The organism is Spirulina sp. LEGE 11439 (genome assembly GCF_059821285.1).
The window spans coordinates 57672-104459 of the sequence record NZ_JCAMRX010000017.1 but is presented as its reverse complement, the minus strand read 5'-3'; the positions used below and the strand labels follow the sequence as shown (position 1 = coordinate 104459).

At 43.9% G+C, this 46788-nt stretch carries 41 protein-coding genes (1 of these 41 cut by a window edge); 22 read left to right on the top strand and 19 right to left on the bottom strand.

Annotated elements, in window-relative coordinates:
- Positions 1–83: 83 nt before the first annotated feature.
- Positions 84–812, bottom strand: coding sequence for an LmeA family phospholipid-binding protein (locus AC6RV6_RS13790; RefSeq protein ID WP_500241430.1), 729 nt, complete (start codon positions 810–812; stop codon positions 84–86).
- Between the two features lie 223 nt (positions 813–1035).
- Between AC6RV6_RS13790 and AC6RV6_RS13785 the strand changes: the two genes are divergently transcribed.
- Both AC6RV6_RS13785 and AC6RV6_RS13780 read left to right on the top strand, forming a co-directional pair.
- A complete protein-coding gene (locus tag AC6RV6_RS13785) occupies positions 1036–1839 on the top strand; it encodes a pseudouridine synthase (protein WP_500241429.1) in 804 nt (267 codons plus the stop codon).
- Positions 1840–1858: 19 nt separating this feature from the next.
- A complete protein-coding gene (locus AC6RV6_RS13780; RefSeq protein WP_500241428.1) occupies positions 1859–2812 on the top strand; it encodes a helix-turn-helix domain-containing protein in 954 nt (317 codons plus the stop codon).
- 44 nt (positions 2813–2856) lie between these two features.
- Here the strand turns inward: AC6RV6_RS13780 and malQ are convergent, their stop codons facing one another.
- Both malQ and AC6RV6_RS13770 read right to left on the bottom strand, forming a co-directional pair.
- Complete coding sequence (gene malQ, locus AC6RV6_RS13775) at positions 2857–4383, bottom strand: 4-alpha-glucanotransferase (protein WP_500241427.1); 1527 nt, start codon at positions 4381–4383, stop codon at positions 2857–2859.
- A gap of 119 nt (positions 4384–4502) precedes the next feature.
- A complete protein-coding gene (locus AC6RV6_RS13770; protein WP_500241426.1) occupies positions 4503–7844 on the bottom strand; it encodes an EAL domain-containing protein in 3342 nt (1113 codons plus the stop codon).
- 413 nt (positions 7845–8257) lie between these two features.
- Between AC6RV6_RS13770 and AC6RV6_RS13765 the strand changes: the two genes are divergently transcribed.
- The 3 genes from AC6RV6_RS13765 to AC6RV6_RS13755 all read left to right on the top strand — a co-directional run bounded on the left by AC6RV6_RS13765 (position 8258) and on the right by AC6RV6_RS13755 (position 11419).
- Entirely contained in the window at positions 8258–8566 is a 309-nt protein-coding gene (locus AC6RV6_RS13765; protein ID WP_500241425.1) for a FeoA family protein, read from the top strand.
- A 9-nt stretch (positions 8567–8575) separates the two neighbouring features.
- Positions 8576–10396, top strand: a complete 1821-nt coding sequence (feoB, locus tag AC6RV6_RS13760; protein ID WP_500241424.1) for a ferrous iron transport protein B — start codon at positions 8576–8578, stop codon at positions 10394–10396.
- Between the two features lie 90 nt (positions 10397–10486).
- Positions 10487–11419 carry an exopolyphosphatase gene (locus tag AC6RV6_RS13755; protein ID WP_500241423.1) on the top strand — a complete coding sequence of 311 codons (933 nt, stop codon included), beginning with the start codon at positions 10487–10489 and terminating at the stop codon, positions 11417–11419.
- A gap of 53 nt (positions 11420–11472) precedes the next feature.
- Here the strand turns inward: AC6RV6_RS13755 and AC6RV6_RS13750 are convergent, their stop codons facing one another.
- Complete coding sequence (locus AC6RV6_RS13750; protein ID WP_500241422.1) at positions 11473–12279, bottom strand: SGNH/GDSL hydrolase family protein; 807 nt, start codon at positions 12277–12279, stop codon at positions 11473–11475.
- A gap of 108 nt (positions 12280–12387) precedes the next feature.
- On the opposite strand from AC6RV6_RS13750, the gene AC6RV6_RS13745 reads away from it, so the two are divergent.
- The gene (locus AC6RV6_RS13745) at positions 12388–13185 is read left to right on the top strand and encodes an EI24 domain-containing protein (protein WP_500241421.1); all 798 of its coding nucleotides are present in this window, start codon (positions 12388–12390) and stop codon (positions 13183–13185) included.
- A gap of 131 nt (positions 13186–13316) precedes the next feature.
- Here the strand turns inward: AC6RV6_RS13745 and AC6RV6_RS13740 are convergent, their stop codons facing one another.
- Positions 13317–13931, bottom strand: a complete 615-nt coding sequence (locus tag AC6RV6_RS13740) for a Uma2 family endonuclease (RefSeq protein WP_500241420.1) — start codon at positions 13929–13931, stop codon at positions 13317–13319.
- A 181-nt stretch (positions 13932–14112) separates the two neighbouring features.
- Here AC6RV6_RS13740 and AC6RV6_RS13735 point away from each other — a divergent pair, with 181 nt between their 5' ends.
- The 3 genes from AC6RV6_RS13735 (at position 14113) to AC6RV6_RS13725 (ending at position 15371) form a co-directional block, all read left to right on the top strand.
- Positions 14113–14700: a Uma2 family endonuclease gene (locus tag AC6RV6_RS13735; protein ID WP_500241419.1), complete on the top strand. Its 588-nt coding sequence runs from the start codon at positions 14113–14115 to the stop codon at positions 14698–14700.
- 145 nt (positions 14701–14845) lie between these two features.
- Positions 14846–15046, top strand: coding sequence for a toxin-antitoxin system, antitoxin component, Xre family protein (locus AC6RV6_RS13730; protein ID WP_500241418.1), 201 nt, complete (start codon positions 14846–14848; stop codon positions 15044–15046).
- Positions 15033–15371, top strand: coding sequence for a type II toxin-antitoxin system PemK/MazF family toxin (locus tag AC6RV6_RS13725; RefSeq protein ID WP_500241417.1), 339 nt, complete (start codon positions 15033–15035; stop codon positions 15369–15371). The genes AC6RV6_RS13730 and AC6RV6_RS13725 overlap by 14 nt, the downstream gene beginning before the upstream one ends.
- A gap of 302 nt (positions 15372–15673) precedes the next feature.
- On the opposite strand, the gene AC6RV6_RS13720 is transcribed toward AC6RV6_RS13725, so the two are convergent.
- The 4 genes from AC6RV6_RS13720 to AC6RV6_RS13705 all read right to left on the bottom strand — a co-directional run bounded on the left by AC6RV6_RS13720 (position 15674) and on the right by AC6RV6_RS13705 (position 17200).
- Positions 15674–16144, bottom strand: coding sequence for an HNH endonuclease (locus AC6RV6_RS13720; RefSeq protein ID WP_500241416.1), 471 nt, complete (start codon positions 16142–16144; stop codon positions 15674–15676).
- Positions 16063–16392 (bottom strand): hypothetical protein, encoded by a 330-nt coding sequence (locus AC6RV6_RS13715; protein ID WP_500241415.1) that lies wholly within the window; start codon positions 16390–16392, stop codon positions 16063–16065. Before AC6RV6_RS13715 ends, AC6RV6_RS13720 begins: the two co-directional genes overlap by 82 nt.
- A gap of 266 nt (positions 16393–16658) precedes the next feature.
- Positions 16659–16997, bottom strand: a complete 339-nt coding sequence (locus AC6RV6_RS13710) for a XisI protein (protein ID WP_204103481.1) — start codon at positions 16995–16997, stop codon at positions 16659–16661.
- Positions 16982–17200 (bottom strand): element excision factor XisH family protein, encoded by a 219-nt coding sequence (locus AC6RV6_RS13705; protein WP_500241414.1) that lies wholly within the window; start codon positions 17198–17200, stop codon positions 16982–16984. Before AC6RV6_RS13705 ends, AC6RV6_RS13710 begins: the two co-directional genes overlap by 16 nt.
- Before the next feature lie 253 nt (positions 17201–17453).
- On the opposite strand from AC6RV6_RS13705, the gene AC6RV6_RS13700 reads away from it, so the two are divergent.
- Entirely contained in the window at positions 17454–19007 is a 1554-nt protein-coding gene (locus tag AC6RV6_RS13700) for a GmrSD restriction endonuclease domain-containing protein (RefSeq protein WP_500241413.1), read from the top strand.
- Between the two features lie 88 nt (positions 19008–19095).
- On the opposite strand, the gene AC6RV6_RS13695 is transcribed toward AC6RV6_RS13700, so the two are convergent.
- Positions 19096–23772 (bottom strand): glutamate synthase-related protein, encoded by a 4677-nt coding sequence (locus AC6RV6_RS13695; protein WP_500241412.1) that lies wholly within the window; start codon positions 23770–23772, stop codon positions 19096–19098.
- A 483-nt stretch (positions 23773–24255) separates the two neighbouring features.
- Between AC6RV6_RS13695 and AC6RV6_RS13690 the strand changes: the two genes are divergently transcribed.
- Positions 24256–26181, top strand: coding sequence for a phosphodiester glycosidase family protein (locus AC6RV6_RS13690; protein ID WP_500241411.1), 1926 nt, complete (start codon positions 24256–24258; stop codon positions 26179–26181).
- 48 nt (positions 26182–26229) lie between these two features.
- Here the strand turns inward: AC6RV6_RS13690 and AC6RV6_RS13685 are convergent, their stop codons facing one another.
- Positions 26230–26805 carry a Uma2 family endonuclease gene (locus tag AC6RV6_RS13685; protein WP_500241410.1) on the bottom strand — a complete coding sequence of 192 codons (576 nt, stop codon included), beginning with the start codon at positions 26803–26805 and terminating at the stop codon, positions 26230–26232.
- Between the two features lie 121 nt (positions 26806–26926).
- Here AC6RV6_RS13685 and AC6RV6_RS13680 point away from each other — a divergent pair, with 121 nt between their 5' ends.
- The 8 genes from AC6RV6_RS13680 (at position 26927) to rpsJ (ending at position 33749) form a co-directional block, all read left to right on the top strand.
- Positions 26927–27490 carry a Uma2 family endonuclease gene (locus AC6RV6_RS13680; RefSeq protein ID WP_500241409.1) on the top strand — a complete coding sequence of 188 codons (564 nt, stop codon included), beginning with the start codon at positions 26927–26929 and terminating at the stop codon, positions 27488–27490.
- Positions 27491–27923: 433 nt separating this feature from the next.
- Positions 27924–28340, top strand: a complete 417-nt coding sequence (locus tag AC6RV6_RS13675) for a phosphomannose isomerase type II C-terminal cupin domain (protein WP_500241408.1) — start codon at positions 27924–27926, stop codon at positions 28338–28340.
- Between the two features lie 68 nt (positions 28341–28408).
- Positions 28409–28741 carry a HesB/IscA family protein gene (locus AC6RV6_RS13670; protein ID WP_500241407.1) on the top strand — a complete coding sequence of 111 codons (333 nt, stop codon included), beginning with the start codon at positions 28409–28411 and terminating at the stop codon, positions 28739–28741.
- 124 nt (positions 28742–28865) lie between these two features.
- Positions 28866–29243 carry a 30S ribosomal protein S12 gene (rpsL, locus tag AC6RV6_RS13665; protein ID WP_500241406.1) on the top strand — a complete coding sequence of 126 codons (378 nt, stop codon included), beginning with the start codon at positions 28866–28868 and terminating at the stop codon, positions 29241–29243.
- Positions 29244–29364: 121 nt separating this feature from the next.
- A complete protein-coding gene (rpsG, locus tag AC6RV6_RS13660; RefSeq protein ID WP_500241405.1) occupies positions 29365–29835 on the top strand; it encodes a 30S ribosomal protein S7 in 471 nt (156 codons plus the stop codon).
- A gap of 174 nt (positions 29836–30009) precedes the next feature.
- On the top strand, positions 30010–32091 hold the full coding sequence (fusA, locus tag AC6RV6_RS13655; RefSeq protein ID WP_500241404.1) for an elongation factor G: 2082 nt from the start codon (positions 30010–30012) through the stop codon (positions 32089–32091).
- Positions 32092–32111: 20 nt separating this feature from the next.
- Positions 32112–33341 (top strand): elongation factor Tu, encoded by a 1230-nt coding sequence (gene tuf, locus AC6RV6_RS13650; RefSeq protein WP_500241402.1) that lies wholly within the window; start codon positions 32112–32114, stop codon positions 33339–33341.
- A 90-nt stretch (positions 33342–33431) separates the two neighbouring features.
- On the top strand, positions 33432–33749 hold the full coding sequence (gene rpsJ, locus AC6RV6_RS13645; protein WP_239121536.1) for a 30S ribosomal protein S10: 318 nt from the start codon (positions 33432–33434) through the stop codon (positions 33747–33749).
- A 102-nt stretch (positions 33750–33851) separates the two neighbouring features.
- Here the strand turns inward: rpsJ and AC6RV6_RS13640 are convergent, their stop codons facing one another.
- A complete protein-coding gene (locus AC6RV6_RS13640; RefSeq protein ID WP_500241401.1) occupies positions 33852–35063 on the bottom strand; it encodes a hypothetical protein in 1212 nt (403 codons plus the stop codon).
- Between the two features lie 426 nt (positions 35064–35489).
- Here AC6RV6_RS13640 and AC6RV6_RS13635 point away from each other — a divergent pair, with 426 nt between their 5' ends.
- Entirely contained in the window at positions 35490–36917 is a 1428-nt protein-coding gene (locus tag AC6RV6_RS13635) for an MFS transporter (RefSeq protein WP_500241400.1), read from the top strand.
- Between the two features lie 59 nt (positions 36918–36976).
- Positions 36977–38128, top strand: coding sequence for a glycosyltransferase family 4 protein (locus tag AC6RV6_RS13630; protein WP_500241399.1), 1152 nt, complete (start codon positions 36977–36979; stop codon positions 38126–38128).
- A 145-nt stretch (positions 38129–38273) separates the two neighbouring features.
- Here the strand turns inward: AC6RV6_RS13630 and rpoD are convergent, their stop codons facing one another.
- Complete coding sequence (gene rpoD, locus AC6RV6_RS13625; RefSeq protein ID WP_500241398.1) at positions 38274–39395, bottom strand: RNA polymerase sigma factor RpoD; 1122 nt, start codon at positions 39393–39395, stop codon at positions 38274–38276.
- Positions 39396–39941: 546 nt separating this feature from the next.
- On the opposite strand from rpoD, the gene AC6RV6_RS13620 reads away from it, so the two are divergent.
- Positions 39942–41357 (top strand): hypothetical protein, encoded by a 1416-nt coding sequence (locus AC6RV6_RS13620; protein ID WP_500241397.1) that lies wholly within the window; start codon positions 39942–39944, stop codon positions 41355–41357.
- A 15-nt stretch (positions 41358–41372) separates the two neighbouring features.
- Here AC6RV6_RS13620 and AC6RV6_RS13615 read toward each other — a convergent pair whose 3' ends face one another.
- The 6 genes from AC6RV6_RS13615 to AC6RV6_RS13590 form a co-directional block, all read right to left on the bottom strand.
- Entirely contained in the window at positions 41373–42146 is a 774-nt protein-coding gene (locus tag AC6RV6_RS13615) for an ATP synthase subunit I (RefSeq protein ID WP_500241396.1), read from the bottom strand.
- A gap of 32 nt (positions 42147–42178) precedes the next feature.
- Positions 42179–43369, bottom strand: a complete 1191-nt coding sequence (locus tag AC6RV6_RS13610; protein WP_500241395.1) for an FtsW/RodA/SpoVE family cell cycle protein — start codon at positions 43367–43369, stop codon at positions 42179–42181.
- A gap of 129 nt (positions 43370–43498) precedes the next feature.
- On the bottom strand, positions 43499–43867 hold the full coding sequence (locus tag AC6RV6_RS13605; protein ID WP_500241394.1) for a CU044_2847 family protein: 369 nt from the start codon (positions 43865–43867) through the stop codon (positions 43499–43501).
- Positions 43868–44159: 292 nt separating this feature from the next.
- Complete coding sequence (locus AC6RV6_RS13600) at positions 44160–44552, bottom strand: HNH endonuclease (RefSeq protein ID WP_500241393.1); 393 nt, start codon at positions 44550–44552, stop codon at positions 44160–44162.
- Positions 44549–44893, bottom strand: a complete 345-nt coding sequence (locus AC6RV6_RS13595) for a hypothetical protein (RefSeq protein WP_500241433.1) — start codon at positions 44891–44893, stop codon at positions 44549–44551. The genes AC6RV6_RS13600 and AC6RV6_RS13595 overlap by 4 nt, the downstream gene beginning before the upstream one ends.
- Before the next feature lie 361 nt (positions 44894–45254).
- On the bottom strand, positions 45255–46788 hold the 3' end of the coding sequence (locus tag AC6RV6_RS13590; protein ID WP_500241392.1) for a tetratricopeptide repeat protein. 2219 nt of this gene lie beyond the right edge of the window; 1534 of the gene's 3753 nt are visible here — the last part of the coding sequence; its start codon lies off the right edge, out of view — the gene reads right to left on this strand; it ends in the stop codon at positions 45255–45257.

The following is a 46788-nucleotide window of genomic DNA, read 5'->3' as shown; positions in this document are numbered from 1 at the left end:
ACTGGTGACTGGTGACTGGTGACTGGTGACTGGTAACTGGTGACTGGTGACTGGTAACTGGTGACTGGTGACTGGTGACTGAATCATGGATTAACGATGATTCCTCCCTTAATTAGGAGTTTCTCCTCAGATAAACTCAACTCTTCTATTTCCACTTCCGAACCCAGATCGAAAGAGAAAGAATCCGGCGTTTGAGGAAAGAAAGAATTTTCGATCGCTAAAGGAAATAAATGCAATTGAGATGTTCCAATTAATTGTAAACCCGCTCGTAATTTCAGGGGCGTTGCTTGGCGATCGGGCGTGGTGAGTCTTCCCGATAGAGAGATTTCCCCCGCCAAAATTTCGAGATTCTGCCAGTCGATCTCCCACGTTTCCCCAGTATTGTCATGAGTTCCGTAAGAATCACGCAGATTTTCTGGATCTCCAACCAAACTGATGAGAAAATCTTTTAACGCCGTTGCCAGCAACGGAGAATTTAAAGAAGTTTTTAGATCTGCTTCCTCGAGCAGAACTTCCCCCGTAACAGTAATAGGTTCGAGAATTTGTAAGGGTTTCCCTTTAATAACTTGGCCTAAATTAATGCGGATGTTTTCCCCGATCGCCCAACCCTGCGTAAAGTGTAATGCTTGATAGACCGCTCCCTCAAACGCCAATGCGACCTTGGGAATATAACCCGTGAGGATTTGCCGATTTTTTCCCACAATATCCAGATCCAAGCGATCGAGGCGATCGCAGACCGATCGCAGCCAAAAACGAAGGGCTGGGGAGAGTATTTTACCAATTCGAGCGCTAGAGGTTGAAGGTATCGACATTAACTTATAATTGCTAAATTTCTTTTAACTAAAGGAATATCCCTGCAAATCTACAGAAATTTCTCGCAAATTTTTCGGCAATTTGAGCAAAGTTGCCCGCAAGATCGGCCAGAATCCTGTTAATATTTGTACATACTTTAGCAAACTTCGTCGATTAGATTGAAGACTTTTCTTCATAGTCTTGGCTCGCGTCGCATTCCCCCTTGAATTGGAGTAGACTTTCATGCAAGAAAGGGTGCAAAAAATAATCTCCCGCCACGGGATTGCCTCTCGAAGACAGGCTGAAACCGCGATCGCGGCCGGTCGCGTGCGAGTCAATGGGGAATTGGCGCATTTAGGGCAAAAAGCCGATCTCCTCGGCGGCGATCGCGTGGAAATTGACGGGAAAGCGATCGGTCAATCTCTTCCGAAAAAATTATATATTCTACTAAACAAACCCGCAGGAGTCGTATGTACTTGCCGGGATCCCCAAGGACGAAAGACAGTTCTCGATTTTCTTCCCTCCCAAACCCAAAAAGGTTCGGGTATCCACCCCGTCGGACGTTTGGATCTAAATTCGACAGGAGCGATTATATTAACCAATGATGGTGACTTTACCCTTGCCTTGACCCATCCGCGCTATCATCTGCCCAAAACTTATCGCGTTTGGGTAAAAGGCTCTCCTCCTCAAGCCATCCTGCAACAATGGCGACAGGGATTAATGCTCTCGGGTCAAATGACTTTGCCCGCTCGAATTGATGTTTTAAAATGCAATGGGGATAGAACTTGGTTAGAGATTGTGTTAAAAGAAGGAAAAAATCGTCAAATTCGTCGAATTGCCGAACAATTGGGCTATCCTGTTATGCAACTGCATCGCAGTGCGATTGGTTCTCTCTCGCTCAAGTCTCGCGATCGCTCCCCCTTAACATCAGGTTGCTATCGTTTTCTCTCAGAAGCAGAAATTCGTACCCTTTTGTCTTACGCTTATCACTCTCATTATTCTCACCCTTGTCCTTCTCAATCCTTATCCGCGTTAAAAAGCCTGTAGATCCACGGAGACCCTTATAATGCACAAGCAAATTCATCTGACGCCAAACCAAGAGGAAAAACTCAGAGAATTAGGCGCTTATCTCCGCGAAATTCGCCTAAAACAATCTCTATCTCTACACGAGGTAGAAGAAAAAACGCGGATTAAGGCTCGCGTGTTAGCCGCAATTGAAGAAGGGACAGGAAATGAATTACCAGAACCTGTCTACGTTCGCGCTTTGATTCAGCAATTTGCCGAAGCCCTTGGTTTAGAAGGACGAGACTTTGCCTCAGCTTTTCCCATTGACCCCAAAATCAAAGGCATTCAGACCTCTTGGAAACCCTTGCGACGTTATAAAGTTCGTCTTTTTCCTTGGTATCTTGCTTATACTCTGATCCTTGTTTGCGCGATGAGCGGTTTTTCTTTGCTGGCCTCGCGATCGAGGGAAAACTTTACGCAAACCCCTTCTCCCGCAACAGCAGATGAAAATAATGCCGAATCTCCCGCGATCGCCAATGCTCCGGCTAATAATACAGCCACAAAACCCGTAAGCGCTCCTCAAAATTCTTCGCAAAACTCTTCTCAATCTGCTGTCCCATCACCTCCCAAGGCACAACCACCAAAACCAGCAGCCGTCCCGCCTCAATCTCCTTCTCCAACTGCAACTACTCCGACTTCACCCACGCAAACCGTTAGCGATCGCCCACAAGATCCCCCTCTCCCACAAGCTACAGACCCAAATGCCCCCGTTGTCGTTTCCATGACCCTTCAAGATGATTGTTGGTTAAAAGTTGTCGCAGATGGCAAAATCGTCTATCAAGGCACTCTGGCCAAAGGGGAACAAAAAACTTGGCACGCACAAGAGCAAATCACCGTAGTGGCGGGGAATGCTGGAGGCGTTGTCGTTGCTATCAACAACCAAGAAGCCAAGCCCCTCGGAACGCGAGGAGCCGTTGAAACTGCAACCTTTGTGCCACCTAAATCCCGCTCTTAGCTCGGAGAAGAACGAATGAGAAAATCGGCTGGAAAGATGAGATTTTAGCCGTTTTCCTCATCTCTTTTTTCTGGGGCGCGGCCGTAAACTTCAGTCATTTTGGCAAGGCGATCGCGAATTTCGGGGGTAAGTTGCTCAGATCGATAGCACCAGTCCCAATTCCCTTCAGCGCGGCCGGGAAGGTTCATGCGTCCTTCTTCTCCTAACCCCAGTAGATCTGGGAGGGTTAAAATCGCTAGTTTACCGACAGAAGAGAGTACCACCCGCATGAGCGCCCAGTGAATGCCCTCGGCAGGTTCTCCCCCTAAATAGTCCCAAACGCGCTGTTTTTCTTCTGGCGATCGCGCTTCAAACCAACCAACCGTCGTATTATTATCGTGAGTTCCCGCGTAAACAACGCAGTTGTGAGGATAATTAAAAGGTAAGAAACCATTCCCCGTTCCCGAGTCAAAGGCAAAATGCAGGAGTTTCATGCCGGGGAACTCAAAGCGATCGCGCAATTCTTCCACTTCAAGCGTAATCACCCCTAAATCTTCGGCTACGATGGGCAACTCTCCTAAATCTTCCTTGAGAATCGTGAAAAATTCTATGCCGGGAGCGCTCAGCCATTCCCCATTGGTTGCCACCTTTTCCCCTTGCGGCACCGCCCAATAGGCTTCAAAGCCTCGGAAATGATCGATTCGCATCAGATCGACATAATTAAGCATGCCCTCAATGCGTTGCACCCACCATTTAAAGTTGGTTTCTTCTAAAACCTTCCAGTTATAAACGGGATTGCCCCAAAGCTGACCGGTTTCGCTGAAATAATCCGGCGGAACTCCCGCCATTAACTCGGGTTCTCCAGTTTCTTCGTCCAAACGAAAAATCTCTGGATGCGCCCAAACATCAACACTATCGTGGGCAACATAAATAGGAATATCGCCAAAAATTTTAATACCGTTGCGATTGGCATATTCTTTCAGGGTAGACCATTGCCGGAAAAATTCTGCTTGCAGGTATTGATGGAAAAAGATTTCTTTCGCCAGCTTTTCCCGACAAGCCGCGAGAGCTTTGGGATCCCGTTTGGCCAATTTTTCATCCCACTGATACCAACTTTGTCCCTGATGGTCTGCTTTGATGGCCATAAAGAGCGCATAATCATCCAACCAATAAGCCTGCTCTTGACAAAAGGTTGTAAAGGCTTTTAGCCGCTCGGGAGTGGCAAGAGTCGAAAAATTTTGACTGGCTTTTCTTAAGAGGGGAAACTTGCTGGCAATGACGCGATTGTAATCAACGCGATCGCCATCAAATTCCGGTAAACTTGCCAAATCCGCCGCACTTAACAATCCCTCGGACTCGAGCCACTCCAAATTAATTAAGAGGGGATTTCCCGCCAATGCCGAATAGGAAAGGTAGGGAGAATTTCCGTACCCCGTCGGTCCGATGGGTAAGATTTGCCACACCTGCTGGCCGCTTTCGACTAAAAAATCGATAAAACCATAGGCCGCTTTGCCCAAGTCTCCAATGCCAAAAGCACCGGGGAGAGAGGTCGGATGCAGCAAAATTCCGCTAGCGCGTCTCGGTAAAGGCATATATTCAATGAACAATTATCAATAGGTCGATCGGATCTGACGAATGCAATTCGCCATCCTTCGACCTCAATTATCAATGAATAACGAACAATGAACAATGGGAAACCGGGATTCTGCCTTCAACCTTGTTTTAATACGTCTTCAACTTCGTTTTTGGTCAGGGGATGGAAAAATAAATAGCCCTGACCAAATTCGCAGCCCAAGGTTTTAAGTTGATTTAATTGTGACTCGGTTTCAATGCCCTCAGCGACGACATCCATGCCTAAAGCGCGGGAGAGAGAGACGATCGCTTGTACGATTTCGAGATTTTTACCGTTGGGCTGCATTCGCTTGACAAAAGAGCGATCGATTTTCAGGGTATTGACGGGAAAGCGATGAAGATAGCTTAAAGAAGAATAACCCGTCCCAAAATCGTCAATACAGAGTTGAATATTCCGCTCTCGCAGGGCTAAGAGCATTTGCGTGGCGGCTTCGACGTTATCCATTAAAATGCTTTCGGTGATTTCCAATTTCAAAGACATCCCTTGTAACCCTGTGTTTGCCAAGATTCGATCGATCGCGTCAATAAAATCTGGTTCGCGAATCTGTTTGCCGGAAAGATTAATATTGATTGTTAAAGAGGAATAATAGGGAAACTGCTCCTGCCATAGATGCAGTTGTCGGGTGGCTTCCTGTAAAATCCAAGCACCAATGGGGACGATCGCGCCGGTTTCTTCGGCAATGGGAATGAATTTGGCAGGGGAAATTAACCCTTTTTCTGGATGCTGCCAGCGCAATAGTGCCTCGAAACCCATTAATTCTCCCGTTGCTAAGGAAATAATGGGTTGGTAGCAAACAAATAATTCCTCTCGTTCCAGCGATCGCCGCAGGTGGGTTTCCAATTCCAAACGGGCGAGGGCGGAGGCGTGCATTTGGCTATTGAAAATGGCGTAGCGTCCTTTTCCGAGGGCTTTAGCGCGATACATGGCGGTGTCGGCATCTCGGAGAAAATCCTCGGGGCGATCGTAAACAATCGGCGAGCAAGATGTCGGGCCCCTCTCCAAATAATCTAATTGTGAAAAAGCAATGCCGATACTGGTATTAGTAAAAACTTCGTGACCCTCGAGATCGAAAGGCGATCGCAGGCTCGCAATAATCATTTCTGTAATATCGAGGGCATCTTGGGGATCGGCGAGTTCTTCGAGAAGAATGGTGAATTCATCTCCTCCAAGTCTGGCTAAAGTATCGCTGGGACGCAGACAGCTTTCCAAGCGCCGCGCCATTTGCACCAAGAGAAGATCTCCGAGGGTATGTCCCAAGCTATCGTTAATGACTTTAAACCAATCGAGGTCGAGGAAGAGAACGGCGAATAAATAGCCTCCTCGACGGCTGGCGCGACGCATGGTATGCCAGAGGCGATCGATAAATGAGGCGCGGTTGGGTAAATCCGTGAGCGCGTCGTAAAAGGCACTGTGACGCAAGCGGGCTTCGGCTTGCTTGCGTTCGGTAATATCGCTGCTGATGCCGTCGATGCGAAAGGGTTTCCCGTCGTCATCGCGGACGAGGTGACTGCGACAGTAGAGCCATCGTATATCTCCTTGGGGTCGCAGGATGCGATATTCGATTTCAGCGTGGCCAATGCCCATTAAAACTTGGATTTGGCGTTTGAGGCGCGATCGGTCTTCAGGATGGACGATCTCGAGCCAAAGATTGGGATCGCGGAAAAATTCGGTGACGGGGCGACCGTAAACGGTTTCGGCGGCTTGATTGAGGTACAGGGGTAACAATCGATCTGCCGTTGCCGACCAAACGACATCTTCAATGGAGGCAAGAATTCCCTCCAGTCGTCGTTCGCTGGCTTGCAATGCCTCTTCTGTCTGCTTGCGATCGCTAATATCCACCAATTGTCCGAGAAGATGGCTGGGAATGCCGCGATCGTCTTTGACGACGACTCCTTGCAATAGGGCGCAGACAATCCGTTCGTCTCGAACGAGGAAGCGTTTTTCCAGTTGAAAGCGATCGATTTCTCCCAGTAAAAGTTTTTGGTTGATGGCCAGATCGGCGGCGCGATCGTCGGGATGGGTGAGTTCTCTTTGATTTTTTTGCACGAGTTCCCCTCGGGAATAACCTAAGGCTTGACACAATGCTTGATTGACTTGTAAATAACAGCCGTCGAGGCTGGCAATAAACATGCCGATGGGGGCGAGTTCAAAGGTCAGGCGAAACCGTTCTTCACTCTCTCGCAGGGCAATCTCGGCTTGGTAGCGATCGCTGATGTCGGTTTGAATTTTAATGTAGTGGGTCAAGTATCCTTGAGGATCGAGGACGGGGGCGAGATAGAGTTCGCTCCAGAAGGGGGTGCCGTCGCGACGATAATTTTGGAAGATGGCATGGTACTCTACGCCGCAAAGTTTAGCACTGGCGATCTCTTGTTGAATTTTTGGGTCGGTTTGCTTGCTGTAGAGGCAAGAACTTCCTTGCCCGAGCAATTCTTCTGTTTTGTATCCCATTAGTTTTTCAAAACTGGGATTTGTGTAGATAATGGGGGTATTTTGGGCGATCGCATCGGTAATGACAATACTATTGCTGCTGGCATCCAAGGCGCGTTTGAAGAGATTGAGTTGAGTCAGTTGCTGTTGTTTTTGTTGGGCTGCGGCAATAATCTCACTGATGGCTTGGAGAAATTCGAGTTCGTTTTCTGCAAATTGTCGCGATCGCCGAGAATACACGCCTAACATTCCATAAATGCCTTCTTCTCGGGCAATGAGCAGATTTGCCCCACTGACAATCTTACTATTATGGAATAATGGGGACGCATGAAAGCGCGTTTCAATGGGAAGATCGTCGAAGACTACGGGGGCTTTCCTATCGAGAGTATAACCGGCTAGAGAGGTCTCAGAGAGCCAAATCTTGGCATAACCGATGAAGTCTTCCGACCAGCCTAATCCTGCTTTGAGAATTAAGGAACTTTCATTGCTCAGACCTTCGAAAATACCAATAAATTCCACCTCTAAGGTCGTAGCGATCGCTCGACCCGCTTCTTGTAGCACGTTCTCAAAGTTTGGTTCGGTCAAGCTCAATTGACTCAGGTGGGTAATAATTGCTTGATAGCGCAGGCGATCCCTGAGACGGTTGGCCAACCGTGTTGAAGCCTCGAGGTTTTGTTGCAGTTCGAGGAGTTGGTCGCGATCGGGAGAGCGATCGGGAATTTTGTTTTTTTGGCTCGTTGAACTTTCTGCATGAATCCGTTTTTTTCGCCAAAACAGAATCGCTAGCACTGACACGATGCAACTCGATATCAATAAAGGTGTTAGGTCTTGCGTTGTGAAAGGAGATAATTGTAGATTTTCAAGCTCAAATAAAGAGAATATTTTTTGGTTTTCAACTAAGGTGATAATACTGAGAGAAAGACAGGGAAGATTGAGCGAGAAAGTGCGTTCCTTACCGCGATCGCTCAAGGGGATCGTTGAAAAAATACTCATTTTCGAGCTTTTCGCAATCGGTTCTTTTGTTTTCCATCTTGGCGATCGGGCAAATTGTTTCATCGAATCAATCTAAAATTTTAGGGACAGGCCTATTTTTCGTTGCCTGCCACTTTTCTCTATTTTAGAATATTCAGTTGCGAATTATAAAGATATAATAAAAAAAGTCATCTAGTTCGATGATTTTTCCTTTTCTAGAGAATGTACGATGATTCTCTGGCTCAGTCGAGAAGAAGCAAGCGATCGCTCTCCAATGAACGAAAAGACAGAATTTTGCGAACTCAGTTGACGTAAAAATATTTTATGTTAAAGTTTCTTTTGTTTTTTGTGTCTGGCCACCGATCGCTTTTTTGCGTTTAGAGAAATGTAAAAAGTATTAAAAAATGTTACGATAAAAGGCAGAGAATATTGCTGTGAGGAAAGTCAAGGAGAATAAATTGGTACAGAAAATCAAGGCGATCGCATTAACTGAGTTACAACCTAGAACTCTCGCTCGAATAGAAAGTATTATTAATCCTTCGGATGATGTGACTTTAGATAAATTTTTGCAACACAGATTTTTGCAACATTTAGCTGCTATGGGGATCGTGCGGGATCGCCCTATTGAAGTTCTACGTCGAGCCTGTTTTGGAGGACCATTACACATTCGCGTGGGGGAGACAACAGAACTCGCCATTCGACGACAAGAAGCTCAATATATTACAGTTATCAGTTATCAGTAGGAACGTTGCATGCAACGTCCTTACACCAGTTATCAATTACCAATGAAGAGAATTGCCTTATTAGGAATGCCCAATACGGGAAAATCTACATTTTTTAATCGCATCACTGGTATGGCTGCAAGTGTAGGAAATTGGCCTGGAATTACGGTCGATTTGTTGCAAGCAATCGTTAAAATTAATGAGCAAGAAGTGGAAATTGTCGATCTTCCCGGTATTTACGATCTCCAAGGAACTGCCGATGATGAAAAGATTGTTCGCGACTTTCTGGAAAACTATGCGATCGATTTAGCGATCGTTATTCTTAATGCGTCTCAGATCGATCGCCAAATTCGGTTGCCTTTACAGATAAAATATTTAGGAATACCAGCCATTGTAATGTTAAACATGGCAGATGAAGCAGAAAAATATGGAATTTCGATTAATACTCAAAAATTAACAAAACATTTGTCAATGCCTGCATTTCTTATCAGTGCAAAATATGGTCAAGGTTATCGACAGGCATATGAAGCAATCAATAAAAAATCACAAGAAAAGAGCATTCCTGTCTCTCCTCAAGCCCTAGGATTACAGTTAAACCAAAGTAAAGAGATTACCCCAGAAGCGATCGCAGAAATTCTTGAGGACGCGGTAGAAACTCCTTCATCAATCAAGATAACTTGGACAGAACGTATCGATCGCATTTTGCTACATCCTCTTTTAGGATTGCCTTTATTTTTTGGGGGAATGTTTGCGGTATTTTGGCTGATTTGGGCAATTGGATTACCTTCTCAAGATGTCATGAAAAATCTCGCAGATTGGATATTAGGCAATTTCCTCGCACCCGCGATCGCACCACTACCAGAAATCCTTAAGGACTTTATCATTCACGGTCTCTGGAATGGGATTTCTACGGTCGCTTCTTTTGTTCCTTTAATCGTCCTTTTCTTTGTTTTAATGGCAGTTTTAGAAGATAGCGGTTACTTATCCCGTTCTGCCTATTTAATGGATGGAATGATGGCACGTTTGGGGTTAGACGGACGCAGTTTTGTCATGCAAATGATGGGATTTGGTTGCAACGTTCCAGCATTAATGGGCACCCGAGTGATGCGATCGCAAGCCTTGCGTTTTTTAACTATGCTAACAATTCCTTTTTCTCTGTGTTCCGCACGGCTACAAGTATTTGTTTTTATTATTGTCGCAACATTTCCTAATGGCAATGGGGCATTAGTTTTATTTTCTCTTTATTTATTAAGTTTTGTCGCCGCGATCGCAACAGCAGCAATTTTTCAAGGTACATTTCCTAATGATGAGCCATTCGTTTTAGAACTTCCTCCTTATCGCTTGCCAACATGGAGACAAGTAGCCTTGAGGGGATGGGGAGAAGTACGAACCTTTCTCTCTCGTGCTTCAGGCTTTATTACCTTTGGTTGTATTGCTGTTTGGTCTATTACCAGCTTGCCTGTTGGTGCGACAGGACTAGAAACAATTGGCGGTCATATTGGGACATTTTTGAGTCCAATCATGCAGCCGATCGGCATCGATCCTTATTTAACATTGGCGTTAATTTTTGGGTTTATTGCCAAAGAAATTGTCATTGGTTCTTTGGCCGTAATTTATGGTTTGGGGGCATTAGGCGTTAGCGATCGCATTGCTGAAACCGTAACTTTTGCTCAAGGTTATAGTTTTTGTATTTTTTGTTTGCTATACACCCCTTGTTTAACCACAATTGTAACGCTATTTAACGAGGCAAAATCTTGGAAATTTACGCTACTTTCTTTAGTTTATTCTTTAGTATTAGCATGGTTGGGAAGTTTTCTTTTTTACCAAAGTGTACAACTGCTAGAATGGTAGTAGTGTCAATTCGCAATCAAGATTATAATGAATTTTGGGCGATCGTAAAAATAGTCCCAATTTCTCAAATTCAACTCTCAAATTACGCTTATGTCAGAACACGAACAATATACCCTTGTCACCCGCAGCGATTTTGATGGACTGGTTTGTGCAGTTTTGTTAAAAGAGCTTGACTTAATTGAAGAGATCGAGTTCGTACATCCTAAAGATATGCAAGATGGCAAAATTGAGATTAGCGATCGCCATATCACTACCAATTTACCCTATGTGGAAGGCGTACACTTAGCCTTTGACCATCACTCGAGCGAGATTGTCAGAAACACAGAAATTCAAGCCAATCATATTATCGATCCCGATGCCCCTTCTGCAGCTAGGGTCGTTTACAATTACTATGGCGGTTCGGAAAAGTTTCATAATGTTTCCCAAGAAATGCTGGCTGCAGTCGATAAAGCAGACTCCGCTCAATTCAACCGAGAAGAAATATTAGAACCGCAAGATTGGGTGCTATTAAACTTCTTAATGGATGCTCGCACAGGATTAGGACGATTTCGGAATTTTCGCATTTCCAATTATCAATTGATGATGGAATTAATTGACTATTGCCAAAACCATTCTATTGAAGAAATTTTGGCAATTGAAGATGTCAAAGAAAGACGAGAGTTTTATTTTGAGCAAGCAGAAAAGTTTAAAGAACAACTTGAACGGTGCGGAAAAGTCTATGATAATCTTGTGGTTTTAGATCTCAAAGGAGAAGAAACCATCTATCCCGGTAATCGCTTTATGGTCTATGCCTTATATCCTGAATGCAGTATTTCCATGCACGTAATGTGGGGCTTGAAAAAACAAAATACTGTCTTTGCCGTAGGTAAATCTATTTTAAATAAAACCTCAAGCATTAATATTGGCAAACTCATGTTAGATTATGGCGGTGGCGGACATGCGAATGCAGGAACTTGTCAAGTCAAAAACGATCGCGCAGAGAAAGTTTTTCAAAAATTAGTGCAGAAAATCACAGGTACATAAACACAAATTTAAGCAAAGATGGGTGAAGCGATCGCATGCCCATCTTGCCATGATTAATCCTCACACAGTCCTACGCAGTCCTCAACATATAGATTTTGCAAGCGATCTTCAGGAATTCCCAAACCTTTCAAAATTGTGTAAGCAATAACGCGATTTCCCGATCGGTTAGGATGAACGCCATCGTGAGTGAGAATTTTTTGAGTTGTTCCAGCATATTTTTGATAAGTCTTGATAATATCTTGAAAAGGTTGGTTAAGATTGATAAACAAACAATTATTTTTAGTTGCGATCGCTTCCATCACAGCAATATAGTCAACCAAACGCTGATTTTCATGACTGTCTAAATTTTCGCGAATAGGTGTCGGTGCAAGAAGGACAACTTTAATATTTTTCTCTCGTGCTAACTTCACCATTTCTATTAAATCTGCTTGATATTGTTCCAAAGAATTTCCCGCAGGTAAATTACCTTCATGATACTTCTTTTGTTCCTCAAAATCATAAAAGGCGTGCCAAACGTCATTCACACCAACATTAATAAAAACTAGATCGGGATTCTTAGACAAAACATCACTAGAAAAGCGTTGTCGCATTTGTCGGGATTTATTACCCGATATGCCTGCATTAACAATCTCAAATTTTCGATTAGGATAAAGTTCTTTAAGAGAATTTTGTAACAACCAGATATATCCTCCTTCTCGAGTGCCAGCTTCGGTAATGCTATCTCCTAAAAAGGCGATTTTATTGGTCTCAATCAAAAGATCAAATTGTTCTTCATTAGCTGTCAACTTATTGTTAGCATTACAAGATATCAGATTGCAAAATATTAGTCCCAATCCGATCGCGATCGCCAATTTTTTCATAGTTTTTGGTATCAATTATAACAATTTTCGCTTAAAATAGAAAATACAAGGCTTTTTCTAATTAAAAACTTCTAGTAAAGCAACCTTACGATAAAGCTCATCAGAATTATGGTTTGTGGATTAATTGCCGGAACAACTTATCCTTTTCGTGCATTGAAGATTTTTTGGCGATCGCCTTCTCTTCTGCGCTTTCTCATTATTCCAGTTGCGATTAATATCCTTGTCGGTATTGTACTCTATGGGAGTCTTTTATTTCCAGCTTGGAACGGCTTAGATGCGCTAACATTAAGCATTGATGCGAGGATCGATCGCTTAATTGTCACTTTGCCTGCTTGGTTGGGATTCCTTGACGATCTGGTTTTTGGTTTTGCTTATATCTTGCGCTTTATTTTATTAGCAATTTTATTTTTAGTGACAGGTTTTATCTTACTACAATTTGGTACGCTTTTAGGTGCACCGTGGTATGGAAAACTCTCGGAGGAAATGGAAAAGTTCCGCTTGGGAGAAGCCAAAATCGTAGAAGTTGGACTTGTCCTCGACCTTTGGCGAGCAATTTTGTTTGAGCTTAAAAAGTTGTTTTTTTGGTTAGCGATCGCCCTTCCTTTATTAGTTCTGAATTTAGTGCCTTGGGTAGGTTCGCTGGCAATAGGATTGCTGTGGATTGCACTGACCGCAGCAATTGTAGGATTAGATTTTTTGGACGGTCCTTCTGAGCGTCGTCGCCTTAAATTTCGTCAAAAACTAGGGATTCTCTTGAGAACTTTTCCTGCAAGTGCAAGTTTTAGTTTTGTCTGTTGGGGATTAGTGAGCATTCCTTTTGTTAATCTTTTAACTGTGCCAATTTGTGTTGCTTCAGGGACTTTATTTTGGTGCGATCGGGTTTTACCGAAATTAGAAAGAAGATAATAAGATATGGTCTTTTAAATATCAATTAAAAGAAATTGAAAATGACGAAATTAAAATCAGGATTTCTCGAAAAAAATCGTTATTATGCAAAACGCAAGAGTTTGTTTATTTTCTTAATAGAGGTGGAATTTTTATCCCATGATTTCATTAATTTCAATTGCTATTTCAGGAAATATTAAACTTGTAATACGTTGTCCTCGTCGAAGTTTTTGGGTGCTTTGATAGCCTTGAGAACTCGGATCGCGATAAACTTCAAGACATTGTTCGTTAATGTCGATTAACCATGTTTCGAGAATATTATTTCTGCCATAGAGGGGAATTTTAATTTCTCTGTCGCTGTCTATGGTTGTATCGGCTATTTCCACTAATAAAAAGATATCATGAGGCTGAGGATGTCCGGATTCGTAGTAATCTTCTCTGCGTCGTAGTAAAGCTAGATCGGGTTGAGGTTGAGATAGATTGTTTAATTCTATGGGACTTTGAGCGCGAATGAGAACTTGTTTTGCAAATTTATCGCGAAACAAGTCGTTTAAGCGATCGCAATAAGCAGCATGTCGTCTGCCAATTTTCCCCATTTCAACAATCTCTCCCTCAATTAATTCAATATTATCGCCATCGCTGAAAATTCCCGTTTCTGCCATTTTACAAAATTCACTGACGGTAAATTTCTTGCGGAGTAATTGTGCTGTCATTTTTACCTCCTGCTTTTCGAGTTGTTTGTTTTGTTTCAGACGACGGGATCGCATTCTCCTCCCATTCTGACATATCTACGCGATCGCTTTTCCAAATTTCTCGAAAGTCAAGAGTCTGTTACTTTTCTGCATGGCAAACGATCGCATGTCTCATGAGAGATTTCATTTTATGATTAAGTGCGATCGCAAAACACAAATACGATACAATTGATTTTATACTCTGGAGACAAATTCTATGCAAGTACAAACTAAACCCCGGTACTATACTCCCGAAGAGTATTTAGAATTAGAAGAAAAGGCAGATTATCGCAGTGAATACCGAGATGGGAGCATTTTACCAATGGCAGGAGGCACGACCAATCATAATCGGCTGACTCTTGATTTCTGCACATTTTTGAATTTAGCATTACGTCAACAAAACGCTGAAATTTTTTCGGGAGATGTTCGTTTATGGATTACGCGCTTTCGCCAATACACTTATCCCGATGCAATGGTAGTTAAAGGACAACCTATTTATGAAGGAAAAGGAAAAACAACAATTGTAAATCCTGCAATTATTGTCGAAGTATTATCAAAGTCAACTAGAAATTACGACCAAGGAGATAAGTTTGACTATTATCGTTCAATTCCAGAGTTTGAAGAATATATTCTGATTGACCAATACCGATTTCATGTCAAGCAATTTGTTAAAAATAGAGAAGGAAAATGGGTTTTAACAGAATACACAAAGGAAGATTCCGTTCTGGTTTTGGAGTCAGTAAAGTTTCAAGTTGAGTTGAGAGAGTTTTATGCAAGAGTGGATTTTGAATTACAAGAAGAATAAGAGAATTTGCGATCGCTTTTTTCTATTCTGGCACATTTACAGAATCGCGATCGCATCTCCCATGAGAGACTTCATTGATTATTAAGTGCGATCGCAGGATACGGTAAAATTAAAAGATGCAATACTGAATGCAGGGAGAGTAAAGATGACAAATTCAGAATCAGTTTTATTGGAAAAACTACGTCGTTTACCTCAAGAACAGGTTGAGGTTGTCGAACAACTTATTGATGAATTGTTAGTGCAAAGAGAAAAACGATTATTAGTGCTTTCTGCAATGACACTCTCAGAAAATTCGTTGGTAAGAATCTGGGAAAATTCTGAGGATGCAGAATATGACAATTTATAAATTTGGTGATGTTATACTCGTCCCGTTTCCTTTCACCGATCAAACGACTATCAAAAAGCGTCCGGCTGTTGTTATCAGTTCTGATATGTATAATCAAATTCATATCGATTTAATCGCAATGGCAATCACTAGCCAAGTGAAAAGTACGCTCATTTTAGGAGAGATTCCGGTTAATGATTGGAGTGCAGCAGGTTTACTTAAACCTTCAATGATTAAACCGGTTGTAATGACTGTGGAAAAAAGTTTGATATTGAGGAAGTTGGGAAAGTTAGAGAATAGCGATCGCTTGGAACTAAAAAAGACGTTACAAACTATTTTTAGTTAAAACCGTGCGATCGCACTTCCCATGAGAGACTTAATTTTATTATTTTAGCGATCGCCAAAAGTCATCATGTTTAATTCCTCCCGTTTTTTGAATTCTTTCCTCTGCTTCGGTTAGGATTTGATTTAATGCTGCATTATTTGTGTCACTGTTGTCTAAACTGGCAACTTGGATCGCTTTTTTCTATTTTGGCATATTTAAAGGATCGCAATCGCCTTGCCAAATTTATCGAAAGTCAAGAGTTTGTTCCTTATTCTTTATGGTAGTGCGATCGCATCTCCTATGAGAGACTTAATTTTATTATTCTAGCGATCGCTTTTGTTAAGAGTATTTGATTGTTTTGGATCTTCTTGGGGAGGATGACAAGCAATTTGCAGCCAAAATTGTCTCGATCTTTGAATAAATTTATTAGCATGACGTTCATCATTAAAATCGAGGCGATCGCAGGTGGCTCGACCGATGGGAGTATGTCCTATAATTGTTAGACTATCTGACGACCAAATGAAATGTTCCGACCATTTCTGCGTGCGAGGATTGAAAAGAGAGACTTCTTGTTGGGTATCTGGATCAATTCCTGCTGTAAAATTATAACGACGCTCGTTACATCGACGACAGCATAATGCTAAATTATCCAAATCGTCAGAACCGTCACGAGATTGAGGGATAATATGATCGATGGTAAAGCGATCGGTGCTTATGAATTCTGGGGAATGGCAATATTCACACCGTTCTTTTGCCCGTTTTCTGACAAATTCTCGGTTGGATTTTGAGACCATTGGATTGTATGGGTTTCTGCTGCGAGGAGGGAGTTTGCATAGGTAAATATCTGTGCAAGCTCATTTATACCATTTAATTCGGCTTTTTCTTCTGCTGTTAGGTTTCCCAGTTTATTTCGTTCTAGCAGTTCGTCAGAGCGAGTTTGCAGTTCTTCGGTAAATTTAAAGAGTTTGTATCCTTTAACGGTTTCTAGAGTAATGCCTTCTCCCAACCAGTAGGAGGGTTCGATCGTGAGTTTGGGTGACATTTCATTGACCTCTATCGCATTCTTTCCCTATTTTGACACATCTACAGGATCGCGGAAACTGAGAAAATTATTGATATTTTAGCTGTTCGTAAGCGTCCTCCCTATGATTATGAAGATTTAGAGGAGTTATTGACAGACTTTGAGGATGATTAGGCGATCGTGCTTTCCTATTCTGACAGATCTACGGGATCGCATTGCAAAATTTCTCGAAAGTCAAGGGTTTGTTACTTTTTTTTATGTTAGTGCGATCGCTTCTTTTAATTACCTTAACTCACCGCAAACCCTGTATGTTCTCTTATTTTAGGATGGCGAAAACCGAGAACAATATCTTGTTTGGGAATTCCGGCTTCTATTAGATCCGTTGCGACTCCTTCTTCTGTATCATCATATTGAATCCAGATTTTATCGTTAATCAGATCGATGTGAATGGGTGTTGCGTGTAAGTATTTGCGATCGCTCCAACCGATATCTAAGACTAAATAGCGCCCTCTTTCGTCATCAAATAGAACATGAGAATGATAGCGATCGGGAATAGAATCTCGGAATTCAGCGTGTTCTCGTAAGATATTTTTAATAATTTCTTTGTATTTTATTGTGGTATCCATTGAAGAATTTCCTCCTGTTCTGGATCGAAAACAATTAAGCGAAGGACTTGATTTCTAAGTAGAATTTGTCCTAATTCTATCGTAAAAATACTGTTGAAAGCATCTTGGGAAATTGCAAGATATAAAAGGCGATCGATTTTTATCTCATTCATCACTTTCTCAGTTTGGATTTGTTGCGATCGCGCTCTCCCATTCTGACACATCTACGCGATCGCATTTCCACGAGAGACTTAATTTTATTTTTCAGGAGTGCGATCGCCAAAAATTATCATGTTTAATTCCTCCTGTTTTTTGTATTCTTTCCTCTACTTCGGTTAAGATTTGATTTAACGCTGCATTATCGGACAGTGCTAAAGTTTCTAGAATCGAGAAAGATATGTGAAAATTTATAAATCAGCTTCTCTTTTTGTTTTAACTTGTGTTATAATCTCAAGTTATTGTTAATGATACCTGATTATGTCTAAATCCAAAAAAGTCAATTTAGATGCTCTAATTAGACGAGAAGATTTTGAAATAGATAGTCCTGTTAGTTCAGGACATAAAAAAAGTGCAATCGCTATAGAAGATATAAAACAAGATTCATTTTTCTTTACTTATGTTTGTAAACCTGATTTTCAAAGAGAAACAAATGAATGGGATTCAAAGCGAGTTTGTGATTTTATTCAAAGTTTTGTGGAAGGAGACTTAATACCAGCAATTATTTTATGGCAAAGTAAATGTGGCTATTTGTTTGTTATTGATGGTAGTCATCGATTAAGCTCTCTATCTGCTTGGGTTAATGATGATTATGGTGATGGAAATACGTCAAAGAATTTTTATGATGGATTAATTCCAGAAGAACAAATAAACATTGCTAATAAAACTCGAACACTTGTTAATAAAACAATTGGTTCATACGAAGATTTCAGATTAGCTATTACACGACCTGATAAAGTGAAACCAAAAATCGTTCAGTATGCTAAAAATTTGGGAGCTTTAGCGATCCAACTTCAATGGGTAGAGGGTGATGCAAGCAAAGCCGAAAGCTCCTTTCAAAAAATAAACCAACATGCTACACCAATTGATAAAACTGAGCTTAAACTTATACAAGCTCGCAGGAAACCTAGTGGCATCGCGGCACGAGCAATCATTGGAGCAGGAAAAGGACATAAATACTGGTCAAACTTTCCAGAAGAAAAACAAAACAAAATTCAAGAACTTGCACAAGAAATCCATACGATTCTTTTTGAACCACCATTAAAAACTCCAATTAAAATATCTGATATACCTATATGTGGAAAAATTAGTCAGATGCTACCACCTGTTGTAGAATTCGTTAATATTGTTAATCAGATCGATAGTAAAAATCTTGATGATGATGACACAGGAGAAAAAACAATTCAATTTTTAATAAATATTCGAAAAATTGCTCGAAGATTAAACAGTAATCATTCTTCTTCCTTGGGATTACATCCTTTAGTGTATTTTTACTCAAAACAAGGACGATATAGGACTGTGTGGTTTTTGTCTATTGTTGATTTTGTCATGGAATTGGAGAAACGCAAAAAAATAAACATTTTTATTGATGTTCGAGAGCAATTTGAAAAGCTCTTAATAGAAAATGGGACTTTAATTCAAGAAATCTATTATAAACACAATGATATGCGAAAAGCGTCCAACAAGATATCACTCTTTTTCCAGAAAATAGTTGAATCTTTGAAATTAGACATCAAATTTGAGGAAGTAATAGAGAAATTGATAGAATCTGATGATTTTAATTATCTTAAGGATTATAGTTCAACAAATCAGCCAACTCCTTCATCTAAAAAAGATTTTAATACGGGTAAAAAAAGTGAAATTTATATCAGAGAAGCTCTAGAGAAAGAACTATTATGCAAAATTTGTGGTGGACTCATTCACTGCAATTCTACTTCAATCGATCATATACAACGTAAAGAAGATGGTGGACTTGCGAATGTAGATAATGGTCAAATTACTCATCCATACTGCAATACAGGATATAAAAATTAGCTGTTTCCAATCTTATAAAACAAAAATTGAAGTAACAGTTATAGGCTGGTTATTTTCCAACCTATAACTGTTTTAATCAACTAACCCATCAAACAGAAGAAAGTGCTTTTTCCTCACTCGCCACAACACTCGCTTCCGGCGTATCAGCCTCCGAAGGCGGCACTACTTGCCAGAACTTGCCCAAATACTCCGACCAGTTCGCCAGAATAGCCTTAGCCTTCGCACTTCCGGTTCGTTCTGCATGGGCAGAAATCAACCCTTTCAACTGTGCCTCACCTGCGGGAGTTGTCACGCGCTGAATTGAGACGATCTCCGGGTTGACCCGGGCGGCAAACTTGCCATCCTCATCGAGGAAATAGCCTAAACCTCCCGTCATCCCAGCACCAACATTGCGACCCACAGAACCGATCGCCACAATCACCCCACCGGTCATATATTCACAACAGTGATCGCCGGCACCTTCTATCACCGCGACACCCTTAGAATTCCGCACCGCAAAACGCTCTCCCGCCCGTCCATTGGCGTATAACGTGCCGCCTGTGGAACCATATAAGCAGGTATTGCCCACGATCGCATTCTCGGAAGGGTCGTAAGTGGCTTCAGGAGGAGGAGTGAGAATAATCTCGCCGCCGTGCATTCCCTTACCCACGTAGTCATTAGCGACCCCGGATAAGCGCAGAATCATTCCCGGTAAATTAAACGCCCCGAAACTCTGACCCGCAGCGCCCTTAAAGTTCAAATTCAATTGACCCTCAAAGCCAGCATTACCGTAGCGTTTGGCGATTTGTCCCGCGATCCGCGCCCCAGTTGCGCGATCGGTGTTGACAATCTCAATCTCCTTCGTTACCGCCCCTTGATTGGCGATCGCATTCGCAATCTCTGCATCTTTTAACAGGCGATCGTCCAAAACAGCCCCATTACCGTGAACGGGTTCGCGTTGTAAGAACGAACGATCTTCAGTGACGGGAGGAAGCGTGAAACAGGTTAAATTAAGTCCCTTGGTTTTAGTGACTTGCTTATCTCGCACCTTCAGTAAATTAGAACGCCCGATGACCTCCAATAAGCTGCGATAGCCCAATTTTGCCAATAATTGCCGCACCTCTTCCGCGACAAACAAGAAGAAATTCACCACGTGATCCGGAGTCCCGGGGAAGCGCTTGCGAAGTCGTTCTTGCTGCGTCGCGACTCCCACGGGACATTGATTGGTATGGCAAACCCGCGCCATAATGCAGCCTTCTGCCACCATAGCCACAGAACCAAAGCCGTACTCTTCCGCCCCCATTAACGCTGCCATGAGGACATCGTAGCCCGTTTTCAGACCGCCATCCGCACGCAATAGCACGCGATCGCGCAGGCCATTTTCCATCAGCATTCGGTGAACTTCTGTTACTCCCAATTCCCAAGGAGCTCCTGCGTGTTTGATGGAAGATAAAGGCGAAGCACCTGTCCCACCATCGTGACCGGAAATTTGAATCACATCTGCATTCGCCTTTGCAACCCCTGCTGCAATCGTCCCAATGCCAATTTCTGCCACCAATTTCACCGAAACCTTAGCATTCGGATTGATTTGGTGCAGGTCAAAAATTAATTGGGCGAGGTCTTCAATAGAGTAAATATCGTGGTGAGGAGGGGGTGAAATCAATGCAACACCTGCTTTAGACCGCCGCAACATGGCGATATAAGAACTGACTTTTTTACCGGGTAACTGTCCCCCTTCTCCGGGTTTTGCCCCCTGCGCCACCTTAATTTCTAACTGTTTGCCACTCATCAAGTATTCGGGAGTGACACCAAAACGCCCCGAAGCGACTTGCTTGGTAAAGGAGGAAGCACTATCACCATTTCGCAGTCCTTTCAAGTGAGGGAACGTGGGAGAATGCCCATTTTCATCGACATCATTAATGGTGTGGAAGCGTTGAGGATCTTCGCCCCCTTCCCCGGAATTGGATTTTCCGCCCAAACGGTTCATCGCGATCGCTAACCCTTCATGCGCCTCTCGCGATAGGGATCCCAAGGACATCGCCCCCGTACAGAAGCGCTTGACGATTTCTTCGACGGGTTCCACTTCCTCAAGCGGAATAGATGCGCGATCGCTTTGGAAATCCAGTAAATCTCGCAACGCCGTCGCCGGACGACCTTCCAAGAACTTCAAATAAGTTTCGTAATGGTCGTAATTCTCGGCAACCAAAGAACTTCCTTGACCGTTGGCTGTCAGATTGCGACTCTTCTTCATCTCCTCAAAACCGCGCACTGCCTTATGTAAGGACTTCGCCATTTCCGGAGAACCCATGTGATATTCCCCACCGGGTTTGTAGTTGATAAAGCCGAAATTCTTTAACTTCTTATCAGCCAGTTCGGGAAAAGCGCGATGGTGAAAGGCGCTCACTTCTTTCGCCAGATCCGAGAGATTCATGCCTCCCAAACGGGAAGTCGTACCGTTGAAACTGAGGTTAACGACTTCTTCTCCTAAGCCGATCGCTTCAAAGATTTGCGCCCCATGATAGGAAGACAGCAGAGAAATTCCCATCTTAGAGAGAATCTTCAGCAAACCGGCTTCGATCGCCTTGCGATATTGAATTTGCGCGGTTTCTACTGTCATTTGAGGAACGCGCCCATTCTCCATTAACTTCTGAGTTTTGGGACTGTGCCACCAACCGCGAATCGTTTCTAGGGTTAAATAGGGACATACTGCTGAAGCCCCATAGCCTACCAAACAAGCAAAATGGTGCGTACTCCAACATTGCGCCGTATCCACGATTATTGAAGCCTGCAACCGCAATCCTTCGCGAATCAAATGGTGATGAACCGCCCCCACTGCCAACAATGGCGGAATATAGAGTTTCTCCTCACCGATAACTGATAACTGGTTACTGTTAACTGAAACGCGATCGCTCAAAATGAGAATCTTGCTACCGGCTTTCACTGATTCGGCAGCATCCGCGCACAATTTTTTCAAAGCAACTTCTAACCCATTCAACCCTGCTGCTAGATCGAAGAGAGTCGAAAGTTCGGTCATGGCAAACCCAGAGGCTTTAATCTCCTCTAACTCTGCATTGTTTAAAACCGGAGTCTCAATCTTGAGAACTTTCGCGCTTTCGGGTTGAACTTCTAGGAGATTGCCGCGATCGCCTAATGTCATATTCAATGACATTACTAAACTTTCTCGCAAAGGATCGATAGGTGGATTTGTAACCTGTGCGAAACGTTGTTTAAAGTAGTCGTAAAGCAAGCGAGGCTTATCGGACAATACGGCTAAAGGAATATCATCCCCCATACAAAAAGTCGGCTCTTTTCCGAGAGTTGCCATCGGCACGACGATCATATCCACATCTTCTGCGGTGTAACCGAATGTCGTCTGCGATCGCAATAATTCCGTAGCTTCTAAGGTCGGCGTTTCGGCAAAAGACTGAGGGGCAATTTGCACTCGATGCTTTTTCACCCACTCTCCATAAGGATGCTGTTGGGCAATGCGCTGCTTGATTTGCCAATTTTTCAGCACTTCTTGGGATTGTAAATCAACCGCAATGGTTTGACCGGGTCCCAGTCTGCCTCTTTCCACAATATCTGCTTGCGGCAGGTTCACCACCCCTGCTTCTGAAGAAACGACGATGTAATTATCCTTGGTAATAAAATAGCGGGCAGGGCGCAAACCATTGCGATCCAAAGTTGCACCGATAGTTTTGCCGTCGCTGAATACCAATAAAGCCGGACCGTCCCACGGTTCTTGAATGCTGCTGTAATAGTCGTAAAATTCGACAATTTCCGGATGATCGTCTAAGTCCGGCTGATTCTGATATGCCTCTGGGACGAGAATCATGGCGGCTTCGAGAGGAGATCGCCCCGTCCGCACCAACAATTCCATTGTACTATCCAAGTTCGAGGAATCGCTATTCTCTGGGTTAACAATCGGCGTTAATCCTTCTAATTCTTCTGGAGTCCAACCGGGAAGGCGGAGATTATTTTCCCGCGCTGCCATCCAGTTAATATTCCCCAGAAGAGTGTTAATTTCGCCGTTATGCCCTAACAAGCGCATGGGCTGAGCCAGATACCATTTGGGCATGGTATTGGTACTGAAACGGCGGTGATAAACGGCAAATGCACTCTGATAATCGGGGTTCGCCAAATCTTTGTAAAACTGTCCCAAAATTTCGGCGCGAACCATGCCTTTATAAACAATAGTCCGACAAGAAAAAGAACAGATATAAAAATCATCGCTCAAGCGCTTACCGACGCGAGAACGGGCAATGTAGAGAGCGCGATCGAGTTCATCTCCTGCTAAGGTTGGCGATGCGACCATTACTTGCTCGATGCGAGGTAAATTTTCCTTGGCCTGTCGCCCCAATATCTCTGGAATGATGGGAACTTCTCGCCATCCTAAGACTGATAATTTTTCGCCCTGCACGACTTCTTCGATATGGTCGCGGTTTTTTTGCGCCTCTCCTTCATCTTGAGGGAGAAAAACCATCCCAACTCCCAAGCGATCGCTCTGGGGCATGGTTATATTATTTTCATCGAACCATGATTGAAACACTTCTCGAGGAATTCCGGTCATGACTCCAGAACCGTCTCCCGTATTGCGATCGGCACTGCACGCCCCTCGATGTTCCAGACATCCCAAAGCCGTGAGGGATTGTTCGACAAGTTTATGGGTTCTTTTGCCGCTAGGATCGGCAATAAAGCCAACACCACAGGCATCCCGTTCTTCTACGAGCCACGGTTGACCGGGGTAGGGATGTTCGGCAACGGATAGAGAGTTTCTGTTTTGCATACTACGACTTGACTTAAACAAACAATAGAGCCTCGAGGAGCGGTATAAAATTGAATCTAGGGAAATGGCGAGAGACGATTAATCTTAGCCTGCTACATTTTTTAGCTTGTAGAAGCTCAACACGAATCCTATGACTAACTTCCTACGATCGAGGGAAAATGAAAAGATAGCGTTTCGAGTTGTCCTTCACCGTCGCAGAGTCACCGCGATCGCGTTCTGCACGTTATATCGCACTTCCTCGTCCTAGATTACAGGCTTAGCCTTTTGATTGTAATACGAGCTTGCTTTTCAATTCAGGTTAGTCTGAACATTATCACGGGGAATGCTTGAACTTGACAAATATTTAATATTTTTGTTTCGATCGCCGAGCTATTCCGTCCATCGCTTTGAGGCCGCTAAGGTAAAGAAGGTATGAGACCACAGAACGAATCTCGCAACCGCCATCGCAGAATCCGCCATCATCGGCGCAGGAGAAGGGTGAAAATGTCTTCGCGTTTTGGGTTGGCGATCGCGATCGCCTTGCTAACGTTTGCCTTACTGGTGTCGAGTTTATCAATGGCGAGAATGGTTCTCACGGCATTTCGCCCCAGTCGCGATCGCCCTTCTACCGTATTGGTCGCCAATACTTCTCCCGTGGAGGTTGGCGATCGATCTGTATTGAGGGAAGTTGAAGTCAAGCAAAGTGCGTTTTCTCCGACTGCCCTCCAGCAAGGAGATCGCCTCTCTCTCAATGGTAAAACCTTTTCCGGGGCATGGATACAATGGCAAAATGGCGAAGAGACGAGAACGGGACTGAGTGACACCGCAGCAATGACAATTTTGGGGATCGAGTTACTCGATACGGAAAATCCCAATATTCAACCCGTTCGCTGGTTTAATTTCTCTCAACCCTTACCCGTTCATTTCCTCGAGGCTTATCGCTATCTCGATATTACCGATATCCTTGCAGCGAGTCATTCTCAACTACAAGAGAATGGCAATACTTTAAGTATCGATTTTCCTCACGCCCGCATTCAAGGAATTGAAAAACAGGATCGAGGGACAGGGGGAAGAATTGCGATCGCGTTAGATCGCCCCACTTTCTGGCAAGTCAGCCAAAACCCGAGGGAAGGGGTGGTGATGGTAGAAGGCAGCGATTATACTGAGTTTCCCTTCGACGATCTCGAAAATGGTAGCAATTCTCAATCCTTATTCTCCCAACTCTTCTCCTCTGCCAAAAATCGAGCCGAGAAATTAAATGCCAAGATCGAAACAGGAGAATTTCGGACGAAAATTCATGTCGATCTGTCCGAGGGAAATCAACTGCAAGTCACTTCGATCGCTTCTCCTCCTCAACTTCTCGTTGACGTGCGCCCCGATGTCCTCAAAGACCGCAATATTGTTTTAGCACCGGGAATGCTTTGGCAGCAAAGATATGTCCCTTCGGGAAATGCGCGTTTTCCCGTCACCTCCTTAACCTTCAATCCTCGCGATCCGAATATTGCCCTGAGACCGATCTGGGGCAACCCGCGATCGATGCAGGGGACAGAACCCCTTGTGGTCATGGGACGGCAATGGAAGGCGTTTGCAGCGATTAACGGCGGCTTTTTTAATCGCAATAATCGTTTACCTCTCGGTGCCTTGCGTCGAGATGGGAAATGGTTTTCGGGGCCGATTTTGAATCGAGGTGCGATCGCTTGGGATGATACTGGAAATATTGCGATCGGGCGTTTGTATCTACGAGAAACGATTATCACCTCAACTCGTCAGCGTTTATTTATTCCCTTTCTCAATAGCGGCTACCTACAGGCTGGAATTGCCCGCTATACCTCAGAATGGGGAGCGCAATATACACCCCTGACGGATAACGAAACGATTGTTCTCGTCGAAGGCGATCGCGTTACCCGACAAACTCCCAGTCCCAAAGCCGGACAATCAGCCTTTCCCATCCCTTCAGAAGGCTATCTCCTCGTGATTCGCGGTAACAGTGCGTCCCCACGCGATCTTGCTGTTGGGACGCAAGTGCGCCTCGAAAGTGAAACCGTACCGCCCAATTTTGACAATTACCCCCAGATTATGGGGGCAGGTCCGCTTTTGTTACAAAATGGACAAATTGTTCTCAACCCAAGTGGGGAGAAGTTTAGTAATGCTTTCAATGGTCAAGCCGCCTCTCGCAGTCTTATCGGAACAACTCGCCAAGGAACTTTAGTTATTGCCGCCATTCACAATCGTCCGGGAGGAAGAGGACCCACCCTCAACGAACTCGCTCGCTTAGCATTAAGGTTGGGTCTGATCGATGCGTTAAATTTAGACGGTGGTAGTTCCACTTCCTTTTATTTGGGAGGTCAACTCGTCGATCGCTCTCCCGTTACCGCCGCTCGGGTTCATAATGGGATTGGCATTTATTTAACAAGCAATAATTCTCGTTAATTTTAGGTCAAAACTATTTTAGAAAATAGTCTCTCTAGCTGAAGACAATTAGCTTAAAATACCGTTTAAACTCAATTCAAATCCGACTAATACATCCTCTCCAGATAAACAACTGGGAGATTCTAAAATCTCAGCCTCTCGATCCTGACGATAGATTTCCACGCGATTATTTTGCGGATCGATCAACCACCCCAAAAGCACGCCGCATCTCATATATTCCTGCATCTTTTGTTGCAATGTCGATAAACTATCCGTCGCAGATCGCAACTCGATCGCAAAATCGGGAGCAAGCGGTAAAAATTGATTGGGTCGTAAATTCAAAGCTTCAATTCTCTCTCGTTTGACCCATGACGCATCAGGAGAACGTTCTGCACCATTAGGGAGTTTATACCCCGTCGAAGAGTCAAACGCTAAGCCCATACCATCTTCATCCGTCCAATTGCCCAAACGTTGTGTGAGTTTACCGTTACGATTGCCGCTAATCCAGCCAGTGGGGGGCATAATAATCAATTCTCCTTCTGCCGTCCGTTCCAGTCTTAAATCGCGATTATCCTGACAGAGTTGAAAAAACTCTTCGTCTGTGAAAGAAGCGATCGCATTGATATTGAGAGTTACCGCATTCATTGCTTTCTGAGGAAAATCAATTTTTCTTCATTATATTCGGAATTGAAGAAAAGAAAACAAAAAAATTGTCCAATGCACAGTCCAATTGCTATTATTGTAGCAATTGAACTAATATTGCATTATGGTTGCGACACCTGCTTATTTTAGCCCTCAAGACTATCTCAATCTAGAACGAAATAATAATATCCGCCACGAATATCAACGCGGCTTGGTTTATGCGATGGCAGGAGGGAGTGATAATCACAATCGAATTAGTATTAATCTTCTGACTTTAATTAACTTATACTTACGCGATCGCAGTTGCCAGTTTTTCGCTGGGGAAATCAAGGTGAATTATGCCGATGATTTCTACTATTACCCCGATGCTTTTGTCACTTGCGATGCTCGCGATCGTGGCGATCGCTACATCAAACGTTACCCCAAATTAATTGTAGAAGTTCTTTCCCCTTCTACCGAAGCATTCGATCGCGAACTTAAATTTACAGATTATCAAAAACTCGCCAGTCTAGAAGAATATATCCTCATCGACCAAGAGCAAATGCAAGTAGAATGTCGCCGTCACCTTAACGACTCTTGGGAAACGATAATTTATCAGACTGGCGATCGGATTCAATTGCAGAGTATTGAATTAGAATTTGCAATTGCAGAACTATATCGCGGAGTTAGTTGGGTTGAAGAAGATTAAATTTAGCGATCGCATTGAAACTTTGCTTGCATCTTGATATTATCGATAATTAATATTTTGTATTTCTTGAAATAGTTCGATTAAGTTTCAAGATGCAAAACATCGTGAAAAGCGATCGCAACTTCCCTTCTATCGCCATAACTCACAAATGAACTGAAAGAAAAAAATCTCAATTTGCGAACAAAACACTGCAATCGCCCTGACAATCCCGATATCCGGCTGAAACGACATAATGGGAACAACAGAGAGTAGCGATCGCAAGTCTCCTTAAGAATTTGATTAAGAAAAAGACGGATTTCGTAAAGAGTTGTTAGATATTGGTTAAATTTAGGATTTTGGCTAGCGTCTCTAAAAATAGGTTTGCTATGGTTGAGAAGAAGCAAATAGCGAAAAATCATCAAACCGCGATCGCGCCTCTCTACTGGAAAAAACTATGGTTCAGCTTAAAGAAGTCTCCCCTACCCCCACACTCTCCTTAGCAACACCTACAGCCCGAGAACTCGTTAACAATACAACCACTCAACGCCCTTGGGGTTCCTTCACCGTCCTCGAAGAAGGCTCGGGTTATAAAATTAAGCGCATCGAAGTTAAACCCGGTCATCGCCTGAGTCTGCAAATGCACTATCACCGTAGCGAACATTGGATCGTGGTTTCCGGTACCGCCAAAGTCACTTGTGGAGAGAATATTTCAATTTTATCCAGCAATCAGTCTACCTACGTTCCTCAATGTACCGCCCATCGCTTAGAGAATCCCGGATCGATCAATTTGGTCATCATCGAGATTCAAAATGGGGAATATTTAGGAGAAGATGATATTATTCGCTTCCAAGACGATTACAAGCGCAACTAAAACGGTAATGGGAATTTGGTAATTGAATTGACGATTTACCCATTACCGATTACCCATTACCCAAACCAATGATTGTTTTAAGTCAAGCTGCAGCAAAAGAAATTCGTCGCTTGCAAGCGACCTGCGATAACCCGGATGGTCAACTCCGCTTAAGTGTCAAAGCGGGAGGCTGTGCGGGATTTTATTATGGTTTAGAATTTGCCGAGGCAATAGGAGCAAGCGATCGCCGCTACGAAAGCGAAGGCATTACGATTATTATTGACGAGAGCAGCGATCGCTCTCTTGGCGAACTCAAACTCGATTATTCCCAAGATTTAATGGGCGGAGGGTTTCGCTTCCATAACCCCAATGCTAGCAAAACTTGCAGTTGCGGAAATTCTTTCTCCGTCAAACAAATTTGAGAAAAATCTCCCCTGCGTCTTAAAATTAAAAAAAATCCTTGACACGTTTCCTTTATTCTGGCTATTATGGGAGACTGTCACGCAATCTGAAAATCAACGAAAAACAAGGCTTTACGCATAACTCATGCCCACCATTCAGCAACTCATTCGCACCGAACGCTCGGTCGCCAAGAAGAAAACCAAATCGCCAGCATTAAAAGAATGCCCCCAACGTCGCGGGGTTTGCACGAGAGTATATACAACGACACCCAAAAAACCCAACTCGGCACTGCGAAAAGTCGCTCGGGTTCGTCTAACCTCTGGATTTGAAGTGACAGCTTATATTCCGGGGATCGGTCACAATCTCCAAGAACACTCTGTGGTTTTGATTCGAGGCGGACGAGTTAAAGATTTACCCGGAGTTCGCTATCATATCATTCGCGGAACTTTAGATACGACTGGCGTGAAAGATCGCCGTCAGGGACGTTCTAAATACGGAACAAAACGGCCTAAAAAAGAATAATCTTAAGAATACATTTTCTAGATTATGCTAAGTCATTTCGTGAATTGAGATTAATGAGGAATCAAAATTCACTTAAAAATCTTGTAAATTCATTTTGTAAATTCAAAGGATAAAGTTAACAATGTCTCGTCGCCGGGTTGTCAAAAAACGTCCTACTCCCCCCGATCCCGTTTACAATAGCCGCCTGCTGAGCATGACCATCCAACGGATCATGAGCCACGGCAAAAAATCCTTAGCCTCTCGCATTGTTTACGATGCGCTAAAAATTATTGGGGAACGCACCGGAAACGAACCTTTAGAGGTTTTTGAGACCGCGATTCGTAATTTAACCCCCTTAGTCGAAGTCAAAGCCAGACGGGTCGGGGGCGCAACCTACCAAGTTCCCATGGAAGTCCGCCCCAATCGCGGTACGACTTTAGCTTTACGATGGTTGTCCAGATTTGCTCGGGCGCGATCGGGCAAAACAATGTCGATTAAATTGGCTAATGAAATTATGGACGCAGCCAATGAAACTGGCGGTGCCATTCGCAAGCGAGAAGAAACCCATCGCATGGCTGAAGCCAATAAAGCCTTTGCCCATTATCGCTACTAGAATCGGGAAATCGAGGAAAGAAAGCGATCGCGCCTTTGGCAAAGCAGAAAAATTCTTAAGCTTTATTCCCATTTCAACCTTCTTCAGAAAGGGTTTGAAAAAGTTATAGAATTGTAAATAACGTACAAAAAAAGTAACAAAGCCATTAACTCGGCAAAAACTAAGGAGGTCAATGTGGGACGAACTATCCCGCTAGAGAAAGTTCGCAATATTGGAATCGCGGCGCACATAGATGCCGGTAAAACCACCACTACCGAACGCATCTTGTTCTATTCCGGTATCGTTCATAAAATCGGCGAAGTCCACGACGGCAACGCCGTCACAGACTGGATGGCCCAAGAACGAGAACGAGGAATTACCATCACGGCTGCCGCCATTAGCACCAATTGGCGAGAACATCGGATTAATATCATCGATACCCCCGGTCACGTAGACTTCACCATCGAAGTCGAGCGATCGATGCGAGTTCTCGACGGTGTCATTGCGGTTTTCTGCTCTGTGGGGGGCGTTCAACCCCAATCCGAGACCGTATGGAGGCAAGCCGATCGCTACAAAGTCCCTCGTATTGCGTTCATTAACAAAATGGATCGCACCGGCGCAAACTTCTTCAAAGTTTACGAACAGGTCAAAGATCGCTTGCGAGCCAATGCCGTCCCCATTCAAATTCCCATCGGCAGCGAAGGAGAATTTAGCGGCATTGTCGATTTGGTGCGAATGAAAGCTAAGATTTACACCAACGACATCGGTACAGAAATTGAAGATGCCGAGATCCCCGAAGAGGTTCGAGAACAAGCCGAGGAATTCCGCGCCAAATTGGTAGAAGCCGTCGCAGAAACCGATGAGGTTCTGCTAAACAAATATATGGAAGAAGAAGAGTTAAGCGAAGAAGAAATTCGCACAGCTCTGCGAAAAGGCACCATTGACGGCTCGATTATGCCCATGTTATGCGGTTCGGCCTTTAAAAACAAAGGCGTACAACTTCTTCTCGATGCGGTTGTCGATTACTTGCCAGCCCCCATTGACGTTCCTCCCATTAAAGGAATAGTCCCTAACGGTACCGAAGAAGTCCGCAAAGCCAATGACGAAGAGCCTTTTTCTGCCCTCGCCTTTAAGATTATGGCAGATCCCTACGGTCGCTTGACCTTCCTGCGGGTTTATTCGGGGACTCTGAAAAAAGGCAGCTACGTCTATAACTCCACCAAAGATAAAAAAGAGCGAGTTTCGCGGCTGATTATCCTCAAATCCAACGATCGCATCGAAGTTGACGAGCTACAAGCTGGAGACTTAGGAGCCGCGATCGGTCTCAAGGATGCCATTACCGGCGATACCTTATGCAATGAAGATAAACCGATTATTTTGGAATCGTTGTTTATTCCCGAACCGGTAATTTCTGTCGCGGTCGAACCGAAAACCAAGCAGGATATGGACAAACTCGGCAAAGCACTACAATCTTTGTCCGACGAAGATCCGACCTTCCGCGTCAGCACCGATCCCGAAACCAATCAAACTGTGATTGCGGGTATGGGAGAACTACACTTAGAAATTCTAGTAGACCGAATGCTACGGGAATTCAAAGTCGAAGCGAACGTGGGACAACCCCAAGTCGCCTATCGAGAGACCATCAAAAAATCCGTTAACAAAGTCGAAGGTAAATTCATTCGTCAAAGTGGCGGTAAAGGTCAATACGGTCATGTGGTCTTGAACTTAGAACCAGCAGAAGCCGGAACGGGTTTCGAGTTTGTCTCGAAGATCGTGGGCGGAAAAATCCCGAAAGAATACATTCCCTCCGTCGAGCAAGGCATGAAAGAATCTTGTGAAACGGGTATTCTCGCAGGGTATCCCCTTATCGATGTTAAAGTCACCCTGACGGATGGTTCTTACCACGAAGTCGATTCTTCAGAGATGGCTTTCAAAATTGCCGGCTCCATGGGCATGAAAAACGCCGTGCATAAAGCCAATCCCATCATCCTCGAACCGATCATGAAAGTCGAGGTCGAAGTTCCCGAAGACTTCCTCGGTGATGTCATGGGAGACCTCAACTCCCGTCGGGGTCAAATTGAGGGGATGAACTCTGAAGCCGGCGTATCCACCGTAACTGCTAAAGTTCCTTTAGCGGAAATGTTCGGTTACGCCACAGATATCCGTTCTAAAACCCAAGGACGCGGTATCTTTTCAATGGAGTTCGGCAACTACGAGGAAGTTCCTCGTAACGTGGCTGAAGCCATCATTGCTAAAAACCAAGGGAACGCAAATTAGAGATAAGGAAAAACGAAGCAATGGCACGCGCAAAGTTTGAACGCAACAAAGACCACGCCAATATTGGCACTATTGGTCACGTAGACCACGGCAAAACGACCTTGACCGCAGCGATCACCATGTCTCTCGCCGCACAAGGAAAAGCGAAAGCTCGCAATTATGCCGATATTGATGCTGCTCCAGAGGAAAAGGCACGCGGCATCACCATTAATACCGCTCACGTAGAATATGAGACGGATAATCGTCACTATGCTCACGTGGATTGCCCCGGTCACGCTGACTACGTGAAAAATATGATCACCGGAGCAGCTCAAATGGACGGTGCAATCTTGGTGGTTTCCGCAGCAGACGGTCCCATGCCCCAAACTCGCGAACACATTCTCTTGGCACGACAAGTTGGCGTTCCTCACCTCGTGGTCTTCTTAAATAAAGAAGATCAAGTTGATGACGAAGAACTGTTGGAATTGGTGGAATTGGAAGTTCGGGAACTTCTCAGCGAGTACGATTTCGATGGAGATGATATCCCCATCACTACAGGTTCTGCACTGAAGGCAGTAGAAGCCTTAACCGCGAAGCCCGAGATTGGTAAAGGAGAAGACGAGTGGGTCGATAAAATTCTCGCCCTCATGGAGAGTGTTGATGCCGCCATTCCCACTCCAGAACGGGAAATTGACAAGCCTTTCCTCATGGCAGTAGAAGACGTTTTCTCCATCACCGGTCGCGGAACTGTTGCCACAGGTCGGATCGAACGAGGTAAAGTGAAAGTCGGTGAAACTATTGAAATTATTGGCATTCGCGATACTCGCAGCACCACTGTCACTGGGGTAGAAATGTTCCAGAAGACTTTAGATGAAGGCATGGCGGGAGATAACGTCGGCGTTCTTTTACGTGGGATTAACAAGGAAGATATCGAACGAGGAATGGTGTTAGCAAAACCCGGTTCGATTACCCCTCATACCAAGTTTGAAGGTGAGGTTTACGTCCTGAAAAAAGAAGAAGGAGGTCGTCATACCCCTTTCTTTGCCGGCTATCGCCCTCAATTTTATATCCGCACAACGGATGTAACCGGTACTATTGACTCTTACACTGCTGATGACGGCAGTAATGTAGAAATGGTGATGCCTGGCGATCGCATCAAAATGACAGTGACATTGATCTGTCCGATTGCGATCGAGCAAGGAATGCGTTTTGCCATTCGCGAAGGCGGTCGTACCATTGGTGCGGGTGTCGTTTCTAAAATCGTTGAATAGACTCCACTCTATTTAAGTAGGAGCAGAGAGGTTGAACCTTTCTGCTCTTTTGCTCTGAATGTTCTACCCATTACAATCCAGTACGAAACCATGGCCACGATTCAACAACAAAAAATTCGCATTCGCCTGAAAGCCTTCGATCGCCGCTTGTTGGATACTTCCTGCGAGAAGATTGTCGATACTGCCAACCGGACCAATGCGACAGCGATCGGCCCGATTCCTTTGCCCACCAAGCGCAAGATTTATTGTTTGCTGCGATCGCCTCACGTCGATAAAGATTCCCGAGAGCATTTTGAGACCCGCACTCACCGACGGATTATCGATATTTATCAGCCTTCTTCTAAGACCATTGATGCGCTAATGAAGTTAGATTTACCTGCAGGAGTCGATATTGAAGTTAAATTGTAATCCATAATGGGGAAAGCAGAAAAATCGCATCAGACACAGAGCGCACAGAGATTTCTTCTTTTCTGTACCTCTGTGTTGCTTGAACTAGATTAATATTTATATCTAACTTTCTTGGTTTTCATCTTGGCGACTTTCCGAACGAGCTAAACTATTGGATTCGCTATTTCCAAGTAGAGTATTTTCTGTTCTTTTAATAACATCTTTAGCTAAGCGTTCGCTAAAACCGACAACAAAAGCAAGGGAACAAAGAAATAATTCATCGCTTTTATGTTGATCTCGTGTCGGGTTAATTTGCACGGCAAGAATTCCCGATTTTAAAATGGCGAAGAGTAGCAAACCAAACACCGCGCCAATGAGTGGCTTGAATGCCCCGACAAGTAGTAAAACTACGGGATCGGAATATTCTTTTTCTTCAAAATCATTCATTCTTGTAAAAAGACTAATGATGCTTCCTAAAGCACCAGAAGAAGCAACTAAAATCAAGAAAAATAATAGAGAATAATCTTTTTGAATTTCTTCCAAGCGAGTTAATTCTCGTTTTTTCTCGGCTTCTTCAATGAGAATTTTCTTGTTTAAACTTAAATTTTCGAGATTAAGCTGAGGATCGTTCAAACTCCTTTGGATTTCAGACTGAATGCGGTTTTGGACTTGAGATCCGACAATAACGCCATCTTGACTTGGATCTTTAGGCTCATCTTTATATTGAAGAACAAGCCTTAATCTCTGTCGAGTTTCTTCAATCCTAAGCGTTAAATTACTTTGACCGATAGAAAGATAATATAGTGCAATAAAAAACAGGCAGAGAAAAATTGGTGTAGAGATAATTAGTCCTGTAACAACTTTTAAAGGGTCTGATTTTAAGTTACAAAAGTCTATCCATCTATTGAAAAAGAAGCTAAGAGGCTGACGGCGATCGTAAACATTCAGTGTTTTTTGGATATTAATTCTAATCTCTTGTGCTAAGTAAATATTGGGATGTTCGTAAGTTAATATTTCGATCGCATTTTCAGTATGCTGTAGTAAAATTTCTAGTTCTTTTTGTCTAATTTTGTTTTGTCTAGATCTTTTATTCGGGCGATCGCTAATTTCTCCTTCATAGTTCAGCCTAGCTAAAAGCTTTCTAATTTTAGGCAATAAAATATATAGCATTGCCACTTCTTCTTGTAATTGCAAGCGATCGAGTAGAGGAGATAAAGCCGAACGTTCCTCTGCTTTTGCTTGCGCTAAAATTCTTGAATTTTCTTCATTGATTTTCTTTAAGTTTCTAATAACTTTATCGTAGCGATTAATTGAAGGTTCTTGAGAATCTGTCATTTTCTTGAGAGTAGCATCGTTATTATGCTTCTAATTCTATCGAGAGAGAAAGTGAGAGTCAAGTTTTTATTGAGCGCTATTATTCTCTTGCTTTGAATTCTCGATCGTCGTCAGAATTGGCCTAAAAATAAAGAAGAGAAACAATCGAATTTAGAGATAACCAACCAAAAAAGTAAAATGAATACAGGCCAGTCAAATAGTCGAACAACTTTTAGAGCAGCTTGAACCATTTTTGGGATCCGATCCTGACCTACTCACCTGCCTGAAAGCGCATCAGTTACAGAGACGCTCAGTTACGAGCATTGCCTTCGTAGGAAAGGCAATTCGAGCGCTAGATCATCGAGAGAGAATTCTCAATAATTTTGTTAAACATTCTTGACCTTTTACAATAATGATTAAGAAATAAACCGATCGCCCTCATAGGTAATGCAATTGTTTGAAGAACGAGAACGCCAAACCGCCCCCGACGATCGTCCCTTAACTGTCACCGAGACGCTCGATCGCCTGTCCTCCAATCCAGAACCGAACGGCGATCGCCTGCATCCCGAACGAGGTTTGCTTCCTGTCCTGAAAAACCCTCGCTTCCTCATTTTGTGGCTCGGTCAAATCTTCTCGCAACTCGCCGACAAGGTTTATATCGTCCTCATGGTCGCCCTGATTTCTACCCATTTTCAGGTTGGCGAAAACCAAATCGGCACTTGGGTTTCAGCGATTTCCATTGCCTTAACCATTCCCGCTATTTTATTGGGTTCTCTTGCGGGAGTGTATGTCGATCGCTGGTTCAAAAGAGATATTCTCGTCACCAGCAACCTCTTGCGAGGCGCTTTCGTCTTCGCCATTCCTCCTCTATTCTGGTTGTCCGGCAACTGGGGAACCCTCTGGGGCATTCCTTGGAGTTTTTGCCTATTGTTAACTATCACCTTTTTCGTTTCTACCTTCACGCAGTTTTTTGCGCCTGCTGAACAAGCGACCCTTCCTCTCATCGTTCGACGCGATCGCCTCATCCCCGCTAACTCCATTTATGCCACGACCATGATGGCCTTGTTGATCGTCGGTTTTGCCGTCGGCGAACCTCTTCTCGCCCTGATGGATCGCCTTGTTCGGCTTATTGTTCCTACTTGGTCTTTCGGTCCAGAATTGTTAGTCGGGGGTGCTTACACCCTGTCGGGAATTATTTTACTTTTCCTCAAGACCGGGGAAATCCGCACTCCGAGCGATCGCGAACATCCCCACGTTTTCCACGACATTTGGGATGGCATTCTCTATCTTAAGGACAATCATCAAGTTCGCAATGCCCTCATCCAAATTACCAGCCTCTTTTGTATTTTTGCAGCTTTGACTATTTTAGCGGTACCCCTCGCTGCAGCGATTCCCGAAATTCAAGCTCAACAATTCGGATTCCTGCTCGCATCTGGAGGCATTGGTTTGGGGCTGGGAGCGACAGTTTTAGGGCAGTGGGGACAGCATCTTCCGCGCACGGGACTGAGTTTTTGGGGCTTCATGGTTTTAGCTATAGCCCTTGTGGGTTTATCTTTTAGCGATCGCTCTCTTTTTTGGGCATTACCAGCTATGGCCGCCTGTGGTGTCTCGGCCGCCACCATTTACGTCCCCATGCAAACCACGATTCAAGACCAAACCCCAGAAGATATGCGTGGGAAAGTATTCGGGTTGCAAAATAACGCTGTAAATATTGCCCTCTCTCTTCCTTTGGCCTTGGCTGGAATTGCCCAATCCTTGTGGGGTTTGCGTCCAGTTTTATGGGGACTGGTTGCCGTAGCCATCATGACCGGTTTTCTCAATAGGTACATTTCCCGCCCGATCGTGGTAACATCAAGCCAAGTTAAGAAATTATAAGATTTCTGAAAATCTATTTCTAACTGCTGCTGTTACAGGCGTTGAAACCGAACGATTGAATGCACATCGCTTGGCTGGGAAAAAAATCACCATTCTGCGGCAATGTCACCTACGGTCGCGAAATTACCAACGCATTGTTAGATCGAAGACATCGCGTGAGTTTTCTTCACTTTGCTCAAGAAAACTTTGTCGATAAAACATGGCGATCGGATTGTCCGGAAGTTGTATTGCCCTTTTTATACAAGTCGCAGGTTTATACCATTCCCACCCTGAGATCGAGCCAAATCTTAACGCGATCGCTCGCAAAACTCAAACCGGATATCGTTCATGCGTCCCTAACTCTCTCTACTCTTGATTTCCGTCTGCCGGAGATTTGCGAGGAACTCAATATTCCTCTGATCGCCACCTTTCACCCCCCCTTCGATAGTAAACTTCGCAATCTCAAATCCAGCACCCAATTTATTACCTATCAACTCTACGCGCCATTTTTAGCTAACTACAACCGCGTTATTGTTTTTTCTCATTTACAAAAAGATCTTCTCATGCGCTTGGGCGTTCCCGAACAAAAACTCGCCGTCATTCCCAATGGAGTAGACGTACAGAAATATTCTCCCGGAATTTCTCATTTTAAAGCCAGAGTCAAAGCCGATCGCCTCTTTGTCTATATGGGACGCATTTCTACAGAAAAGAATGTCGAAGCAATGTTAAAAGCGTGGAAGCTCTCGCAGATGGGATCGGGATGCAAATTGGCGATCGTGGGGGACGGCCCCTTAAAAGGAATGTTAGAACCTTTTTACGGCATTGAAGATGGCATTATTTGGCATGGGTTTGAAAGTAACGAGCAGAAGCGTATTGAAATTCTCCGAGCGGCAGATGCCTTTATTTTGCCCTCCTTGGTTGAAGGCCTATCACTCTCGCTATTAGAGGCAATGGCCTGCGGGGTTGCCTGTATTGCTACAGATGCAGGAGCAGATGGGGAGGTTTTGGAGCAAGGGGCTGGCGTTACCATCGCCACTCAAGGGGTCACGACGCAATTAAAAACCCTGCTCCCCGTTTTTCGAGATCAGCCAGAATTAACTCAGCTTCTCGGTTATAAGGGCAGACAACGTGTTTTAGAACGTTATACTCTCAGCCGCAATATCGCCTGCGTGGAGCAACTCTATGCAGAGATACTACAGTCGAAACCCATGCCATTGAGTCGATGGGCTTAAGTTCTTAAACCTTCATCAGAAAAGGGGAAATTAGTTCTTGGTCTACTTTGCTTATCCAGCGTGATTGTCAGATTTTTTCCCCTGTTAAGAAAATCGTAGGCGGATTCTTGGGAACCCACCTACAGTAAATTTTCGAGACAAGAGATTAACGAATATATTCTTTAAGAATACTATTGCGATTGGGATGGCGCAGTTTTCGCAAGGCTTTCGCTTCAATTTGGCGAATCCGTTCTCGCGTGACATTAAAAATCTGGCCGATTTCTTCTAACGTTTTCATGCGTCCGTCATCCAAACCATAACGCAAGCGCAATACATCTCGTTCTCGGGGACTGAGAGTATCAAGGACGTTTTCAAGATCTTCTCGCAGAAGACTTTTCGAAACTTGATCTTCTGGCGTTTCTCCATCTGCTTCAATAAAATCCCCCAATCGAGAATCTTCTTCTTTCCCGATGGGGGTTTCTAAAGAGATGGGAAGTTGTGCGGACTTGGCAATAAATCGCAGTTTTTCGATGGTCATTTCCATGCGAGTAGCGATTTCTTCTTCTGTCGGTTTGCGCCCCATTTCTTGCGAGAGAATTTTAGTTGTTTTCTTAATGCGAGAAATGGTTTCGTAGAGATGAACTGGAAGGCGAATGGTACGAGATTGATCTGCGATCGCGCGAGTAATAGCTTGGCGAATCCACCAAGTCGCGTAAGTGGAAAACTTGTAACCTTTCGCATGATCGAACTTTTCAGCAGCGCGAATTAAACCGAGAGATCCTTCTTGAATCAAATCTTGAAATGATAGTCCTCGGTTCATATATTTCTTGGCAATGGAAACCACCAAGCGCAGGTTGGACTGAACCATTTTATCTTTTGCCCGTCTGCCTTCAAATAAGCGGCGGCGAAACTTGGGATATTCAATACCGACTGCTTCAGCCCATTCGCGATCGCTGGGTTCCTGCTCTTGGTTTTCGGCGAGATCGTCGCGCACCCGTTCAAACTCCAATAGCTCGGCAATTTTACGAGCGAGTTCGATTTCCTCTTCCGCTCGCAGCAAGCGAATGCGACCGATCTCTTGCAAATAAACGCGAATAGAATCCTCTGTATAAGGTTTTTTCTTCGCTTGTTCCTTCCGTCGGGAAGCTGAACTTTTTTTCGGTGCTTTTTCTACTTTTGCTTTTGCTGCGACCCCATCTTTTGCAGAGGCTGCAGGTTTTTCAATTAAAAGCTCCAACTCGGTTTGAGGTTGGGTAATGGTTGCGAGATCGTAGTTCGCCTGGGTCATGCCGTTTTTCCTCTTGCTCCTTCAGTTCAAGACCAGAACATCAAGTGTTGAATTTTTTGGCATTCGGTAAGATGCCTCGTGCCCCGTTTGGGATTAACCGATACTATTCCCCGATTTAGTTCGCAAATTTCGCTAACTCACACCGCGATTCGATTGTGCGATCGAGGGAAAGTCTCCTGATATTGAGGGGATTTAACCCCAAATGTGGAAGACCTTTCCGATTGTAACCTCTCTTACAAAAAATGGGTTCGCTTTGAGTTAATTTCTTTCATATTTTTTGATTTTGTTGTTTGATGACCGGGTTAATTTGTCAGTTATCCAGAGATCGCTTTGGATTTTTGGCCATTGTAATTAATTCAATCTCAAATGGCATCTGGGAAGGGTTCGTCATGAAAACAATAGAAAATTTTTTGTTCCAAGGGTTTTTTAGGGATTTAAAATTAGGTCAAATGTATTTTGTGGACAAGAAAAATTGCCAACGGTTGGAGAACGCGATACGCTTTGAGTGGCTCGAGTACGTTCAAAATTGGTTGAGTATTTCCAATTATGGCGGGAATTCGCAAATGGTTGCGCGTTGCGATCGCATTGATTTGTCTGGGTACGACCTATAGTTGTGGGTACAAGCCCCTCGATTCGCTGTCCGTTGCGATCGAACAACAGCCGTTAAATGCTCCTTCTCCCGCTTGTACCCGTGGGAATGCGTTTGGAGCGGCGGTGGATAAAGCCTTGAGTGCGTCGCGCTTGGCACAAACAGCACAATCGAGGGAGGAATGGCAAACGGTTGTTTGGCATTGGATGCAGGCGATAGAACGAATGCAGGCTGTGAGGGGAGACGATCCTAAATGGGCGTTTGCTCAGAAAAAAGTCACGGAATACCAGAATTATTTAAGCGTTGCTCGACAACAAGTGCAACGTTCGCCGCGATCGCTGCCTTTTAGCAGTTTTAAAAGTCAGATTCTCGATGAAAAATTGTGGCTGTTTCTCTCCTATATTGCGGCGCGACCCACCCCGGATATTTTAATTATTGGCAGTTCTCGCGCCTTGCAAGGAGTAGATCCGGTCAATTTAGGGAAAAACCTCATCCTCCAAGGTCATACGGGGGTTGAGGTCTTTAACTTGGGAATTAATGGTTCTACCGCTCGGGTTGTGGATGTCTTGGTGCGAGAAATTTTAACTCTAGAAGAGCTTCCCGATCTCATTATTTGGGCGGATGGGGTGCGGGCGTTTAATAGCGGTCGCAGGGATTTGACTTATAATGCGATCGCTTCTTCTGCTGGTTATCAAGAACTGTTACAAGGCAAGCATCCGACTCTTCCCGTTACGGCGACATCAACAAATCCCAATTGCGATCGCCTGCAAGGTTTTTGGAAGTTGAGAGACAAGTTTTTAAGCTGGATGGGGGGAAATTTGGCGATCGCGGCAGTCCTAGAGGAGATCGATGCTAGTGGTTTTCTCGCGATCGAGCGGCGTTTCGATCGCGATCGCTACTACCAGCAATTTCCCAGAGTTCCGGGGCTGTACGATGCCGACTATCAAAATTTTACGCTGACAGGAGCGCAAACCGAAGCGCTCGATCGCTTGCAAGATTATTTACAACAGCGCCAAATTCCCCTTGTTTTTGTGAATTTACCGGTAACGGGAGATTATCTCGACGAGACGCGACAAGCCGCAGAAGTTCAATTTCGCGCTTTTATGACGGAACGGGGAAAGCAGGAGGGATTAACTTTTATCGATTTGGGGGAACAGTGGCCAGATCGCAATGAACTTTTTGCCGATCCGAGCCATCTCAACCGTTATGGTGCTGCCTTAGTAGGAGAAAAACTGGCAAAGCATCCCAATTTACCTTACACAAATGCCCAGAATCAGCAAAGCCCCGATACTCAACGATCGGCCTCAGAAACCATTCCTCCTCAACCCAAAGAAGCAGAAACCATTATTCTTCCAACTCCACCTCTCGAATAATTCAACTCTCTACTCTTAACTCTCTAATTCCTGATAACTGGGAGAAGATTGAGGAAAATGGACGGGCATTTTTAAGGGTTGCTTGCTTTCTAATTTGAGTTGTTTGCGTTCCCATGTTCCCAAGCCTTTTAAGAGTGCTGTCCTCACTTTTTCATCTTCTTCGCGGGACAGCAGCAAGCGAAAATATTCGAGGAGTTGAATGCGATCGCTTTCCTGCAAATGAGGCGATAGGTGGGTGAGTTGGCGCACGACAATTAAGCGTTTGAGGGGATCGACTCGGGTGAGCTGCAATAATAAGCGTTCGTATCTCGTTTCTTCGCGATACTGGCGATCGCTAATGCCATACCAACCCAATAAAGCCAAGGTTAGCAAGGTTGCTGCCCCTTGCAGCACAGAACCGATAACCAACCAGCGATTTTCGGAATGCGCCCAGATGGAAACGGCTAAATACGTTCCCAATGTTGCTAAGCCGCCACTTCCGACCGCTAGAATCAAACGACATTGAGGACTTTTGAGAAAATGCAGCGTTTGCGTCCAACGTTCTCGCCAATTCCATCCCAGTATGATGTAGGTTCCCCACATGGCAGCAATTCCCAAACCGGTTGTGAGAATTAATGGCCAATTCCAAACCAGCAATAGTGCTACCGCGATCGCGATCGTCAGCCAAAGGACGAGAGAGCGAGTTTGTTTCGACGCGATCGCCCGCAACAAACGACGCTCGATATTAATTAAAATTGGGTTTTGTAAAGGGTGGCGCAATTGTTTTTGCCACGGGATGATGGGGGACATTGTGAACTGCGAACTGCGATAAAGGTATCTTATCAGCGATCGCGATCGCCCGAGCGCGAGATATTTTCTCTACGTCCTTTGAGGGAAACCACTTCTGCTTCATTGCTCTCCCGGGCGACGCGAACTAATAAAGCGGCTAAAATCAAACTGGAAATAATCGAACTCCCGCCATAACTGAAGAACGGCAACGGTAAACCCGTGGTGGGTAAAACCCCCGTTGCTACGCCAATATTGATGGAAGATTGACCCACTAATAAAATCATCACTCCCATGGCGATCGTTTTCTGCACGGGTTGCGGGGTTCTTAGGGCAATAAACAAAGCGAGGGTGGCGTAAGTTGCCAATAGCATTAACAAAATAACGCTCCCGAAAAAGCCAAATTCTTCGGCAAAAACGGCAAAAATAAAGTCAGTATATTGAATAGGCAAATAGAATAATTTTTGTTGCGAAAGCCCAAAACCGGATCCCGTTAGTCCTCCGGAACCGATCGCTAAGAGACTTTGAATCAATTGATAGCCGTCCTGCATGGGATCTTGCCAAGGATCGAGAAAGGACATGACCCTACGTCGCTGATACTCTTGAGAATAAATACTCATGACCGCCAGTAAAATCCCCGAAATGGCGGTGCTTCCCAGTTGCCATAACGGTAAACCCGCCGCCAACGCCATGAGCCAAAGGGTCATGCCACAGAGTGCAGTTGTACTCAGATTGGGTTGCAAAAGAATTCCCGCGAGAATGAGGGCAAAAATTCCCAGCCAAAACCCCCGCGTCAACCACGAGAGTTGCTTCCACCGTCCGAAGATAACAGCACTTTGTACGACGAGAAAGGGTTTAATCAATTCTGAGGGTTGAATGGGAATTGAGGCCACGGTAATCCAACGAGTTGCCCCATTGACGGTGGTGCCGACTCCCGGAACGAGAATGGCCACCATTAAGCCTAATAATATGAAGAGAATCCAGCGAGAAATCGGGAGAAGATAGCGGAAAGGCGATCGCGCGACGACATTAAAGGCGATCGTTCCCAACAAGATCCAGATAATTTGCCGTTTGAAATAGTACAAACCATCCCCGACTTCTGCATCGGCGACGGGATAAGAGGCAGAAAAGAGAACGATTAAGCCGACAAAGACCCAAACCATCGTCAACCAGCGTACTAAACGAGCTTCGATCGCCCAGTTTTCAACCCCGGGATCGAATAAAGGAATTAAGAAGCGTATATCCATATAAGGTAAAAATAGAGTCTTTGTTAGCCGATACCGACTAATTTAATGGGAGTCTAGGGATTTATTTTCCATTATTCATCGCGATTGACGGAAATTGCGATCGCGTTTCTTAAACATGAGTTTTCGGGTTTATTTTTCGGGTTTCTGTGGGGGAAAAATGCACTTGACGGATACTTCTAAGTTACAGCCTGCTTTTCCGTCGGCAATGTAGGGAATACCCGTGCGAACATCAACGCTAACACCGAATTTGAGTTCGACTTCGCTCACCTCTGCGATCGCCAAATTCTTAAAGGCTTTGAGGGAATAGGTAGTATAAGCGCGAATGGTACTTTCGAGAGCTTGGATGTTTTGCGCGAGTTTTTGGGCGGGATCGGAAGGAAAGATGCCGCGAGGAGGATTATTGGGATCGTGGGTTTGGGGGGGTTCTAGATTGGTTTCAGTGGCTTCGATATGGATAATGGTGCCGTCATCGAGTTGGATGGGAATGAGTTGTCCCATAATACGGGTAATTCTCCTTGAGGGAATGGGTTGATGATAGTTTAAAGGTTGAGCGATCGCGATCCTATTTTCAATTCTCCCTATTTAAGGTTTTGAGAATGTTCTGCGATCGCTTTTGAAATCATTGGCTCGAAGGAATTTTTTCTATTATGACAAGATTCGCGGTTTGTGGCGATCGTGGGTAGTTTTAGAGTATCACGCGATCTCGGTGAGTTATCGTTCAATTGTATCGTGATTTAGCGATTGCTAGATTTTTAAAAGTTGAAGGTGCAATCGCTTTTCAATACGATTTTCAACGATCGAGAAGTTGCCGTTCGGTAATACGTTCGGGTAAATTTATTTGGAATGAAAATATAGTTGTTCTACCTTCTGATGTTAATCCCAGAATTTTGCCTTGCTCTTGTTTAAAGTGCTGCGACCATACTTGAGTACGAGGATTAAAGAAAAAACTAAATTGTCTGGTTTCTGGATCGAATGAGCCGAGATCTGTTCCTTTATAGCGGTTGCATCGCCAACAAGCTAAGACTAAATTATCGGCTTCCGTGCGACCATTATGTTTTTGGGCGATTATGTGGTCTAATTCGTGGGGATAAAAACTGATAGAGTCTGGAAGTTTACAATATTCACAGCAATGGTTTGCTCTTTCGATGACCAAGCGACGTAATGCAACTGGAATATAACTCATCGATCCTGTGCGAGATAGGGCAAATTGCCAGCTTTAAGCATAACAATGAGATGTTCGATGCGTTCGTATTCGTCAAGTTCGGCTTGTTCTTCTGGGTTTAGAGTTCCCGCTTTACCGCGATCGAGTAGAGCATGGAGACGAGCCTGCATTTCGGGGGTCGGTCGAAATTCGGCGATTTGTTCGGGTGTAGGACGACTGGCAATAAAGTTGAGAATGTAGTGATAGACGTGGTTGGGGAGTGGAGCTTGCAGGCATTGTTGTAACAAGATCGGCAAGCGATCGCCGAGAGCATTAATTTGAGGAACGAGTTCCTCGGGAATCTCAAGGGTAATTGCAGTCATCGGTTTTTTTGTTTTATTGTAAATGCGATCGCTTTGTTCGAGGTTAGGGTTTGAATTATCTGACAAGATCGAAGTGGGTTATCGTTCAATTGTATCGCTATTTAGCGATGCAAGGTTTTTAAAAACTTTGCGAGAATGAGTTAATGAGAGTTTAAGGGTTTAGCGATCGCTGCACTTTTTTCAATTCTCCCTATTAAGGTTTTGAGAATGTTCTGCGATCGCTTTTGAAATCATTGGCTCGAAGGAATTTTTTCTATTATGACAAGACTTGCAGTTTTTTGCTATTTTTGTAGGGATTAAAAATGCGATCGCACTATTCAGAAATAAGCATCGCAAGGTTTTTAAAAACTTTGAAAGTTGATTAGCGATCGATCTTCTGTAATGCTTTTTCTTTTTCTTCTTGAATCCATGCGTCATCGGGAGCTATTTCTAATGCTCGATTGAAGTCTTCTAATGCTTTATCATAGTGTCCCATGAGACGGTAGACATGACCACGATCAACCAATGTCCTAAAGCCTTTTTTATTATCTTTGAGAGTATTATTAGCAACTTCGATAGCACGCTCAAAATCTGCACGTTCATCTTCAGTACGTCCCATCAAGCGGTGAGTTAAACCACGTTGAGCGATTGCCCAAATATAGTTTTCATCGAGTTCAATTGCTCGATCAAAGTTAGTTAATGCTTTTTTATAGTTTCTTCTCACCCGATAGATTTCTCCTCGTTCAGCGATCGCCCAATCAAGATCTTCATTCAGTTCTAGTGCATGATTTAAGTCAGTTAATGCTTCCTCATAATACTCCATATTCCGATAGATTTGTCCTCGACTGGCAATTACCCAATCAAGATTTTCATTCAGTTCTAGTACACGATTGAAGTCCGTCAGTGCTTTCTTATAGCGACCTATCAATCGATAGGTTTCCCCTCGATTAGCAATTGCAAAAACATCATTTTTATCGAGTTCAATTGCTCGATTGAAGTCAGTCATGGCTTCCTCATAGTATCCCATTTTTGCATAGGTTACTCCTCGATTAACTATTGCCCAAGCATAGTTTTTATTTGGTTCTAGTACACGGTTGAAATCCATTAAGGCTTCTCCATAACGTTCCATTTTTACATAGGTTACTCCTCGATTAATCAGCGCCCAAGTATCATCTTTATTGAGTTCAAGTGCTTTATTAAGATTAATTAAAGCCTCCTCATAACGATCCAGCATTCTGTAGGTTACCCCACGAGTAGCAAGGGAAAAATAATGATTTTTGTCGAGTTCAATTGCTTTATTAAGGTCAGTTAAAGCCTCTTCATAACGAGACATCTGGCGATAGGTTTCCCCTCGATTAGCAATTAAAAAAACATCATTTTCATCGAGTTCAATTGCTCGATTGAAATCTCTTAATGCTTCCTCATAGCGTTCTATCTGCCGATAGGTTAATCCTCGATGACCGAGCGCCCAAGTATCATTTTTATCTAATTCAATTGTGCGATTCAAGTCAGTCAAAGCCTCTATTTCACGTCCCATCTCTCTATAAGTTGCTCCGCGACTAGCGATCGCCCAATTATCATCTTTATTCAGTTCAATAGCTCGATTGAGGTCAGTTAAAGCTTCTTCATAGCGTTTCATCATACGATAAGTTTCCCCTCGACGAGCAAGTGTCCAAACATCGTCTTCATTGAGTTTAATTGCACGAGTAAAATCATTAATTGCTGCTATCCAATCTCCTTTATAGCGATGAGTATTACCACGAGCATTATAAAGAATTGGATCTTGTGGATTTAGTTCGATCTCATGAGTGTAATAGGCAATTACGCGATTGAAATCTGCGATCGCTTGCTTTTCCTTTCTTTGTTTTCTATGAAGAATACCACGGGTTATATAGGCTTCTGGAAATTCATTTCTA

Coding starts and splice junctions, on each gene's coding strand:
- AC6RV6_RS13790 (WP_500241430.1), bottom strand. CDS start 812: ATGTCGATACCTTCAACCTCTAGCGCTCGAATTGGTAAAATACTCTCC.
- AC6RV6_RS13785 (WP_500241429.1), top strand. CDS start 1,036: ATGCAAGAAAGGGTGCAAAAAATAATCTCCCGCCACGGGATTGCCTCT.
- AC6RV6_RS13780 (WP_500241428.1), top strand. CDS start 1,859: ATGCACAAGCAAATTCATCTGACGCCAAACCAAGAGGAAAAACTCAGA.
- malQ (WP_500241427.1), bottom strand. CDS start 4,383: ATGCCTTTACCGAGACGCGCTAGCGGAATTTTGCTGCATCCGACCTCT.
- AC6RV6_RS13770 (WP_500241426.1), bottom strand. CDS start 7,844: ATGAGTATTTTTTCAACGATCCCCTTGAGCGATCGCGGTAAGGAACGC.
- feoB (WP_500241424.1), top strand. CDS start 8,576: ATGCAACGTCCTTACACCAGTTATCAATTACCAATGAAGAGAATTGCC.
- AC6RV6_RS13755 (WP_500241423.1), top strand. CDS start 10,487: ATGTCAGAACACGAACAATATACCCTTGTCACCCGCAGCGATTTTGAT.
- AC6RV6_RS13750 (WP_500241422.1), bottom strand. CDS start 12,279: ATGAAAAAATTGGCGATCGCGATCGGATTGGGACTAATATTTTGCAAT.
- AC6RV6_RS13745 (WP_500241421.1), top strand. CDS start 12,388: ATGGTTTGTGGATTAATTGCCGGAACAACTTATCCTTTTCGTGCATTG.
- AC6RV6_RS13740 (WP_500241420.1), bottom strand. CDS start 13,931: ATGCGATCCCGTCGTCTGAAACAAAACAAACAACTCGAAAAGCAGGAG.
- AC6RV6_RS13735 (WP_500241419.1), top strand. CDS start 14,113: ATGCAAGTACAAACTAAACCCCGGTACTATACTCCCGAAGAGTATTTA.
- AC6RV6_RS13730 (WP_500241418.1), top strand. CDS start 14,846: ATGACAAATTCAGAATCAGTTTTATTGGAAAAACTACGTCGTTTACCT.
- AC6RV6_RS13725 (WP_500241417.1), top strand. CDS start 15,033: ATGACAATTTATAAATTTGGTGATGTTATACTCGTCCCGTTTCCTTTC.
- AC6RV6_RS13720 (WP_500241416.1), bottom strand. CDS start 16,144: ATGGTCTCAAAATCCAACCGAGAATTTGTCAGAAAACGGGCAAAAGAA.
- AC6RV6_RS13715 (WP_500241415.1), bottom strand. CDS start 16,392: ATGTCACCCAAACTCACGATCGAACCCTCCTACTGGTTGGGAGAAGGC.
- AC6RV6_RS13710 (WP_204103481.1), bottom strand. CDS start 16,997: ATGGATACCACAATAAAATACAAAGAAATTATTAAAAATATCTTACGA.
- AC6RV6_RS13705 (WP_500241414.1), bottom strand. CDS start 17,200: ATGTGTCAGAATGGGAGAGCGCGATCGCAACAAATCCAAACTGAGAAA.
- AC6RV6_RS13700 (WP_500241413.1), top strand. CDS start 17,454: ATGTCTAAATCCAAAAAAGTCAATTTAGATGCTCTAATTAGACGAGAA.
- AC6RV6_RS13695 (WP_500241412.1), bottom strand. CDS start 23,772: ATGCAAAACAGAAACTCTCTATCCGTTGCCGAACATCCCTACCCCGGT.
- AC6RV6_RS13690 (WP_500241411.1), top strand. CDS start 24,256: ATGTCTTCGCGTTTTGGGTTGGCGATCGCGATCGCCTTGCTAACGTTT.
- AC6RV6_RS13685 (WP_500241410.1), bottom strand. CDS start 26,805: ATGAATGCGGTAACTCTCAATATCAATGCGATCGCTTCTTTCACAGAC.
- AC6RV6_RS13680 (WP_500241409.1), top strand. CDS start 26,927: ATGGTTGCGACACCTGCTTATTTTAGCCCTCAAGACTATCTCAATCTA.
- AC6RV6_RS13675 (WP_500241408.1), top strand. CDS start 27,924: ATGGTTCAGCTTAAAGAAGTCTCCCCTACCCCCACACTCTCCTTAGCA.
- AC6RV6_RS13670 (WP_500241407.1), top strand. CDS start 28,409: ATGATTGTTTTAAGTCAAGCTGCAGCAAAAGAAATTCGTCGCTTGCAA.
- rpsL (WP_500241406.1), top strand. CDS start 28,866: ATGCCCACCATTCAGCAACTCATTCGCACCGAACGCTCGGTCGCCAAG.
- rpsG (WP_500241405.1), top strand. CDS start 29,365: ATGTCTCGTCGCCGGGTTGTCAAAAAACGTCCTACTCCCCCCGATCCC.
- tuf (WP_500241402.1), top strand. CDS start 32,112: ATGGCACGCGCAAAGTTTGAACGCAACAAAGACCACGCCAATATTGGC.
- rpsJ (WP_239121536.1), top strand. CDS start 33,432: ATGGCCACGATTCAACAACAAAAAATTCGCATTCGCCTGAAAGCCTTC.
- AC6RV6_RS13640 (WP_500241401.1), bottom strand. CDS start 35,063: ATGACAGATTCTCAAGAACCTTCAATTAATCGCTACGATAAAGTTATT.
- AC6RV6_RS13635 (WP_500241400.1), top strand. CDS start 35,490: ATGCAATTGTTTGAAGAACGAGAACGCCAAACCGCCCCCGACGATCGT.
- AC6RV6_RS13630 (WP_500241399.1), top strand. CDS start 36,977: ATGCACATCGCTTGGCTGGGAAAAAAATCACCATTCTGCGGCAATGTC.
- rpoD (WP_500241398.1), bottom strand. CDS start 39,395: ATGACCCAGGCGAACTACGATCTCGCAACCATTACCCAACCTCAAACC.
- AC6RV6_RS13620 (WP_500241397.1), top strand. CDS start 39,942: ATGGCGGGAATTCGCAAATGGTTGCGCGTTGCGATCGCATTGATTTGT.
- AC6RV6_RS13615 (WP_500241396.1), bottom strand. CDS start 42,146: ATGTCCCCCATCATCCCGTGGCAAAAACAATTGCGCCACCCTTTACAA.
- AC6RV6_RS13610 (WP_500241395.1), bottom strand. CDS start 43,369: ATGGATATACGCTTCTTAATTCCTTTATTCGATCCCGGGGTTGAAAAC.
- AC6RV6_RS13605 (WP_500241394.1), bottom strand. CDS start 43,867: ATGGGACAACTCATTCCCATCCAACTCGATGACGGCACCATTATCCAT.
- AC6RV6_RS13600 (WP_500241393.1), bottom strand. CDS start 44,552: ATGAGTTATATTCCAGTTGCATTACGTCGCTTGGTCATCGAAAGAGCA.
- AC6RV6_RS13595 (WP_500241433.1), bottom strand. CDS start 44,893: ATGACTGCAATTACCCTTGAGATTCCCGAGGAACTCGTTCCTCAAATT.